This is a genomic window from Pseudomonas sp. CGJS7, from assembly GCF_036961695.1.
In genome coordinates this window covers 1-51,881 of sequence record NZ_JBAMDI010000082.1, presented here as the reverse complement: position 1 = coordinate 51,881, position 51,881 = coordinate 1, and the positions used below count along the sequence as shown (strand labels likewise).

General features: G+C 62.7%; 48 protein-coding genes and 1 pseudogene. 21 read left to right on the top strand and 28 right to left on the bottom strand.

The features are described from left to right. Positions 1–121 precede the first annotated feature (121 nt). From V7787_RS35040 to exbB, 6 genes are all read right to left on the bottom strand, one after another. Positions 122–1,525: an aminoacyl-tRNA deacylase and HDOD domain-containing protein gene (locus V7787_RS35040; protein WP_336091966.1), complete on the bottom strand. Its 1,404-nt coding sequence runs from the start codon at positions 1,523–1,525 to the stop codon at positions 122–124. A gap of 78 nt (positions 1,526–1,603) precedes the next feature. Further along, positions 1,604–3,682: an ATP-dependent DNA helicase RecG gene (gene recG, locus V7787_RS35035; RefSeq protein WP_064493087.1), complete on the bottom strand. Its 2,079-nt coding sequence runs from the start codon at positions 3,680–3,682 to the stop codon at positions 1,604–1,606. A 3-nt stretch (positions 3,683–3,685) separates the two neighbouring features. After that, positions 3,686–4,612 (bottom strand): hydrogen peroxide-inducible genes activator, encoded by a 927-nt coding sequence (locus V7787_RS35030; protein ID WP_003253362.1) that lies wholly within the window; start codon positions 4,610–4,612, stop codon positions 3,686–3,688. A gap of 94 nt (positions 4,613–4,706) precedes the next feature. Beyond that, positions 4,707–5,438: an energy transducer TonB gene (locus V7787_RS35025; RefSeq protein WP_010955804.1), complete on the bottom strand. Its 732-nt coding sequence runs from the start codon at positions 5,436–5,438 to the stop codon at positions 4,707–4,709. After that, entirely contained in the window at positions 5,435–5,863 is a 429-nt protein-coding gene (exbD, locus tag V7787_RS35020; RefSeq protein WP_003253367.1) for a TonB system transport protein ExbD, read from the bottom strand. The genes V7787_RS35025 and exbD overlap by 4 nt, the downstream gene beginning before the upstream one ends. A gap of 3 nt (positions 5,864–5,866) precedes the next feature. Continuing rightward, entirely contained in the window at positions 5,867–6,829 is a 963-nt protein-coding gene (exbB, locus tag V7787_RS35015) for a tonB-system energizer ExbB (RefSeq protein ID WP_020192139.1), read from the bottom strand. A 189-nt stretch (positions 6,830–7,018) separates the two neighbouring features. On the opposite strand from exbB, the gene V7787_RS35010 reads away from it, so the two are divergent. Beyond that, the gene (locus V7787_RS35010; protein ID WP_064493086.1) at positions 7,019–7,876 is read left to right on the top strand and encodes an NAD-dependent epimerase/dehydratase family protein; all 858 of its coding nucleotides are present in this window, start codon (positions 7,019–7,021) and stop codon (positions 7,874–7,876) included. A 169-nt stretch (positions 7,877–8,045) separates the two neighbouring features. Here the strand turns inward: V7787_RS35010 and V7787_RS35005 are convergent, their stop codons facing one another. From V7787_RS35005 to V7787_RS34985, 5 genes are all read right to left on the bottom strand, one after another. Next, positions 8,046–8,777, bottom strand: coding sequence for a lipoprotein (locus V7787_RS35005; RefSeq protein WP_010955801.1), 732 nt, complete (start codon positions 8,775–8,777; stop codon positions 8,046–8,048). A gap of 56 nt (positions 8,778–8,833) precedes the next feature. After that, on the bottom strand, positions 8,834–9,214 hold the full coding sequence (locus tag V7787_RS35000) for a RidA family protein (RefSeq protein WP_009684531.1): 381 nt from the start codon (positions 9,212–9,214) through the stop codon (positions 8,834–8,836). Between the two features lie 23 nt (positions 9,215–9,237). After that, complete coding sequence (spoT, locus tag V7787_RS34995; protein ID WP_010955800.1) at positions 9,238–11,346, bottom strand: bifunctional GTP diphosphokinase/guanosine-3',5'-bis pyrophosphate 3'-pyrophosphohydrolase; 2,109 nt, start codon at positions 11,344–11,346, stop codon at positions 9,238–9,240. A 59-nt stretch (positions 11,347–11,405) separates the two neighbouring features. Beyond that, positions 11,406–11,669 carry a DNA-directed RNA polymerase subunit omega gene (rpoZ, locus tag V7787_RS34990; protein ID WP_003253383.1) on the bottom strand — a complete coding sequence of 88 codons (264 nt, stop codon included), beginning with the start codon at positions 11,667–11,669 and terminating at the stop codon, positions 11,406–11,408. A gap of 240 nt (positions 11,670–11,909) precedes the next feature. Further along, positions 11,910–12,782 (bottom strand): LysR family transcriptional regulator, encoded by an 873-nt coding sequence (locus V7787_RS34985; protein WP_003253385.1) that lies wholly within the window; start codon positions 12,780–12,782, stop codon positions 11,910–11,912. A 205-nt stretch (positions 12,783–12,987) separates the two neighbouring features. Between V7787_RS34985 and V7787_RS34980 the strand changes: the two genes are divergently transcribed. The 3 genes from V7787_RS34980 to V7787_RS34970 all read left to right on the top strand — a co-directional run bounded on the left by V7787_RS34980 (position 12,988) and on the right by V7787_RS34970 (position 16,803). Further along, a complete protein-coding gene (locus tag V7787_RS34980) occupies positions 12,988–14,370 on the top strand; it encodes a glutamine synthetase family protein (RefSeq protein ID WP_064493085.1) in 1,383 nt (460 codons plus the stop codon). 4 nt (positions 14,371–14,374) lie between these two features. Beyond that, the gene (locus V7787_RS34975) at positions 14,375–15,142 is read left to right on the top strand and encodes a gamma-glutamyl-gamma-aminobutyrate hydrolase family protein (RefSeq protein ID WP_020192234.1); all 768 of its coding nucleotides are present in this window, start codon (positions 14,375–14,377) and stop codon (positions 15,140–15,142) included. A 119-nt stretch (positions 15,143–15,261) separates the two neighbouring features. Then, complete coding sequence (locus tag V7787_RS34970; protein ID WP_014592854.1) at positions 15,262–16,803, top strand: APC family permease; 1,542 nt, start codon at positions 15,262–15,264, stop codon at positions 16,801–16,803. Between the two features lie 131 nt (positions 16,804–16,934). Here the strand turns inward: V7787_RS34970 and gmk are convergent, their stop codons facing one another. Together gmk and V7787_RS34960 are read right to left on the bottom strand one after the other, a co-directional pair. After that, on the bottom strand, positions 16,935–17,555 hold the full coding sequence (gene gmk / locus V7787_RS34965; RefSeq protein WP_010955795.1) for a guanylate kinase: 621 nt from the start codon (positions 17,553–17,555) through the stop codon (positions 16,935–16,937). A gap of 13 nt (positions 17,556–17,568) precedes the next feature. Further along, positions 17,569–18,432, bottom strand: a complete 864-nt coding sequence (locus V7787_RS34960) for a YicC/YloC family endoribonuclease (RefSeq protein ID WP_064493084.1) — start codon at positions 18,430–18,432, stop codon at positions 17,569–17,571. A 227-nt stretch (positions 18,433–18,659) separates the two neighbouring features. On the opposite strand from V7787_RS34960, the gene rph reads away from it, so the two are divergent. Both rph and V7787_RS34950 read left to right on the top strand, forming a co-directional pair. Continuing rightward, complete coding sequence (rph, locus tag V7787_RS34955) at positions 18,660–19,382, top strand: ribonuclease PH (RefSeq protein ID WP_003253397.1); 723 nt, start codon at positions 18,660–18,662, stop codon at positions 19,380–19,382. 23 nt (positions 19,383–19,405) lie between these two features. Beyond that, positions 19,406–19,774, top strand: a complete 369-nt coding sequence (locus V7787_RS34950; protein ID WP_003253399.1) for a DUF4870 domain-containing protein — start codon at positions 19,406–19,408, stop codon at positions 19,772–19,774. A gap of 33 nt (positions 19,775–19,807) precedes the next feature. On the opposite strand, the gene V7787_RS34945 is transcribed toward V7787_RS34950, so the two are convergent. Beyond that, positions 19,808–20,587 (bottom strand): exodeoxyribonuclease III, encoded by a 780-nt coding sequence (locus V7787_RS34945; protein WP_003253401.1) that lies wholly within the window; start codon positions 20,585–20,587, stop codon positions 19,808–19,810. An 80-nt stretch (positions 20,588–20,667) separates the two neighbouring features. Between V7787_RS34945 and pyrE the strand changes: the two genes are divergently transcribed. After that, complete coding sequence (gene pyrE, locus V7787_RS34940; RefSeq protein WP_003253405.1) at positions 20,668–21,309, top strand: orotate phosphoribosyltransferase; 642 nt, start codon at positions 20,668–20,670, stop codon at positions 21,307–21,309. 159 nt (positions 21,310–21,468) lie between these two features. Here pyrE and argB read toward each other — a convergent pair whose 3' ends face one another. The 4 genes and pseudogenes from argB to coaBC all read right to left on the bottom strand — a co-directional run bounded on the left by argB (position 21,469) and on the right by coaBC (position 25,589). After that, positions 21,469–22,374, bottom strand: a complete 906-nt coding sequence (argB, locus tag V7787_RS34935; RefSeq protein ID WP_004575216.1) for an acetylglutamate kinase — start codon at positions 22,372–22,374, stop codon at positions 21,469–21,471. A gap of 30 nt (positions 22,375–22,404) precedes the next feature. After that, positions 22,405–23,772 (bottom strand): annotated as a pseudogene (locus V7787_RS34930) (phosphomannomutase/phosphoglucomutase); the annotation flags it as partial. 144 nt (positions 23,773–23,916) lie between these two features. Next, positions 23,917–24,372 carry a dUTP diphosphatase gene (gene dut, locus V7787_RS34925; protein WP_064493082.1) on the bottom strand — a complete coding sequence of 152 codons (456 nt, stop codon included), beginning with the start codon at positions 24,370–24,372 and terminating at the stop codon, positions 23,917–23,919. Between the two features lie 5 nt (positions 24,373–24,377). After that, on the bottom strand, positions 24,378–25,589 hold the full coding sequence (coaBC, locus tag V7787_RS34920; protein ID WP_003253409.1) for a bifunctional phosphopantothenoylcysteine decarboxylase/phosphopantothenate--cysteine ligase CoaBC: 1,212 nt from the start codon (positions 25,587–25,589) through the stop codon (positions 24,378–24,380). Between the two features lie 125 nt (positions 25,590–25,714). On the opposite strand from coaBC, the gene radC reads away from it, so the two are divergent. Continuing rightward, entirely contained in the window at positions 25,715–26,395 is a 681-nt protein-coding gene (gene radC, locus V7787_RS34915) for a RadC family protein (RefSeq protein ID WP_064493081.1), read from the top strand. A gap of 134 nt (positions 26,396–26,529) precedes the next feature. Here radC and V7787_RS34910 read toward each other — a convergent pair whose 3' ends face one another. Then, positions 26,530–28,119 (bottom strand): ABC transporter substrate-binding protein, encoded by a 1,590-nt coding sequence (locus V7787_RS34910; RefSeq protein ID WP_064493080.1) that lies wholly within the window; start codon positions 28,117–28,119, stop codon positions 26,530–26,532. A gap of 361 nt (positions 28,120–28,480) precedes the next feature. Between V7787_RS34910 and rpmB the strand changes: the two genes are divergently transcribed. Together rpmB and rpmG are read left to right on the top strand one after the other, a co-directional pair. Next, the gene (gene rpmB / locus V7787_RS34905; RefSeq protein WP_003253504.1) at positions 28,481–28,717 is read left to right on the top strand and encodes a 50S ribosomal protein L28; all 237 of its coding nucleotides are present in this window, start codon (positions 28,481–28,483) and stop codon (positions 28,715–28,717) included. 11 nt (positions 28,718–28,728) lie between these two features. After that, a complete protein-coding gene (gene rpmG, locus V7787_RS34900; RefSeq protein ID WP_003253507.1) occupies positions 28,729–28,884 on the top strand; it encodes a 50S ribosomal protein L33 in 156 nt (51 codons plus the stop codon). Positions 28,885–28,951: 67 nt separating this feature from the next. On the opposite strand, the gene V7787_RS34895 is transcribed toward rpmG, so the two are convergent. Next, on the bottom strand, positions 28,952–29,155 hold the full coding sequence (locus tag V7787_RS34895) for a hypothetical protein (RefSeq protein ID WP_064493079.1): 204 nt from the start codon (positions 29,153–29,155) through the stop codon (positions 28,952–28,954). A gap of 83 nt (positions 29,156–29,238) precedes the next feature. Further along, a complete protein-coding gene (locus V7787_RS34890; protein ID WP_003258971.1) occupies positions 29,239–29,598 on the bottom strand; it encodes a cupin domain-containing protein in 360 nt (119 codons plus the stop codon). Positions 29,599–29,794: 196 nt separating this feature from the next. On the opposite strand from V7787_RS34890, the gene V7787_RS34885 reads away from it, so the two are divergent. Both V7787_RS34885 and V7787_RS34880 read left to right on the top strand, forming a co-directional pair. Next, complete coding sequence (locus V7787_RS34885; RefSeq protein WP_010955785.1) at positions 29,795–31,288, top strand: aldehyde dehydrogenase; 1,494 nt, start codon at positions 29,795–29,797, stop codon at positions 31,286–31,288. A gap of 110 nt (positions 31,289–31,398) precedes the next feature. After that, complete coding sequence (locus V7787_RS34880) at positions 31,399–32,538, top strand: MFS transporter (protein ID WP_064493078.1); 1,140 nt, start codon at positions 31,399–31,401, stop codon at positions 32,536–32,538. 34 nt (positions 32,539–32,572) lie between these two features. On the opposite strand, the gene V7787_RS34875 is transcribed toward V7787_RS34880, so the two are convergent. Together V7787_RS34875 and V7787_RS34870 are read right to left on the bottom strand one after the other, a co-directional pair. Beyond that, a complete protein-coding gene (locus tag V7787_RS34875; RefSeq protein ID WP_064493077.1) occupies positions 32,573–34,126 on the bottom strand; it encodes a phospholipase D family protein in 1,554 nt (517 codons plus the stop codon). Between the two features lie 61 nt (positions 34,127–34,187). Further along, the gene (locus tag V7787_RS34870) at positions 34,188–35,618 is read right to left on the bottom strand and encodes an aminotransferase-like domain-containing protein (RefSeq protein ID WP_196766234.1); all 1,431 of its coding nucleotides are present in this window, start codon (positions 35,616–35,618) and stop codon (positions 34,188–34,190) included. A 178-nt stretch (positions 35,619–35,796) separates the two neighbouring features. On the opposite strand from V7787_RS34870, the gene V7787_RS34865 reads away from it, so the two are divergent. After that, on the top strand, positions 35,797–36,027 hold the full coding sequence (locus V7787_RS34865; RefSeq protein WP_017148026.1) for a DUF1127 domain-containing protein: 231 nt from the start codon (positions 35,797–35,799) through the stop codon (positions 36,025–36,027). A gap of 200 nt (positions 36,028–36,227) precedes the next feature. Here V7787_RS34865 and V7787_RS34860 read toward each other — a convergent pair whose 3' ends face one another. Then, entirely contained in the window at positions 36,228–37,520 is a 1,293-nt protein-coding gene (locus V7787_RS34860) for an NAD(P)/FAD-dependent oxidoreductase (protein WP_104886907.1), read from the bottom strand. A gap of 143 nt (positions 37,521–37,663) precedes the next feature. Here V7787_RS34860 and V7787_RS34855 point away from each other — a divergent pair, with 143 nt between their 5' ends. Beyond that, positions 37,664–38,017, top strand: a complete 354-nt coding sequence (locus V7787_RS34855) for a YkgJ family cysteine cluster protein (protein ID WP_003253518.1) — start codon at positions 37,664–37,666, stop codon at positions 38,015–38,017. 2 nt (positions 38,018–38,019) lie between these two features. Here the strand turns inward: V7787_RS34855 and V7787_RS34850 are convergent, their stop codons facing one another. Further along, entirely contained in the window at positions 38,020–38,508 is a 489-nt protein-coding gene (locus V7787_RS34850) for an Lrp/AsnC ligand binding domain-containing protein (RefSeq protein WP_003253520.1), read from the bottom strand. A 156-nt stretch (positions 38,509–38,664) separates the two neighbouring features. On the opposite strand from V7787_RS34850, the gene dadA reads away from it, so the two are divergent. The 5 genes from dadA (at position 38,665) to V7787_RS34825 (ending at position 44,488) form a co-directional block, all read left to right on the top strand. Then, the gene (dadA, locus tag V7787_RS34845; RefSeq protein ID WP_064493073.1) at positions 38,665–39,969 is read left to right on the top strand and encodes a D-amino acid dehydrogenase; all 1,305 of its coding nucleotides are present in this window, start codon (positions 38,665–38,667) and stop codon (positions 39,967–39,969) included. Between the two features lie 144 nt (positions 39,970–40,113). Beyond that, a complete protein-coding gene (alr, locus tag V7787_RS34840; protein ID WP_064493072.1) occupies positions 40,114–41,187 on the top strand; it encodes an alanine racemase in 1,074 nt (357 codons plus the stop codon). Positions 41,188–41,294: 107 nt separating this feature from the next. Then, the gene (locus V7787_RS34835) at positions 41,295–41,843 is read left to right on the top strand and encodes a cupin domain-containing protein (protein WP_003253526.1); all 549 of its coding nucleotides are present in this window, start codon (positions 41,295–41,297) and stop codon (positions 41,841–41,843) included. 154 nt (positions 41,844–41,997) lie between these two features. Further along, complete coding sequence (locus V7787_RS34830; RefSeq protein ID WP_033723760.1) at positions 41,998–42,402, top strand: c-type cytochrome; 405 nt, start codon at positions 41,998–42,000, stop codon at positions 42,400–42,402. Between the two features lie 226 nt (positions 42,403–42,628). Beyond that, on the top strand, positions 42,629–44,488 hold the full coding sequence (locus V7787_RS34825) for an acetyl-CoA hydrolase/transferase C-terminal domain-containing protein (protein ID WP_064493071.1): 1,860 nt from the start codon (positions 42,629–42,631) through the stop codon (positions 44,486–44,488). A gap of 110 nt (positions 44,489–44,598) precedes the next feature. On the opposite strand, the gene V7787_RS34820 is transcribed toward V7787_RS34825, so the two are convergent. Together V7787_RS34820 and rep are read right to left on the bottom strand one after the other, a co-directional pair. Further along, the gene (locus V7787_RS34820) at positions 44,599–45,171 is read right to left on the bottom strand and encodes a xanthine phosphoribosyltransferase (RefSeq protein WP_003253535.1); all 573 of its coding nucleotides are present in this window, start codon (positions 45,169–45,171) and stop codon (positions 44,599–44,601) included. Positions 45,172–45,282: 111 nt separating this feature from the next. Next, positions 45,283–47,292, bottom strand: a complete 2,010-nt coding sequence (gene rep, locus V7787_RS34815; protein WP_003253537.1) for a DNA helicase Rep — start codon at positions 47,290–47,292, stop codon at positions 45,283–45,285. Between the two features lie 296 nt (positions 47,293–47,588). Between rep and V7787_RS34810 the strand changes: the two genes are divergently transcribed. Beyond that, positions 47,589–49,256, top strand: coding sequence for a putative bifunctional diguanylate cyclase/phosphodiesterase (locus V7787_RS34810; RefSeq protein WP_014592838.1), 1,668 nt, complete (start codon positions 47,589–47,591; stop codon positions 49,254–49,256). A 152-nt stretch (positions 49,257–49,408) separates the two neighbouring features. Here V7787_RS34810 and V7787_RS34805 read toward each other — a convergent pair whose 3' ends face one another. Beyond that, complete coding sequence (locus V7787_RS34805; RefSeq protein ID WP_014592837.1) at positions 49,409–50,797, bottom strand: NorM family multidrug efflux MATE transporter; 1,389 nt, start codon at positions 50,795–50,797, stop codon at positions 49,409–49,411. 157 nt (positions 50,798–50,954) lie between these two features. Between V7787_RS34805 and V7787_RS34800 the strand changes: the two genes are divergently transcribed. Next, entirely contained in the window at positions 50,955–51,881 is a 927-nt protein-coding gene (locus V7787_RS34800; RefSeq protein ID WP_020193762.1) for a LysR substrate-binding domain-containing protein, read from the top strand.

Below are 51,881 nucleotides of genomic sequence, written 5' to 3'. Positions count from 1 at the left end.
ACTTACCCATAGATCCCCCAAGGGTTGGATTGGTGTCCAACTTCTTGGGGGCAGTCCAGGGATCGCGCCAGCTTTTAGAAATTGAGCAAGACAGTTGCTCCCACAGGCTATGTGTTAATGCTTAATGCGGTGCATGGAACTGCGAAGCCAGCTCACGCAACAGGTTCTCTGCTTCGAGCACCTTGTTCACCACATCCTCGGCCTTGTCCCGGGTAATGCTCAGGCGTTCCAGCAGTTCGTCAGGTATCTCTTCCTGCGGCCCTGAGCCTATACCTCGCGAGCGCAGCAGGCGGGTGGCCAGGCACGCCAAGTTGGGGAACGCGAAATATTCGCCGTCGTAGGCCGGATCGTGCTGGAAGCGCAAGGCAGTCGACAGCTCTTCTGGCATGTCCCACAGCTTCATCAGCCAGGCACCGATCTGTTCGCGGCTGATGCCCAGCAAGTGTTGCTCCACATAGGTGTGGTTCAAATGCGGGTTGACCTCAAGGTGGCGGCAAATCAGCGAGAAGTGCGGCGGGAACACGTGTGCCAGCAGCAGGTAGCCGAAGTTGTGCAGTAGCCCGGCCAGGTAGGTCAGCCCGGCCTCGGGGCGTTCTGCACGAGGCATGGCGCGGGTCAGGCCTTCGATGATCGCGGCGGTGTAGATCGATTGTTGCCAGTAGGGCGTGGCCTGCTGCGGTTGGTCTTTGGGTAGGCTCAAGGTCTTGCCCAGCGCCAGGCCCAGGGCCAGGTTGATCACCAGGTCGAAACCCAGTACACGCACGATGGCGTCTTCCACCGAGCGGATCTTGCCCGGCGAACCATAGTAGGGCGATGCAGCCCAGCTCACCACCTGTGCCGCCAGCGCCGGGTCGGTTTCGACCACGCCGGTGATGTCGTCGATGCTGGCGTTGGGATCTACCCGCAGCTTGATGATCTTCTGCGCGGTGTCGGCGAGCGGTGGAATTTCGATGGTTTCTTCCAGGCGTTTCTGAATGCGTCGGGCAGTGAAGGCCTGGACCGCATCGGTGATTTCCCGGGTGTCGTCATCGGGGCGGTCGAGATTGGGACTGATCGCTTCGACTTGCTGGCCGAAGCTGCTGGCGCTGGCCTTGGCCAGCATGCGCTTGAAGTGTGCGCGTTCAATTTCCAGCAACAGGCCGGCTTCGCCTGACTGGATAAAGACAGTTTCAGCGTCGAGCAGGCTCTTTTCGTACTGACATGGCGAGCTGGTCAGCGCCGGGATGCCCGGCAGGGCCTTGAGGTGGTGCTTGTCGAGCATCTGCTTCAGGCGCGGCACCGACACGGCGGTCAGCTTGCGCCCGGTCAGCTCGGCCAGCCGGTTGAGGTCCAGCAGGTGGCTCTGCGGGAACAGCACCATGAGGGCGCCGACCTCGTCGTCGAGAAGGACAGCCTGCACCCGCGAAGCCGCAGGCAGGTGCGAGTGTTCGACCACCTGGCGGTAGGGCACGCCGAGTTTGTCGAGCAGCAGCCTGATGACGGAGGGGGCGTGTGGGGTTGCGGTTTCCAGGGCAACTTCAGTCATGGTCCGTATCCACTGTATCTTTTAAACGCGAAGTATAACCAGCCTGCGAGCAAATCTGGATCCATTCTGGGACTAGCGTCACACTTGGCCATATTGTTGGCCGTGGCGCAGCCAGCGGTCCAGCAGCGGGCTGACGTGTTCCGGCCAGCGTGATACCAAGGCCTGGGCCGCGTCGCGCACGGCCGGCAGCAGGTCGGCGTCGCGCATCAGGTCGGCGACCTTGAACTGCAGTAGACCGGTCTGGCGGGTGCCGAGCATCTCGCCCGGGCCACGCAGTTCAAGGTCTTTTTCGGCGATGATGAAGCCGTCGTTGGTCTCTCGCATGATCCCCAAGCGCTCGCGGCCGATCTGCGACAGCGGCGGGTGGTACAGCAGCACGCAATGGCTCACGGCGCTGCCCCGGCCAACCCTGCCACGCAGCTGGTGCAACTGCGCAAGGCCCAGGCGCTCGGGGTTCTCGATGATCATCAGGCTGGCGTTGGGCACGTCCACGCCCACCTCGATGACCGTGGTGGCGACCAGAAGCTGCAGGTTGCCAGCCTTGAACTCGGCCATGATCTCGGCTTTTTCTGCCGGTTTCATGCGCCCATGGATCAACCCCACCTTCAGTTCACCCAGCGCACTGCCAAGCTCCTCATAGGTGCTTTCGGCGGCCTGGCAGGTGAGTTCTTCGGACTCTTCGATCAGCGTGCATACCCAATAGGCCTGGCGCCCCTCGGCGCAGGCGGCGCGTACCCGCTCGACCACTTCGAAGCGGCGGCTGTCGGCCACCAGCACGGTGTTCACCGGCGTACGCCCTGGCGGCAATTCGTCGAGCACCGAGGTGTCCAGGTCGGCGTAGGCGCTCATGGCCAGGGTGCGCGGAATAGGCGTGGCGGTCATGATCAATTGGTGCGGGCAAAGCTCGCCGGCCACGCCCTTCTTGCGCAGGGCCAGGCGTTGCTGTACGCCGAACCTGTGCTGTTCGTCGATGATCGCAAGGGCCAAGTGCTTGAACCTTACCTCTTCCTGGAACAGTGCGTGGGTGCCGACCACCATGGGTGCGCCGTTGGCGATCTGCTCCAGGGAGGCTGCCCGGGCCTTGCCCTTGAGTTTTCCGGCTAGCCAGGCGACTTCGATGCCCAGCGGTTCCAGCCAGCGCTTGAAGGTAATGTAGTGCTGCTCGGCGAGGATCTCGGTGGGTGCCATCAATGCCACCTGGTAGCCCGCCTCCAGCGCCTGCAACGCCGCCAGTGCAGCGACCACGGTCTTGCCGGCACCCACGTCGCCCTGCACCAGACGCATCATCGGTTCGTGCTGGCTAAGGTCGTAGGCAATTTCGTTGGCTACCCGCTGCTGCGCGCCGGTCGGCTGGAAGCCCAGGTTAGCCAGGTATTGCGCCTGCAGGCGCGTGGCCCTGGGCAGTACCGGCGCACGCAGGCTGCGCAGGCTTTCGCGCAGGCGTTGCTGCGACAGCTGATGGGTCAGCAATTCTTCGAAAGCCAGGCGATGCTGGGCCCAGTGCTGGCCTTCGGCAAGCTCTTCGAGGTCGGCGTCGGCCGGCGGGTTGTGCAGGTAGCGGATGGCTTCGTCCAGGGGTGCCAGCTGGTAGTCCCGGGCAAGTTCGTCAGGCAGCCAGTCGGGCAGGCTACGCGGGCCAAGCAGCGCAAGGCTCTGCTGGCACAACAGGCGCAGGCGTTGCTGGGTAAGGCCTTCGGTGGACGGGTAAATTGGCGTCAGGGTCTGCTCCACCGGTGGTGGTGGCTCGTTGCCGTTCAGCGCACGGTACTCCGGGTGGTAGATTTCCAGGCCCGAAGCGCCGGGTCGGGCTTCTCCGTAGCAGCGCAGGTGGGTGCCCCGCTTCAGGCCCTCTTTCTGCGCGTTGCTGAAGTGGTAGAAGCGCAATGTCAGCACACCGCTGCCGTCGCCCAGGCGCACCACCAGGCTGCGGCGCTTGCCCATGGTCACATCGGCACCACTGACCACACCCTCGATAACCGCATCCTGGCCGGGACGCAGCTGGCCGATTGGCACCACGCGCGTGCGGTCCTGGTAGCGCAGGGGCAGGTGGAACAACACGTCCTGCAGGTTTTCCAGGCCGACCTTGGCGAGTTTCTCCGCCATCGCCTCGCCCACACCTTTCAGTACTGTGACCGGGACCTTCGACAGCTCACTCATGACTCAGGCCGGTTGTTCCGCAGGGTTTTTGGCGACCGAGCACAGGCGGATCGAATCGGCGAGGATCTCGATGGCCTTTGGCCGCGGGAAGCTGGCGCGCCAGGCGATGGCTACCGTGCGGAACGGTGCCGGTGCCGTCAGCGGGCGCACTTCGATGACGCCGGGGGCATAGTGATGGCTGTGCACTGCCGACAGCGGCAGGATCGATACGCCAAGGCCGGAAGCCACCATGTGACGGATGGTTTCCAGCGAGCTGGATTCGACCGTGGTGTGCCTTGAGCCTTCACCCCCCTTGTTCAGGGTAGGGCAGGCTTCCAGTACCTGGTCACGGAAGCAGTGGCCCTCACCAAGCAGCAACAGGCTCTTGTCATTGAGCATGGCGGTGTCGATGGTCTTTTTCGCCGTCCATGGGTGGTCGGCAGGCATCAGGGCGCAGAACGGTTCGTCGTATAGCGGTAGCGTCAGCACGTCGGCTTCGTTGAACGGCAGGGCGATGATCACCGCGTCCAGTTCGCCGTTGCGCAGCTTTTCGCGCAGTACGTGGGTGAAGTTTTCTTCGATGTACAGCGGCATTTGCGGCGCCACGCGGTGCAGCTGCGGGATCAGGTGCGGGAACAGGTAGGGGCCGACGGTGTAGATGGCGCCGACCTTGAGCGGAGCGGTCAGCTGATTCTTGCCGGCCTGGGCCAGCTCGCGAATGCCCTGGGCCTGCTCCAGTACCTTCTGCGCTTGGGCGACGATGTTTTCGCCGACCGGGGTCAGGCGTACTGCGCTTTTGCTGCGCTCGAAGATCAGAACGCCAAGCTCGTCCTCGAGCTTCTTCACACCGACCGACAGGGTGGGTTGGCTCACGTGACAGCGCTCGGCGGCATGGCCGAAGTGCTGTTCCTGGGCGAGTGTGACGATGTAGCGTAATTCTGTAAGGGTCATAACGTGCGTCCATGAAGTTGCGGGCCCAGCATAGCGGCTGCAATCGATAGACGCACGTTATCAGACTTGCCGAATTGTGACAGAAGCAAAAGTCTTAGCGGCGGTCCAGTGAGTAGACGAACGGTGCCACGACTTCAATCGTGCCATTGTTCAGCAACTCGGGTGGCGGCTTGGGTACCGTGCCGGCCCGACGGATCATTTCCAGGGTCGCCCGGTCCAGTGCGGCACTGCCTGAGCCACCGGCCATGGAGTACGACACGACCTTGCCTTCGGCGTCGACCACGAAGCGCAGGCGGTTCATGCCTTGCAGGCCGCGACGGCGCGCGTCTTCCGGGTAACGCTTGTACTTGGCAAGGTGGCGCAGCAGGTCGCTCTGCCAGGTTGGCAAGGCGTTGCTGTTGGACGCAATGCTCGGTGCCGGTGCCGCGGACTTCTGCGGTGGCGAGTTGCTGGGCGGTGCGTCCACCGTTTGCTCGGTGGGTGGTGCTTCCTTCGGCGGCTCAGGCTTTTTCTCGGGCTTGGGCGGCTGGGGCTTGGCCTTCGGCTTGGGCGGCTTGGGGATGGCGATCTTGGGCTTGGGCGCTTCTGCCAGCTTCGGCAACGGTGGTTCCTCGACCGGGGCCGGTGGCTGCGGAGCTGCCTTTGGGGGTGGTGGTGGCGCAGGCTCCGGCAACGGTGCCAGTTCGACCATCATCGCTGCCGGGGGCAGCTCGATGGCCTGTGGCACCGACCAGTTGAGCGTCAGCAGCACGGCGACCACGTGCACACCCAGCACGATCGCCAGGCTGCCACCGTAGCGCGCCATGTTAGAGCGCGTTTTCATCATTTCTTGGCTGCCGTCTCGAGACCTACCAGACCGACTTTCAGGTAGCCGGCCGCGCGCATGTTGTTCATCACTTCCATCAGGTCGCCGTAATCCACGCCTTTGTCAGCCTGGAAGAAGATGGTGGTTTCCTTGTCACCCTTGGTCTTGGCGTCGAGCATCGGGCCAAGCTGATCGGGTGCAGCAACCTGATCGTCGCCGACATACAGCTTCTGGTCGGCCTTGACGCTGACGAACACCGGTTTCTCCGGCCTTGGCGCCGGTTTGGCGGTTGAGGCCGGCAGGTCGACCTTGATGTCGACCGTAGCCAAGGGGGCGGCGACCATGAAGATGATCAGCAGCACCAGCATCACGTCGATGAACGGCGTAACGTTGATTTCGTGGTTTTCGGCGAGGTCGTCGCCACCTTCGTTGAGATGCAGGCCCATGGCTTACCCCACTTTCACCATGTGCGGGGCGGCGCGCTCGCTACCCTGGTGGTCCAGATCACGGCTGACCAGCAGCAGTACCTGGGCGGAGGCATCGGACACCTGCGCCTTGTAACCGGCAATGGAGCGGGCGAAGACGTTGTAGATGACCACGGCCGGGATTGCCGCAACCAGGCCCAGAGCAGTGGCCAGCAGCGCTTCGGCGATACCTGGGGCAACGACGGCCAGGTTGGTGGTCTGGGTCTTGGCGATGCCGATGAAGCTGTTCATGATGCCCCATACGGTACCGAACAGGCCGACGAACGGCGCGGTGGAGCCGATGGTTGCGAGGACGCCGGTGCCGCTGCTCATGGTGCGGCCGCTGGCATGCACCAGGCGCTCCAGACGGAAGCTGACGCGCTCCTTGATGCCTTCTTTTTCGCGAGCGTTAGCCGAAAGACGCATCTCTTCGAGGGCGTCGTGGACCAGGGTGTGGGCCAGGGTGCCTTCCTTGTTGGTGACCTCGCTGGCTTCTTTCAGGGTGGTGGACTTCTTCAGCTGGGCGATTTCACCACGCAGGCGACGCTTGGCGCCCATCAGCTCGAAGCCTTTGGCAATCCAGATGGTCCAGGTGATGATGGAGGCGATGGCCAGGCCGATCATGACGATCTTCACCACGATGTCGGCGTTCTTGTACATGCCCCATGGGGACAGGTCATGGGCCATGCCCAGCGAGGTGTCTTCGACCAGGGCTTGAACGCTCGGGTCTGCTGCGGCCGGGTTGCTGGCAGTGGCATCAGGCGCCGGTGCATCCGCCGGGGCAGCAGCAGGTGCGGCCGGGGCAGTGGCAGCAGCAGGTGTGGCGGCGTTGGTGGTTGGCTCATCGGCCATGGCCACCGGGGCCAGCACCAGGCTGAGTGTCAGCGCGGCGATGGCGCGCCAGGCGCGCGACGGGGTTGGCGAAGCGGAAGGTTGAGTACGTGTCATGCTGGCCGGACCTGATGAAGAAAAAGTGAACGTTCTCCAAGGCCTCGATGTAGGCCGAGAACAATTTGGCCGCCATTATTGCAAGTAATTCTTGTTAACAAAAGTAATATTGTAGCTTTTTTCGCCTATGGTCTAGCCGCCCATCGTGTAGCGTGGCCAGGCTGATCTATTGGTCTAGGGAGTTTAGAGATGTCAGACCTTTCCGTGATGGTGGTGGGTTGTGGTGATGTGGGTGGGCGTCTGGCCAGGCAGATGTTGGCTAAAGGCTGGCAGGTGAGCGGCCTGCGCCGTTCTGTTGGTCAGCTGCCCGCAGGGGTTCAGCCGGTTGCCGCAGATTTGGCCGAACCGTCGATACCGCAGGCCTGGCCACAGGGCCCGCTGGACTACCTTGTGTACTGCGTGGCGGCCAGCCAGCACGATGAGGCGGGTTACCAAGCAGCCTATGTCGATGGTTTGCGCCATGTGTTGGCCTGGTTGGCCGAGCGTGGCCAACGCCCGCGCCGGCTATTGTTCGTCTCCAGCAGCAGCGTGTATGCGCAGAAGGACGGCGAGTGGATAGCTGAGGGCGCTGCCACCGAGCCCGAGGGCTATTCCGGGCGTGTGATGCTGGAGGCTGAACGGTTGGCACTGGCCAGCGGCATCCCGGCGAGCGTGGTCCGCCTGACCGGTATCTATGGCCCAGGGCGCGAGTGGTTGCTGAGCCAGGTGCGTCAGGGTTACCGCGTTGCCGAGGAGCCGCCGCTGTATGGCAACCGCATTCATGCCGAAGATGCCGCCAGCCTGCTGGCGTTTCTGCTGCAGGCCGATGCTGATGGCAAGGCTCTGGACGACTGCTACATTGGCGTCGATGATGACCCGGCGCCGCTGGCCGATGTTGTGGCCTGGCTGCGGGCGTATATGGGCGTTACCGAATGGTCCGATGAGCAGCGGGTGCGGCGTACTGGCAGCAAGCGCTGCAGCAATGCCCGGGCGCGGGCGCTGGGCTGGGCGCCGGTATATCCGAGCTACAAGGAAGGCTACGCCGCGATACTGGCAGGAAAAGCCTAGCTGGCAACTGGCGCGATGCCTTGTGGGAGCAACTGTCTTGCTCAATTTCTAAAAGCTGGCGCGATCCCTGTGGGAGCGGGCTTGCCCGCGAACACGGGCGAAGCCCGTGCCATCCACCGCGGTGTCTTCTTCGCGGGTAAACCCGATCCTACAGGGACCGCGCATCATCTCAGCTGCGCTCCAGCGTCCACTGACGCTTGCCCGCTGCCAGCTCTGGCATTTCATCCGGCTGTGCACGGTTCACTGCCTGGAAAATCTCCAGCTTGTCACCATCGCGCTTGATGATGAACGGTGCACCACGCTGGTTGCGCTCCAGCCACAGGCTGTCATTGTTGCCACCCATGGTCGCGCAATCACCTGCCAGGCACAGGGCGAAGCGGTCCGGTCCGGGTAGGCCGGTGACGTTGCCGGTGTCGCTGAAGCGCACGCTGGCGCCCTTGCCTTGGCCTTCGACGATCTTCCAGTTACCACCCAGGTAGGCTTGGTAAAGCGCTTTCTCGAAGCTGCTGCCCAGTGGTGCATTGGCTGCAGCCTGCGCCTTGGCGCGCACAAAGGTCTGCTTGGTGCCGTTCTGGTCGACGGCCAGCAGCTCGTCGCCATCGAGCGAAAGCTGCTCGGTCTGGCCGCCTTGGAAACGGGCCTGCCATTGCTTTTCATTGGCGCTCAGCTGGCCGTCAGCGGCCTCGAAACCATTGCTATAGCTAGCTTGCTGATTGGCCACGTCGAGCTTCCACTCGAACACTGGGCCGTGCTCATTCAGCGCCTGGCGCAGGCTGCCGGCTTTGACCGCCGCAGTGATGGCTTCCTGGTTGATCCAGATGCCGTTGAAATCTTCGGGTTTGTGGCTGGTGCAGCCGCCCAGTAGCAGGGCTGCCAGCGCGAAGGGCAGTGCTTGACGCATGACGGGGTAACCTTGCAGAGGAAGGAGGGTGACGGGCAGGGCCCGTCACCAGGGCATCATTCGATGACCAGGATGGCGTCCATTTCGACCTGGGCGCCTTTCGGCAGTGCGGCAACGCCGATGGCGGCGCGGGCCGGGTAGGGCTGTTCGAAGTAGCGGCCCATCACCTCGTTTACCTTGGCGAAGTGGCTCAGGTCGGTGAGGAAGATGTTCAGTTTCACGATGTCCTTGAACGAACCGCCAGCAGCTTCAGCCACGGCCTTGAGGTTCTCGAACACCTGCACGGTCTGGGCTTCGAAGCCTTCGACCAGCTCCATGGTCTTCGGGTCCAGAGGGATCTGGCCCGACATGTACACGGTGTTGCCGGCCTTGATCGCCTGCGAGTAGGTGCCGATGGCGGCAGGGGCCTTGTCGCTGTTGATGACGGTTTTGCTCATGATGACTCCTTGCGGTTGGCGGACTACGTACGCATGCGGGTGATGCGGACCACACCGGTCAGGGTACGCAGCTTCTTGATCACACGCGCCAGGTGCACGCGGTCGTGCACGCTGACCACCAGTTGGACCACGCTGATACGGCCGTCGCGTTCGTCCATGCTGATCTTCTCAATGTTGCCGTCGGCGGCGTTGACGCTGCTGGCCAGCAGGGCGATCAGCCCGCGCTGGTGTTCCAGTTCGACACGCAGTTCGACATTGAACTCGCCAGTGATGTCCTTGGCCCAGGAGAGTTGCACGCACTTTTCGGGGTTGTGGCGGATTTCACTGATGTTGCGGCAGTTCTCCAGGTGCACGACCATGCCCTTGCCTGCTGACAGGTGGCCGACAATCGGGTCTCCCGGGATCGGCGTGCAGCACTTGGCGTAGCTGAGCACCAGGCCTTCGGTGCCGCGGATCGCCAGCGGGCCTTCTGGCGCCGGCAGCTGTTCGCCTTCGGCCGACAGCAGGCGGCGCGCGACCACGTAGGCCATGCGGTTGCCCAGGCCGATGTCTTCGAGCAGGTCTTCTATCAGCTCCAGGCGGTACTCGGCGAGAATAGACTGGATGCGTTCCTGGGGGATTTTCTCCAGGCTGCTGTCGAAGCCAGTGAGTACCTTGTTCAGCAAGCGTTCGCCCAGGCTGATGGACTCCGAGCGGCGCTGTTGCTTGAGCGCGTGGCGGATATTCGTGCGTGCCTTGCCCGAGACCACAAAGTTGAGCCAGGCCGGGTTTGGCCGAGCGCCCGGGGCGCTGACGATTTCCACTGTCGAGCCGCTTTGTAGCGGTTCGGACAGCGGCGCCAGGCGGCGGTTGATGCGGCACGCGATGCAACTGTTGCCGACGTCGGTGTGCACCGCGTAGGCGAAGTCGACGGCCGTGGAGCCTTTGGGCAACTCCATGATCCGGCCTTTGGGCGTGAACACGTAGACCTCGTCCGGGAACAGGTCGATCTTCACGCTCTCGATGAATTCCAGGGAGTTGCCGGCACGTTGCTGCAGTTCAAGGATACCCTTGACCCACTGGCGGGCGCGCGCGTGGCTGCCCTTGGGCTGCTCGTCGTCGTTTGACTTGTATAGCCAGTGCGCGGCGATGCCGTTGTTGGCCATCTCTTCCATTTCGCGTGTGCGGATCTGGATTTCGATGGGCACGCCGTGCATGCCGAACAGAGTGGTGTGCAACGACTGGTAGCCGTTGGCCTTGGGGATCGCGATGTAATCCTTGAAGCGTCCGGGCAGCGGCTTGTACAGGTTGTGTACGGCGCCGAGCACGCGGTAACAGGTGTCAACCTTGTCGACGATGATGCGGAAGGCATACACGTCCATGATCTCGTTGAAGGCACGGCGCTTGCCGCGCATCTTCTTGTAGATGCCATAGAGGTGTTTCTGTCGACCGCTGACCTCGCCCTCGATGCCGTCGGCGGCCAGGCAGTTGGCCAGCGAGTGCTCGATCTTGGCGACGATCTCTTTGCGGTTGCCGCGCGCGCTCTTCACTGCTCGATGAATCAGCGACGAGCGCATCGGGTGCATGGCCTTGAAGCCAAGGTCTTCGAACTCTACGCGCACGGTGTGCATCCCCAGGCGGTTGGCGATGGGGGCGTAGATCTCGAGGGTTTCCTTGGCGATGCGCCGGCGTTTTTCGCCAGACAGCACTTCCAGGGTGCGCATGTTGTGCAGGCGGTCGGCCAGCTTGACCAGGATCACGCGGATATCGCGGGCCATGGCCATGGCCATCTTCTGGAAGTTTTCCGCCTGCGCCTCGGCCTTGGTCTCGAAATTCATCTGGGTCAGCTTGCTGACCCCATCGACCAGTTCGGCCACGGTCTCGCCAAACTGCTGGCTGAGGGCTTCCTTGGCGATGCCGGTGTCTTCGATCACATCGTGCAGCATGGCCGCCATCAGGCTCTGATGGTCCATGTGCATGTCGGCGAGGATGCTGGCCACGGCCAGCGGGTGGGTCACGTAGGGCTCGCCACTGCGGCGGCGTTGCCCATCGTGGGCCTGTTCGGCGTAGAAATAGGCGCGCCGGACCAGGTTGACCTGTTCGGGGCCAAGATAGGTCGAAAGCCGTTCGGCCAAGGCTTCTATACCCGGCATGGGTTCACCTCCTGCCGAGGAAGAGGGCCTTGCGCCGTACGACGTCGACCTGGCATCAATCAGACAGCCTCGTTGTTCTCGTCCTCGAATGCGGCGAACACCGGATCCTCGGTGACGATCTCTTCAGCGGCGATGAACTCGTTGGTGACGATGCCTTCGGCAATTTCACGCAGGGCAACAACGGTTGGCTTGTCGTTTTCCCACGCAACGCGTGGCTCTTTGCCGCCGGTCGCCAGCTGGCGAGCGCGCTTGGTCGAGAGCATGACCAGCTCAAAGCGGTTATCCACGTGTTCCAGGCAGTCTTCAACAGTTACGCGGGCCATGGTCTTCCTCAGTAGCAATTGCGGTGGGCGTGCAGCCCATTAATGGGCAGGCGGACTCGATAGTATAAAAATTCACCAGCCAATAGGGAAGCGCTGTTTTGCCGGGCGGTAGCTGCAAACCCTGCGCTGCCTTCTTCGCGGGTGAACCCGCTCCTACAGGGGCCGCGTAGCTTGTAGCGGCGGGTTTACCCGCGAAAGGGCCGGAACAGACACCCTCAGTGCATGAGCCTGACGATAACCTCAGAGCATCGCGTCACGCAACCGCGGGGTCAGCTCTTCGAACAAGGTTTGCACCGAGCGCAACGCCCGGCAATCCGGCCGGGTCAGCAACCACAACTGAGTGTCGCAGCCGGGCAGGGGGCCGCTGAGTGCATCCACCCCGGGCAGCGCATGCACCATGTAGTCCGGCAGTGCTGCCACGCCCAGGCCGGCCATTACCAACTGGGCGATGGTCGACATGCTGCTGCACTGGTAGCGCGGGCTCAGACCCGGGTGTTGCTGGTTGCGCCAGACCACCGTAGGGTGGTCCTGCATCGAGTCGTCTGGTGCGATCCACGGCACGCTGGCGGGGGACTCGCTCAGGCGCTCGCGCCACTGTGGCTGGCCGCAGACCACATAGGAGGTCGAACCCAGGTTGCGGCCCACCAGGTGCTCCGGTGGCGTATTGGTCAGGCGCAGGGCGATGTCGGCGTCGCGCCGGCTGAGGTTGGCGAAGGTGTTGGAGGTGCCCATCTCCAGCGACAAGGCCGGGTAGTTGGACATGAACTCGGCCAGTGCGGGCAGCAACAGGCTGTGCATCACCGCCTCTGTGCAGGTCAGGCGCACCGTGCCGCTGACCACTTGCTCGCCACTGGTCATGGCAATGCGCGCTGCTTCCAGCGCCTGCTCGGCACGTTCGGCCTGCTCGGCCAAGGCCTGGGCGGTGTCAGTCGGCAGATAGCCCTTTCGGCTCTTGACGAACAAGGCGGTGCCCAGCGCCGACTCCAATCGGCGGATCGAGCGGAACACGGTCGAAACGTCGACTTTGAGCAGTTCGGCGGCTTTGGCCAGCGAGCGGCCACGTTCCAGTGCCAGGACCAGAGAGAGGTCTGCGTGGGTTATCTGATATTGCATTGATGCACGCTCTGCTTGCCAAATTGCCAATGTCTGTTGCGTCTGGGCCATTTTATAGTGAAACGGCCCCCCGGAATCAATGCGCCCGGTCGGGTAACCAGTCCCCACGATGGGAAAGTGAAAACAACAACAGCTGCAACCATCGTCGCCCGTGAGGCGCCAGCCGTATCCCCACATCGCCGCAGCACATCAAAGGATGTACACCATGACGTCGGTAACCCCGTGCGCCAGTTCTTCCAGCGAGATGAATGACTTCCTCCAGGCCCATCCGGACACGCAGTACGTAGACCTGCTGATCTCCGACATGAATGGCGTGGTACGTGGCAAGCGCATCGAGCGGGCCAGCCTGCACAAGGTGTACGAGAAGGGCATCAACCTGCCCGCATCGCTGTTCGCCCTTGATATCAACGGTTCCACTGTCGAAAGCACCGGCCTTGGCCTGGACATCGGCGACGCCGACCGCATCTGCTTCCCGATCCCCGGCACGCTGTCGGACGAGCCGTGGCAAAAGCGCCCCACCGCCCAGCTGCTGATGACCATGCACGAGCTGGATGGCCAGCCGTTCTTCGCCGACCCGCGTGAAGTGCTGCGCCAGGTGGTGAGCAAGTTCGACGACCTGGGCCTGGATATTTGCGCCGCGTTCGAACTGGAGTTCTACCTGATCGACCAGGACAACCTCAACGGCCGCCCGCAGCCGCCGCGCTCGCCGATCTCCGGCAAGCGCCCGCAGTCGACCCAGGTGTACCTGATCGACGACCTCGACGAGTACGCTGACTGCTTGCAGGACATGCTCGAAGCTGCCAAGGAACAGGGCCTGCCCGCCGACGCCATCGTCAAGGAAAGCGCCCCGGCGCAGTTCGAGGTCAACTTGCACCACGTGGCGGATCCGCTGAAGGCCTGCGATTACGCGATCCTGCTCAAGCGCCTGATCAAGAACATCGCCTACGACCATGAAATGGACACCACCTTCATGGCCAAGCCCTACCCGGGCCAGGCAGGCAACGGCCTGCATGTGCACATTTCATTGCTGGACAAGAAAACCGGCAAGAACATCTTCGCCAGTGACGATCCGCTGCAAAGCGATACGCTGCGCCACGCCATCGGTGGCGTGTTGGAAACCATGCCGGCGTCGATGGCCTTCCTGTGCCCCAACATCAACTCCTACCGCCGCTTCGGTGCGCAGTTCTACGTGCCCAATGCGCCGAGCTGGGGCCTGGACAACCGCACCGTGGCCGTACGCGTGCCCACCGACAGCAGCGAAAACGTGCGCCTTGAGCACCGTGTAGCCGGCGCCGATGCCAACCCGTACCTGATGCTCGCGGCGATCCTTGCCGGCGTTCACCATGGCCTGACCAACAAGGTCGAGCCCGAGGCGCCGATCGAAGGCAACTCCTACGAGCAGCTGGAGCAAAGCCTGCCGAACAACCTGCGCGATGCCCTGCGCGCGCTGGATGACAGCGAAGTCCTCAACCAATACATCAGCCCGGACTACATCGATATCTTCGTGGCCTGCAAGGAAAGCGAACTGGCCGAGTTCGAAGTGTCGATTTCCGATCTCGAGTACAACTGGTACCTGCACACGGTGTAAGCCCATGAGCGCAAATGCGGTCCCTTTGATCGGTGTCAGCGCCTGCCGTCAGCAGGTAGGGAAGAACTCCTCGCACACGGTCGGCGACAAGTATGTCGAGGCGGCCGGCTTTGCCGGCTTGCCACTGATCTTGCCGGCCCGTGATGGCGGCAGCGACACGCAAGCGCTGCTGGCTCGCCTGCACGGCATTGTTTTTACCGGCTCGCCTTCAAATATCGAGCCGCATCATTACAATGGCGCCCCCAGTGTGGCGGGTACCCGGCATGATCTGGCGCGTGATCGCCTGACCCTGCCGCTGCTGCAGGCAGCCATTGCCGTCGGTGTGCCCGTATTCTGCATCTGCCGAGGCTACCAGGAGCTGAACGTGGCCCTTGGCGGCAGCCTGCACCAGCGTGTGCAGGAGCTGCCTGGCTACCTTGACCACCGCGAACCTGAGGATGCCCCCCTGGAGGTGCAATACAGCCCTCGCCACTCGGTCAGTATCGAGCCTGGCGGGTTGTTCGAGCGCCTGGGCCTGGCGGCGCAGTTCGAGGTCAATTCGCTGCACAGCCAGGGCATCGACCGTCTGGCCCCGGGCCTGCGCGTCGAGGCACGGGCCCCGGATGGCCTGATCGAGGCGGTGTCCATGCCTGCGGCGCCGGGCTTTGTGCTTGGGGTGCAGTGGCACCCGGAGTGGCGCTTCAACGAAAACCCGGTTTCGCTGCGTCTGTTTCAGGCGTTTCGCGAGGCCTGCAATGCCTACGCAGCACGGGAGGGCTTACGGCAGGAATGATTCTGACGTCAGCCGAAGGTCTCGGATGACTCGTCCCCGATAGCAAGCTTTCAATGAGTGAAAGCGAGCCTTGTACCCAAGGCTTGTTAAAACAATTCCAAAATTTACGGCAAATACTCATGAGCAATTACACAGAAGCCGGCCGCCCACCCGATGTGGCGGCCGACGCGGGCAACACTCAGCGCAGCAAAGGCCTGGCCAAGGGTCGCTTGGGGCTGCTGGCCAGCGTGGTGCTGGGCATTTCCACCATCGCCCCGGTCTATACCCTGACCGGCGCCCTTGGCCCTACCGTGCGTGAGGTGGGCGCCCACCTGCCGGCCGTGTTCATCGTGGGCTTCTTGCCGATGCTGCTGGTGGCCCTGGGCTATCGCGAGCTGAACTCGGCGGAGCCTGACAGCGGTACTTCGTTTACCTGGTCGGCGCGTGCATTCGGCCCGATGATCGGCTGGATCGGCGGCTGGGGACTGGTGGTTGCCACCACGATCGTGCTGTCGAACCTGGCAGGTGTGGCGGTGGATTTCTTCTACCTGTTCCTTGGCCAGATCACCGGCAAGCATGAGCTGGCAGCGTTGGCCGACAATCTGTTGATCAACATCGTTACCTGTTGCGTGTTCATTGGCCTGGCAGTGTGGATCTGCTGTCGGGGTATCGCCACCACAATGACCGTGCAGTACGGCTTGGTGGCCCTGCAGCTGTTGGTGTTGATCGGCTTTGCGTTCGCCGCTTTCGGCGGCACCACCGCGCCGCCACCGCTGGCGTTCGATTTCGCCTGGTTCAACCCATTCGGTGTCGAGTCGTTCTCGGCCTTTGCCGCTGGCCTGTCATTGTCGATCTTCATCTTCTGGGGCTGGGACACTTGTCTGACCGTCAGTGAAGAGTCGGTGGGCAGCGAAGAGGTGCCGGGCAAGGCCGCTACCTGGACCGTGATGTTGATTCTCGGCCTGTACCTGTTCACCGCGATCGCCACCCTGCAGTTTGCCGGTATCAGCGAAACGGGTCTGGGCCTGAACAACCCGCGCATCCAGGAGAACGTCTTTGCCCACCTGGCCGGCCCGGTCATGGGGCCGCTGGCGATCCTGATGTCCATCGCCGTGCTGGCCAGTACGGCGGCGTCGCTGCAGTCCACCTTCGTGGCGCCGGCGCGCACCCTATTGGCCATGGGTTATTACGGTGCGGTACCGCAGAAGTTCGCCAGCGTCTGCCCGCGCTCGCAAACGCCGCGCTATGCCACCATCTGCGCCGGCCTGGCCGCAGGCCTGTTCTACGTGACCATGCGTACGCTGAGCGAGAACGTGCTGGCAGATACCATCACGGCGTTGGGCATGATGATCTGCTTCTACTATTCGCTGACCGCGTTTGCCTGCGTCTGGTATTTCCGCGGCAGCCTGTTCGACAGCCTGCGCCACTTCATCATGCGCGGCCTGTGCCCGCTGGTGGGGGGTGTTATCTTGTCGGTGATCTTCGTGCGCACCGCCATCGACAGTGCTTCGCCGGACTTTGGCAGCGGCTCGCATGTGGGCGGGTTGGGGCTGGTGTTCGTGATTGCCGCGATCATCTCGGTGCTTGGCATCGGCCTGATGATGCTGTCGCGCATGCGTGCGCCGGCGTACTTCCTCGGGGCTACCCTGCGTCAGCAGGCTACCTTGCCGCTGCAGGACTAAACCATTGGGGCCGCTCTGCGGCCCTTCGCGGGCACGCCCGCTCCCACAGGTGCGGCACAAGCCTCAAGGCAGTGATCAATCCGTGGGAGCGGGCGTGCCCGCGAAGGGCTGCAATGCAGCCCCATCGATCTTCAGCCGATCATTTGCTTGAGCAATGCCGCATGACGCTGCTGCTGCTTCTTCAGCAGCAGCCGATTCGAGCGGAACACTGCTTTCAAGTCTGCCAGCGCCGTGTCGAAATCATCATTGATGATGACGTAGTCATACTCGTCGTAGTGCACCATCTCGCTGACCGCTTCCTTCATGCGCCCGGCAATGATCTCTTCGCTGTCCTGCCCGCGTCCGTCCAGGCGGTGGCGAAGCGCCTCCTGGCTTGGAGGCAGGATGAACACCGACAGCGCCTGTGGCATCAGCTTGCGCACTTGCTGTGCACCTTGCCAGTCGATTTCCAGAATCAGGTCGTAGCCCTGGTCCAGGGTCTGCTGCAGCGCGCTGCGTGAAGTGCCGTAGAAGTTGCCGAACACTTCGGCATGCTCCAGAAAGTCACCTTGCGCGATCAGCGCCTTGAATTCCTCGTGGACGACGAAGTGATAGTTCACCCCGTGCTGCTCGCCCGGGCGCATGGCGCGAGTGGTGTGCGAGACCGAGACGCGGATCTGCTGGTCGTCTTTGGTCAGGGCGGTGACCAGGCTGGTCTTGCCGGCACCCGAAGGGGCCGAAACGATGTAGAGGGTGCCGCTGCTGTGGTTCATGGTCGGGGTGGCCTTACTCGATGTTCTGTACTTGTTCACGCATCTGTTCGATCAATACCTTCAGGTTGACCGCCGCTTGCGTGCTGCGTGGGTCGAAGGCCTTGGAGCCGAGGGTGTTGGCCTCGCGGTTGAGTTCCTGCATCAGGAAGTCCAGGCGCCGGCCTGCGGCGCCGCCACCCTTGAGCACGCGGCGCACTTCGGTGACGTGGGTGCTGAGGCGGTCGAGTTCCTCTGCCACGTCGCTTTTCTGGGCCAGCAGTACCATCTCCTGCTCCAGGCGCTGTGGGTCCAGCTCGGCTTGCATGTCGCCGAAGCGGTCGAGAATCTTCTGCCGCTGCGCCGCCAGCATCTGCGGCACCAGGGCGCGCAGGGTAGTGACTTCGCTGGCCATGTTGTCCAGGCGTTCGTTGATCAGCCGGGCCAGTTCCTGGCCTTCGCGCTGGCGCCCGGCCTTGAGTTCGGCCAGCGCTTCGTCGAACAGCGCCATGGCTTCGGCGTTCAGTGCCTGGGGGTCGCTGGTGTCGGCCACCAGCACGCCTGGCCATGACAGCACTTCCAGCGGGTTCAGGGGGGCCGGCTGCTTGATCAGGCCAGCCACTTCCTCGGCGGCGGCAACCAGATGCGCGGCGCGCTCATGGTCCACTTTCAGCGGTTTGCCATTGCTGTCTTCGTTGAGGCGCAAGGTGCATTCCACCTTGCCGCGTGACAGGCCCTGGCGCAGGCCTTCACGTACACCGCCTTCGAGGTCGCGCAGGGCCTCGGGCAGGCGTAGGTGCGGCTCCAGGTAACGGTGGTTGACCGAACGCAGCTCCCAGACCAGGGTGCCTTGGCTGCCGGCGCGCTCGACACGAGCAAAAGCGGTCATGCTGTGCACCATGGGGAGTACCTCGCGTAATGAATGAACGGTGGGAGCCTCTCGGCTGCAAGGCGCAGGATTGTAGCGCAGTGTCGCCGTGGCGCCCAATCCGCCTATGTTACTGACGGGTGGCTACTGCGGTAGGAAAAGGCGACGGGCTGTGCCGGGCGCGACAATAGGCATGTCTTCCCCGGGCTGCGGGCTCTATAATGCTCGGCAGATTCAAAGTCCCAGTACAGGTATCCCAGATGAAACGTCCAAGTGGTCGCGTTGCCGATCAGCTCCGCTCGATCCGCATCACCCGCAACTACACCAAGCACGCCGAAGGGTCGGTACTGGTCGAGTTCGGTGACACCAAAGTCATCTGCACGGTCAGCGTTGAAAACGGTGTACCGCGCTTCCTCAAAGGCCAGGGCCAAGGCTGGCTGACCGCCGAGTATGGCATGCTGCCGCGCTCCACCGGCGAACGTAACCAGCGCGAAGCCAGCCGTGGCAAGCAGGGTGGCCGCACCCTGGAAATCCAGCGCCTGATCGGCCGTTCGCTGCGCGCCGCGCTGGACATGAGCAAGCTCGGTGACATCACCCTGTACGTCGATTGCGACGTGATCCAGGCCGATGGCGGTACCCGTACCGCGTCCATCACCGGCGCCATGGTTGCCTTGTGCGACGCTTTGGCAGTGATCAAGAAGCGCGGCGGCCTCAAGGGCGGCAACCCGCTCAAGCACATGATCGCTGCCGTGTCGGTAGGCATGTACCAGGGCGAAGCGGTGCTCGACCTGGACTACCTGGAAGACTCCGCAGCCGAAACCGACCTGAATGTGGTCATGACCAGCGCTGGTGGTTTCATCGAAGTGCAGGGTACTGCCGAAGGCGCACCGTTCCAGCCGGAAGATTTCAACGCCATGCTCGCTTTGGCGCAGAAGGGCATGAACGAGATTTTCGAACTGCAGCAGGCAGCACTGGCTGACTGAAACCAGCCAAGGAGGTGCGGGGCATGAGCGATTCGAACCTGTCGATCACCCCGCCCAATGCCGAAATCCGGCAATGGGCGATGTTCTGCCACCTCTCCGCGCTGTTGGGCCTGGTAGTGCCGCTTGGGCACCTGCTGGGCCCGCTGGTGCTATGGCACCTCAAGCGCGAGCAAGACCCTTTTATCGACGCCCAGGGCAAAGAGGCGCTGAACTTTCAGATCAGCGTGACCATTGCCGGGTTCATCTGCTTCCTGCTGATGTTCGTGTTTATCGGGCTGGTGCTGTTTGCCATGCTCACGGTGGCAGTGATGATATTGATCATCATTGCGGCGGTGCGGGCGAATGAGGGCAAGCCTTATCGCTACCCGATGATCTGGCGGCCGATCAAATAACCATTGGGGCTGCAACGCAGCCCCAATGGCCTTTTAGATGGTCAGCGTCCAGTCATAGTCGACGATCAGCGGCGCATGCTGGGAGAAGCGTGGCTGACGCGGCAGGCGAGCGTTGCGCACGAAGCGGCGCAGGCCCGGGGTCAGGATCTGGTAGTCGAACCGATACCCCAGGTTGAGCATCTCGGCCTGCTCGTTGTCCGGCCACCAGCTGTACTGGTCGCCTTCACGGCTGACTTCGCGCAAGGCATCGACATACCCCATCTCGCCAGTGATCGCATCCATCCAGGCGCGTTCTGGCGCCAGGAAGCCCGGCGACTGCTGGCTGTCACGCCAATTCTTGATGTCGAGCTTCTGCTGCGCCACGTAGAACGAGCCGCAATAGATGTATTCGCGACGCTTGCGACGCTGCTTGTCCAGGTACTTGGCGAAGTCGTCCATCAACTTGAACTTCTGGTTCAAGTCTTCGTCGCCGTTCATGCCCGAAGGCAGCAGCAGGCTGGCAATACTGACTTTGTCGAAATCTGCTTGCAGGTAACGCCCGTAGCGGTCGGCTGTCTCGAAGCCCAGGCCGGTGATGACTGCCTTGGGCTGCATGCGCGAGTAAAGGGCCACACCACCTTGGGCAGGCACCTCCGCGTCGCAGGCATAAAGGAAATAGCCATCGAGCTGGAAAGCTGGGTCGTCGAGTTCAAAGGCCGAGGCGCGGGTATCCTGAAGGCAGATGACGTCGGCATTCTGGGCTTGCAGCCAGCTGAGCAAACCACGCTCGGCCGCAGCCTGAATGCCATTTACGTTCACACTGATGATCCGCATAAATGGCCCCAAAAATCTCGTGCGTGTATGATACCCGAGCTCAACCCATTTAGCTAAATCCGTGGTGTCCGGGACTATTCATGCAGCCGTATCAGCGCGACTTTATCCGTTTTGCCATCGATCGCGGGGTACTGCGTTTCGGTGAATTCACCCTGAAATCGGGGCGTACCAGCCCGTATTTCTTCAATGCCGGCTTGTTCAACACCGGCTCCGCACTGGCTGAGCTGGGGCGTTGCTACGCCGCCGCCATCGTCGACAGCAAGATCCCGTTCGATGTGCTGTTCGGCCCGGCCTACAAGGGTATCCCTTTGGCGGCGACTACCGCCGTGGCCCTTGCCGACCAGCATCAGCTGGACGTGCCATGGTGCTTCAACCGCAAGGAAGCCAAGGACCATGGCGAAGGTGGCAGCCTGGTCGGCGCGCCGCTGGCCGGTGACGTGCTGATCATCGACGACGTGATTACTGCCGGTACCGCCATTCGTGAGGTCATGCAGATCATCAACGCCCAGCAGGCCAAGGCCGCTGGTGTACTGATCGCGCTGAACCGTGAAGAGCGCGGCAATGGCGAACTGTCGGCGATCCAGGAAGTGGAACGCGACTTCGGTATCCCGGTGGTCAGCATTGTTTCGCTGACCCAGGTGCTGGAGTTCCTGGCTGACGATCCACAGCTGAAACAGCATCTGCCGGCTGTCGAGGCCTACCGGGCGCAGTACGGGATCTGATCCTGGCCCAGGAATGAAAAAGGCGACCTTCTTCAGAGGGTCGCCTTTTTTTGTGCCGCCTGATCTGGCCCTTTCGCGGGTAAACCCGCTCCTACATGGGGATTTCCTTTGTAGGAGCGGGTTTACCCGCGAAGAGGCCAGTGCAGGCTAACCGATCAATCAGCGCGGCTTGCGGTTGGTAATCAGGGTGCCCACGCCGCTGTCGGTGAAGATCTCCAGCAGCACTGCATTCGGCACGCGGCCATCGATGATGTGCGAGCTGTTCACGCCGCCCTGCACCGCATCCAGCGCGCACTTGATCTTCGGCAGCATGCCGCCATAAATGGTGCCGTCAGCGATCAGTTCGTTGACCTGCTCGGTGGTCAGGCCAGTCAGCACCTGACCCTGTTTGTCCATCAGGCCGGCGATGTTGGTCAGCAGCATCAGCTTCTCGGCCTTCAGCGCTTCGGCCACCTTGCCCGCCACCAGGTCGGCGTTGATGTTGTACGACTCGCCGTTGGCACCCACGCCGATTGGCGCGATGACAGGGATGAAGTCGCCCTTCACCAGCATGTTCAACAGGTCGGTGTTCACGCTCACCACTTCGCCCACGTGGCCGATGTCGATGATTTCCGGAGTGGTCATCTCAGGCGTCTGGCGGCTGACAGTCAGCTTGCGGGCGCGAATCAGCTCCGCGTCCTTGCCGGTCAGGCCGATGGCGCTGCCGCCGTGGCGGTTGATCAGGTTGACGATGTCCTTGTTGACCTGGCCGCCCAGCACCATCTCCACAACGTCCATGGTCGCCGAATCGGTGACGCGCATGCCGTCGATGAAGTGGCTTTCGATCGACAGGCGCTTGAGCAGGTCACCGATCTGCGGGCCACCGCCGTGGACTACCACCGGGTTGATGCCCACAGCCTTCATCAGCACGATGTCACGGGCGAAGCCCGTCTTGAGCTCCTCGCTCTCCATCGCGTTGCCGCCGTACTTGATCACCAGGGTCTTGCCGACAAAGCGGCGAATGTAAGGCAGTGCTTCGGACAAAACCTCGGCTACATGGGAAGCGGCATCGCGATCGAGGGTCATGCAGGGCTCCTGTAAGGAACAGATAGTCGGTCAGAACGGCAGTTGCAGCTCAGGCTCTACCCGCAGCAACTGGGTGCGGAAAACATCCTTGATACGTTGCAATTCGGCGTCGCTGTCGGCCTCGAAACGCAGCACCAGCACCGGGGTGGTGTTGGAGGCGCGAACCAGGCCCCAGCCGTTGGCGTAGTCGACCCGCACACCGTCGATGGTGGTCAGGTTGGCTTCGCCCCAGTCGGCGTCGCGTTGCAGTGCATCAATGATGCTGAATTTACCCTCGTCGGTCACATCAATATTGATTTCCGGCGTGGAAATGTCGTTCGGGAAGGCGGCAAACAGGTTTTCGGCGCTCTGCTCGGTCTTGCTGAGGATCTCCAGCAGGCGCGCGGCGCTATAGATGCCGTCGTCAAAACCGTACCAGCGTTCCTTGATGAAGATGTGACCGCTCATCTCGCCTGCCAGCAGCGAACCGGTCTGCTTCATCTTCTTCTTGATCAGCGAATGGCCGGTTTTCCACATCAAGGCGCGGCCACCGTGCTGTTCGATCAACGGGGTCAGGCGGCGGGTGCATTTGACGTCGAAGATGATCTCGGCGCCCGGGTTGCGCGACAGCACGTCCTGGGCAAACAGCATCAGCAGGCGGTCGGGGTAGACGATGCTGCCGGTGTTGGTCACCACGCCGACGCGGTCGCCGTCACCGTCGAAGGCCAGACCGATATCGGCACCGGTTTCCTTGACCTTGGCGATCAGGTCCTCGAGGTTTTCCGGCTTGCCCGGGTCCGGGTGGTGGTTGGGGAAGTTGCCGTCGACCTCGCAGAACAGCGGGATCACTTCGCAGCCCAGGGCTTCGATCAGTTGCGGTGCAACCACGCCAGCGGCGCCGTTGCCGCAGTCCACCACCACCTTGAGCTTTTTTGCCAGCTTCACGTCGCCGACAATCTGCTTGAAGTAGCGGTCGAGGATCTCGACCTTTTCCACGCGGCCTTGGGCCAGGGTCAGGTCGTTGGTTTTCAGGCGGGCCAGCAGGGCCTGGATCTGTTCGTTGGCCAGGGTGTCACCGGCGATGACGATCTTGAAACCGTTGTAGTCCGACGGGTTGTGGCTGCCGGTCAGCATCACACCGGACTTGCCGGCCAGCACGTTGGCTGCGTAGTACAGCGCCGGGGTAGGCACCAGGCCGACGTCGCTGACGTGGCAGCCCGCATCGACCAGGCCTTTGATCAGCTGTTCCACCAGCATCGGGCCCGACAGGCGGCCATCGCGCCCTACCGAAACCTGCGGTTCGCCCTGGGCCAGGCTTTGCGCGCCGATGGCGCGGCCGATCCAGTAGGCGGTTTCGGCGTGAAGGGTCTTGCCGACCACGCCGCGGATGTCATATGCGCGGAAAATGCTGTCGGGCAATGCGGCGGGGACCAGGTGGGCCATGTCGTTCATCTCTGGAAGCTCCATTAGTCAAAGGCTTTCTGGGCAGGCGCAAACTGAACGCTTGGACGGTGGTTTCGCAAGAGAGTTCGCCATCCTTGGCCTGAACGGTCATTTGCCGGCTCAGTGGCTGCCGGAGTGACCGAAGCCGCCAGCGCCACGCTGGCTTTCGTCGAACGCTTCGACGATTTCGAAGTGAGCCTGCACCACCGGCACCAGCACCAGCTGGGCGATGCGCTCGCCAACCGCGATGGTGAACGGTGTGTTGCCGCGGTTCCAGCACGACACCATCAGCTCGCCCTGGTAGTCCGAATCGATCAGGCCGACCAGGTTGCCCAGCACGATGCCGTGTTTATGGCCCAGGCCCGAGCGCGGCAGGATGACTGCCGCCAGGCCCGGGTCGCCGATGTAGATCGACAGGCCGGTAGGAATCAGGATGGTCTGGCCCGGTTCGAGGATGGTGTCTTCCTTGAGCAGGGCGCGCAGGTCGAGGCCGGCGGAGCCGGGGGTAGCGTATGCGGGTAGCGGGAATTCGCTGCCCAGGCGTGGGTCGAGGATCTTGGCTTGAAGAGCGTGCATGTAACTTATTGAACCTGGTTGAGCCGTTCGGCGATGAAGGCGACCAGTTGCCGGGCGATCTTGCCCTTGCTGGTCTGCGCGAAGAGGGTCTGGTGCTGCTGGCGGTCGATCACGGTCAAGGCGTTTTCTTCGCTGTTGAAGCCGATGCTGGGGTTGGCCACATCATTGGCGACAATCAGGTCGAGGTTCTTGTCCTTGAGCTTGCGCGTGGCGTAATCGAGCAGGTGCTCGGTTTCGGCGGCAAAGCCGACGCTGAACGGGCGGTCGGCGCGGCCAGCAATGGTGGCAAGGATATCGGGATTACGCACCATCTGCAGCAGCATGCCGTCGCCGGTCGTAGGATCTTTCTTCAGTTTTTGTGTGGCAACCACTTCGGGGCGGTAGTCCGCAACCGCTGCCGAGGCAATGAACAGGTCGCACGGCATGGCCGCTTCACAGGCTGCGAGCATGTCCCGCGCGCTGACGACGTCGATGCGGCTGACCCGGTCAGGGGTTGGCAAGTGCACAGGGCCTGTGACGAGGGTCACCCGAGCCCCTGCTTCGGCGGCCGCTTCGGCCAGGGCGAAGCCCATCTTGCCGGAGCTATGATTGGTGATGTAGCGCACCGGGTCGATGTTTTCCTGGGTCGGCCCGGCGGTGATCAGCACGTGCTTGCCGGTCAGTGCCTGGCGCTTGAAGCTTTCCGCGGCGCACCAGGCCAGGTCGGTGGCTTCGAGCATGCGCCCCAGGCCGACGTCGCCACAGGCCTGGCTGCCGGATGCCGGGCCGAACACCTGAATGCCACGGCTCTTGAGCAGCTCGAGGTTGGCTTGGGTGGCCGGGTCACGCCACATGGCCTGGTTCATCGCCGGCGCCACGGCGACGGTGGCGTCAGTGGCCAGCACCAGCGTGGTCAGCAGGTCGTCTGCCATGCCCTGGGCCATGCGTGCCATGAGGTCGGCGGTAGCTGGGGCGATCAGCACCAGGTCCGCCCACTTGGCCAGTTCGATATGGCCCATGGCAGCTTCGGCGGCCGGGTCGAGCAGGTCCATGTGTACGGGGTGGCCCGACAGCGCCTGCAGGGTCAGCGGGGTGATGAATTCTGCACCACCCCGGGTCATGACGACGCGCACCTGCGCGCCGTGCTCCAGGAGACGGCGAATCAGCTCGGCGCTTTTGTAGGCGGCAATGCCGCCACCCACGCCGAGAACGATGCGCTTGCGATACAGCCGCTGCATAGGCTTGCCTTTTTCCAGTGAGAGCGGGCGACGACGTTTGAAATGCCTGCGGCGGAACGTCGCATGTACGAGGCGAAATAGATTAACACAGGGCCGAAATGGGCCGCAGCAAAGGCAGGGGTGGAATGAACATCAGGGAGTGGCCGGCGGAAGAACGGCCTAGGGAGAAGTTGTTGCAGCGAGGGGCAGGGAGCCTGACAGATACGGAGCTGCTGGCCGTTTTTCTCGGCTCAGGCGTACGTGGGCGTAATGTCGTGGAGCTTTCGCGAGGCTTGTTGGTGAAGTTCGGCAGCTTGCGCCGGTTGCTGGAGGCTGACCGCGAGGCCTTCGTCGGCGAGCTTGGGTTGGGCCCGGTGAGGTACAGCCAACTGCAGGCACTGCTTGAGATCGGCCGCAGGCACCTTGCAACGTCGATTGAGCGGGAGTCTGCCATGGACAGCCCGGCAGCGGTGCGACGCTACTTGAAAGCCATGCTCAGGCATGAGGCCAGCGAGGTGTTCGGGTGTCTGTTTCTCGATACCAAGCACCGGCCACTGGCATTTGAGATCCTGTTCAGGGGCACGATAGATCGGGCGAGTGTCTATCCGCGAGAGGTGGTGCGGCGGGCGTTGGTGCACAACGCTGCGGCATTGATCCTGTGCCACAACCATCCTTCAGGGATCAGTGAACCGAGTCAGGACGATGTGCATTTGACCCTGACGTTGAAGCGGGGGTTGGCGTTGATCGACGTGCGGGTGCTGGATCACATCATCATCGGTGACGGGGAGCCATTGTCGATGGTCGAGCATGGGTGGATTGTGGCCTGAGGGAGTACTGAGAGCCTTATAGGGTCAGTACGGGCCCTTTCGCGGGTAAACCCGCTCCTACAGGGGTAGCGCCAACTGCCAGGCTGGCGCTGTCCTGTAGGAGCGGGTTTACCCGCGAAGAGGCCGGTACAGGCTTACTTGGTCACCGTCACCTTGCTGAAATCCAGCCGCCCGAACGGGCTCACCTGGTACCCCTCGACGCCTTGGCGCAGCAAGGTCGCTGCCGTCGGGTGCGCCAGTGGCACCCACAGCGCCTGCTGCTGGATCAGTGTCTGCGCCTGCTGGTACAGCCGGCTGCGTACGCTCTGGTCGTTGGTGGTGCGCCCGGCGCTGATCAGCTGGTCGAGGCGGCTGTCGCAGAAGCGTGCGAAGTTGGTCCCTGACTCGACCGCCGCACAGGAAAACTGCGGGCTGAGGAAGTTGTCCGGATCGCCGTTGTCGCCCGCCCAGCCCATGAACAGCAAGTCATGCTCGCCGGCCTTGGCGCGGCGGATAAGCTCGCCCCATTCGATCACGCGGATTTCAGCCTTGATACCAATCTTGGCCAGGTCGGCTTGCAGCATCTGCGCGCCAAGGCTGGGGTTGGGGTTGAGCAGGCTACCCGAGGGCCGGGTCCAGATGGTGGTACTGAAGCCTTCGGCCAGGCCGGCCTTGGCCAGCAGGGCCTTGGCTTTCTTCAGGTCCAGCGGGTAGCCGGGCAGGTCCTTGGCGTAGCTCCAGGTATTGGGCGGGTAGGGGCCATTGGCAGCCACCGCAGAGTCTTCGAACACGGCCTTGAGGTAGGCTTGCTTGTCGAAGGCCAGGTTGATCGCCTGACGCACTTCCGGCTTGTCCAGCGGCGGGTGCTGGCTGTTGATGGCGACGAAGGCAGTCATGAATGCCGGGGTGGTAGCCACCTTGAGGTTACCGTCCTGGCCCGCTTCGGCAATGTCCAATGGCTTGGGCGACAGGGCAACCTGGCACTCGCCACGCTTGAGCTTCTGCAGGCGCACATTGGCATCGGTGGTGATGGCGAAGATCAGCGGGTCGACCGCCGGCTTGCCGGCGAAGTAGTCCGGGTTGGCGCGATAGCGCACCACGGCGTCTTTCTGGAAACGCTGGAACACGAACGGCCCGGTGCCGATCGGTTGGTTGTTGAGCTTCTCCGGCGTACCGGCCTTGAGCAGCTTGTCGGCGTATTCGGCGGAGTAGATCGAGGCGAAGCCCATGCTCAGGGTGGCCAGGAAGGTGGCGTCCGGGTGGCTGAGGGTGAAGCGCACGGTGTTCGGCGACGGTGCCTCGATCGCTTTGATCAGGCTGCCCAGCTGTAGCGATTGGGCATGCGGGTAGCCGCCCGGCGCAGTCTTGTGCCAGGCATGGGCCGGGTAGAGCATGCGCTGGAAGCTGAACAGCACGTCGTCGGCATTCAGCTTGCGGCTTGGCTTGAAGTAGGGGGTGCTGTGAAACTTGACGTCATCGCGCAGGGTGAAGTCATACACCAGGCCGTCGGCCGATACCGTCCAGCTGGTCGCCAGGCTCGGCACCACCTTGCCTTGTGCCGCATCGAACTCCACCAGGCGGTTCATCAGCACGTCGGCGGTGGCGTTGGTGGTGGTGAGCGAATTGTACTGCACCACGTCGAAGCCTTCGGGGCTGGCCTCGCTGCAAACGCTCAGCGGAGCGGCCTGGGCAGCGCCAGCGGCGAACAGGGTGGTGAACAATAAGGAAAGTGCGGCGACACGCATGGTGGCTCCTTGGCTGTCAGTGGCCCATCTGCCAGTGCAGTCTGGAAAAGGCTTACCCTAGTGCGCCCGCCGGCAAATGACCACACCCTTTTTTGCAAATCTTGCGACGAGCGGTCGACGACTGGCGGGGCCTGCCGCTATGCTGGCCCGGCGCGTTCTGGCTAGCGGTAATGTGCATCTACTGTTGTTGCAGCCAAGTCTTTCTGGTATAAAGCAGCGCTCTTTTCTAGGGGCTCGGCCTGTCGCATAAGCGGATCCGGTCGATAAGGCCTCCAGAATCACGGCGCCCAGGCGCCAAAGACTGAGAGATTAAGCGGCCAACCCATGCCGGGTTGGGCATGTGGTTTTAGAGGGCTGAGTCATGTCGAGAGTCTGTCAAGTTACTGGTAAGGGTCCAGTAACCGGGAACAACATTTCCCACGCAAACAACAAAACCCGTCGTCGTTTCCTGCCGAACCTGCAGCACCACCGTTTCTGGGTTGAATCCGAGAAGCGTTTCGTGCGTCTGCGCGTTTCCGCCAAAGGCATGCGTATCATCGACAAGCGCGGCATCGACGCCGTTCTGGTTGACATCCGTAAAGCTGGCGCCAAGGTTTAAGGGAGAGCATCATGCGTGAATTGATCCGTCTGGTTTCGAGTGCCGGTACCGGCCACTTCTACACCACCGACAAGAACAAGCGCACCACCCCGGACAAAATCGAGATCAAGAAATATGATCCGGTTGTTCGCAAGCACGTGGTGTACAAGGAAGCCAAGATCAAGTAATTGATCGGCGACCTGAAAAAAACCCGCATCCGAAAGGAAGCGGGTTTTTTTTTAGCTACTGTCAGGGTCAGTTGAAGCTGAAGCTCTGGATCATCAGGTCGGCGTCGGCCTTGATCTGGATGCGCGCGGCGTCGTAGTCGCGGGTGGATATCTCGTTGGGGCCTACAACGCGAGCGCGCCCTGTGAGGGCGCGGATGGTTTCTTTCAGCTCCGGCACGTAGCGGGTGCCGACCAGGTGGGCGAGGGTTTGCAGAACTTCTTCGTTGGTCATGCTGATTTTCCTTGTGAGGCTGAATGGCCCGAAACGGGCAGGGTCATCCTCACGCATGCCTGCAAACTCCCTGCGCTACATAGTTATTTCTGCTCGAACATCACATAGATCTTGCGGCACGGCTCCAGCACCTCCCAAGTGCCTTTGAAGCCGGCGGGGATGACGAACCGATCGCCGGCACGCAGGGTTTTCGCCCCACCGTCCTGGTCGCGCAGCACCGAAACGCCCTGAACGATCTCGCAGTATTCGTGCTCGGTGTAGTTCACTGTCCACTGGCCCACCTCACCTTCCCATACGCCAGCGGCAAACTGCCCGCACGGGCTGGAATAATGGTTGTAGACAGCCTGGTCCGGCTCGCCCTTGAGGATTTTCTCTGCAGCCGGGCGGTAGCGTTCGGCCTCGGTGATGACCTGCGCGAAGTCGATGATGCTATCAATACTCATGGTTCGGCTCCTGTTGTTGTTTAATAAAATTAACATCAGTAGGCTTTTGAGCCTCTCGTGTCAAATATATTGATAGTTTACACCGGCTGGTTTAGGGTATCGCTTGCCAGTGTGCGCGTGGCGCCCGGCCAGAATTCTGACAACGCCTGTGAGTCCTCAGTGCGGCGTTGCACCTAAACAAGAGGAGGAGTTTCGTATGACCACCCTGACCCGTGCGGACTGGGAACAACGTGCCCAGCAACTGAAGATCGAAGGCCGTGCCTTCATCAACGGCGAATACACCGATGCCGTATCCGGTGAAACCTTCGAGTGCCTGAGCCCGGTCGACGGACGCTTCCTGGCCAAGGTTGCCAGCTGCGACCTGGCCGATGCCAACCGCGCTGTTGAAAACGCCCGTGCCACCTTCAACTCCGGCGTGTGGTCGCAGCTGGCCCCCGCCAAGCGCAAGGCCAAGCTGATCCGCTTCGCCGACCTGCTGCGCAAGAACGTCGAAGAGCTGGCGCTGTTGGAAACGCTGGACATGGGCAAGCCGATCGGCGACTCCTCCAGCATCGACATCCCAGGTGCGGCCCAAGCCATTCACTGGACTGCCGAAGCCATCGACAAGGTCTACGACGAAGTTGCCCCGACCCCGCATGACCAGCTTGGCCTGGTTACCCGCGAACCCGTGGGTGTGGTTGGTGCCATCGTGCCGTGGAACTTCCCGCTGCTGATGGCCTGCTGGAAACTCGGCCCTGCACTGGCCACCGGTAACTCGGTCGTGCTCAAGCCGTCCGAAAAATCGCCGCTGACTGCCATCCGCATCGCCCAACTGGCGATCGAAGCCGGTATCCCGGCTGGCGTGCTGAACGTGCTGCCAGGCTATGGCCACACCGTGGGCAAGGCACTGGCCCTGCACATGGACGTGGACACCCTGGTGTTCACCGGTTCGACCAAGATCGCCAAGCAGCTGATGGTTTACGCGGGCGAATCGAACATGAAACGCATCTGGCTGGAAGCCGGTGGCAAGAGCCCGAACATCGTCTTTGCCGACGCCCCGGACCTGCAAGCAGCCGCCGAGGCCGCCGCCAGCGCCATCGCCTTCAACCAGGGCGAAGTGTGCACTGCAGGTTCCCGCCTGCTGGTCGAGCGTTCGATCAAGGACAAGTTCCTGCCGATGGTGGTAGAGGCCCTGAAGGGCTGGAAGCCAGGCAACCCGCTGGACCCGCAGACCACTGTCGGTGCCTTGGTCGATACCCAGCAGATGAACACCGTGCTGTCGTACATCGAGGCTGGCCACAAGGACGGCGCCAAGCTGCTGGCCGGCGGCAAGCGCACCCTGGAAGAGACCGGCGGCACCTACGTCGAGCCGACCATCTTCGACGGCGTGACTAACGCCATGCGCATTGCCCAGGAAGAAATCTTCGGCCCGGTGCTGTCGGTGATTGCATTCGACACCGCCGAAGAAGCCGTGGCCATTGCCAACGACACCCCGTATGGCCTGGCCGCTGGTATCTGGACTTCGGACATTTCCAAAGCCCACAAGACCGCCCGTGCCGTGCGTGCAGGCAGCGTCTGGGTCAACCAGTACGATGGTGGCGACATGACCGCGCCGTTCGGTGGCTTCAAACAGTCGGGCAACGGCCGTGACAAGTCGCTGCACGCACTGGAGAAGTACACCGAGCTGAAGGCGACCTGGATCAAGCTGTAACCCGGTAGGTCCTTTTCGCGGGCAAGCCCGCTCCTGCAGGTCTTCGCGACCGTTGCAGGAGCGGGCTTGCCCGCAAATGGGCCCCTGGAAATATTGGCTGGGAGGCTGTAATGCGTTGGGGTACCTACTTCGCCGTACTGGCATCGGTGCTCAGTGTCGGGCTGGCGCTTGGCGTGAGCATGCCGCTGGTGTCCCTGCGCCTGGAGGCCTGGGGCTACGGCAGCTTCGCCATCGGCGTGATGGCGGCAATGCCGGCGTTGGGCGTACTGGCCGGCGCCAGCCTGGCCAGCCGCCTGGCAGGTTGGGTTGGCGTACCTTCGGCGATGCGCCTGTGCCTGTGGGGCGGGGCGCTGTCGATTGGCCTACTCGCGCTGCTGCCTAGTTACCCGTTATGGCTGCTGCTGCGGCTGATGATCGGCATGTCTCTGACCGTGGTGTTCATCCTCGGCGAAAGCTGGATCAACCAACTGGTGGTCGAACAGTGGCGTGGCCGGTTGGTGGCGCTGTATGGCAGCAGCTACGCCCTGAGCCAGTTGGCCGGGCCGTTGGTGCTGGGTTTCCTCGGCTCTGATGACGACTTCGGCTTCTGGGCGGCGACCGGCCTGCTGCTGGCCGCCCCGCTGGTTCTGCTGGGGCGTGGTGGAGCGCCGAGCACGGAAGCCTGCAGTGTCACCTTTGGCGACCTGTTCGGCTTCTGCCGACGCTTGCCGGTAATTGCCTGGGCCATTGCCCTGTTCGCCTCGTTCGAGGCGATGATCCTCACCTTGCTGCCGGTGTATTGCCTGCAGCAGGGTTTCAGCACCGAAATCGCCTTGTTCATGGTGAGTACCGTGGTGGTGGGTGATGCGGTGCTGCAATTGCCCATCGGCGCGCTGGCCGACCATATGTCGCGACGTACCCTGTTCACTGGCTGTGCGGTGACCCTGCTGGTGTCCAGCCTGGCGATCCCGCTGCTGTTGCACACCCCGGTTATCTGGCCGTTGTGGGTGTTGTTCGGCGCCAGTGCCGGCGGCTTGTTCACCTTGTCGCTGGTGCTGATCGGTGAGCGCTACCGCGATGATGAGTTGGTACGGGCCAATGCCCACGTGGCCCAGCTGTGGGGCATTGGCTGTTTGCTCGGTCCGTTGTTGGCGGGAGCGGGGAGCCAGTGGATCAGCGGGCATGCGTTGCTGTTCCTGATGGCGGCCGGGGCTGCGGGGTTGGTGGTATTGACCCGGCGGCGCGGAGCCTTTGAGCCGGTTTCTGCCTGATGATTTTGGGGGCCGCAAGGCCCCGGAATCGCCGCTATAGCATCTTCTCCAAGCCAACCGCCTTGCTGATCCAGGCATTGAACCGCCGCCAGACCCCACCCGGCTCAGACGTCAGCACGTGCCGTTGGCCATTGTCCTCGGTCGCCCACACCAGCTTGTTGCCTATCAGTTTCACCTGATAGCTCAGCGCAGGCGCCATACCCTGCTGGGCCAGCTCGCGGGTGTATTCGGCCAGCTCCGGGCTGTCCACCAGTACCCCGACCTCGGTGTTCCACAATACCGAGCGCGGGTCGAAGTTGAACGAGCCGATAAAGGTCTTGCGCCGGTCGAACACGATCGCCTTGGTGTGAAGGCTCGAATCCGAGCTGCCACGAAAACTCAATCGCCCCGCGCTGGGGTCGCCTGGCTGGCGGCGAAGCTCGTAAAGCTGCACCCCGTGCTCAAGCAAGGCTCGACGATAGGGGGCATAGCCGCCATGCACTGCCGGCACGTCGGTGGCTTCAAGCGAGTTGGTCAGCAACTTCACCGAAACGCCAGCGTCGGCGCGGCCGGTCAGGTACAGCAGCCCCGGTTCGCCCGGTACAAAGTAGGCCGATGCCAGGACCAACTCGCGGCGCACGTTAGCCAGGTCCGGAGCCAGTTGCTGGCTCAGCAGTAATTGCGGGTCCGGTTCGTCTTCGGCCAACACCTTGCTGGGCGCATCCCAGAGCGCCTGTGCGTGAGCCCAGATCAACTCGTTGCGCCACACATCCAGACGCGGCTGCGACTGATAGGCCATCAAGCGGTCGTACAGGGCCTTGCGCTGGGTCCTGGCTTTGGCCAGCGACACTTCCAGGCGCTGGCGGCTGGCCCGCAGGTCGTTGGCATCCGGGTCATGCCAGAGGAAATCGGTGATCGGCCGGCTGAGGGCGCTGTTCCAGTACTGGTCGAAGCTGTGCCCCAGCTGCTCGGCCACCGGGCCCACGCCCAGCAGGTCGATGTCGGTGAAGTTGAGGTTGGGCTCGGCATCGAAATACTCGTCGCCCAGGTTGCGACCGCCGACGATGGCCATGCTGTTGTCCACCAGGAACAGCTTGTTGTGCATGCGTCGGTGCTGGCGCGACAAGTTGAACAGCCGGCCCACGGCGCGCGTAACGCCGGTACTGCGCCCCAGATGCAGTGGGTTGAACACGCGAATGTGGATGTTCGGGTGGGCATCGAGGGTGCCCATGACGGTGTCCAGGCCGTCGCTGGTGGTGTCGTCGAGCAGGATGCGCACGCGCACGCCACGGTCGGCGGCGCGCAGCAGTTCATGCACAAGGGCGCGGGTACTGAGGCCGTCGTGGACGATGTAGTACTGCAGGTCGATGCTCGCCTGGGCGTTGCGTATCAGTTCGGCGCGGGCGCGAAATGCCTCGTTGCTGTTGGGCAGCAGGCGAAAGCCCGAGCGGCCGCCATAGGGCGCGGCCTGGCGCAGCACCGAGCGGCCAAAGGCCGATTCGTGGGCAGGCAACGCCTGGCTGGTTTCCCGGGGCGCGCTGATGCTTGTGCAACCGGCAAGGCCGAGCAACAACACCAGCAGCAGAGGCAAGGCTCGCTGGAGTCTCAAGGGTGGACCGTCCTGTTACAGCAAGGGCTTTAGGGGTTTGACCGTGACGGGCGGCGCAAAGTTACGCGTCGGCGCTTTCGTCATCCAGTAGACGAAGGGCGGTTTCACCAACCTTGCGCACGGAGGCTTCGATTTGCGGCGTTGGCCTGGCGGCGAAATTCATGCGCAGGCAGTGGCGAAACTTGCCCGAGGCCGAAAAGATGCTGCCCACGGCAACCTGCACGCCCTGCTCCAGTAAAGCGCGGTTCAGCCGAAGCGTATCGAGATGTTCGGGTAATTCCACCCACAGCATGAAGCCGCCCTGGGGCCGGCTGACCCGGGTGCCCGCCGGGAAGTAGCGGGTCACCCAGTCGCCCATCAGGTCGCGGCCACGCTGGTACTGGCTGCGCATGCGCCGTACATGGGGCTGGTAGTGCCCGGCGGCGATGAAGTCAGTGATGGCCAGCTGAGGCTGGCTGGCGGTGCTGCCGGTGCTGATGTATTTCATGTGCAGCACGCGCTCCAGGTAGCGCCCAGGCGCCACCCAGCCGATCCGCAGGCCGGGCGCGAGGGTTTTGGAGAACGAACTGCAGAGCAGCACGCGGCCATCGTCGTCGAACGACTTCAGGGTGCGTGGGCGTGGGTAGGTATAGGCCAGGTCGCCGTACACATCGTCTTCCAGAATCGCCACGTCATAGCGTTGGGCGAGGCTCAGCAGGGCCTTCTTGCGTGCCTCAGGCATGATGTAGCCCAGCGGGTTGTTGCAGCTGGGGGTGATCTGGATGAGCTTGATCGGCCACTGCTCCAGGGCCAGCTCCAGCGCCTCCAGGCTGATGCCGGTGACCGGGTCGGTGGGGATTTCCAGCGCTTTCATGCCCAAGCCTTTGAGGGTTTGCATGGCGCCGTGGAAGCTGGGCGAGTCGACCGCGACGATGTCGCCTGGCTCGCAGACTGCGCGGATGCTGCATGACAGCGCCTCATGGCAGCCGGTGGTGATCACCAGGTCGGCCGGCCCCAGGCGGCAGCCGGAGTCGAGCATCAGCCGGGCCACCTGTTCGCGCAGGGCCAGGTTACCGTGGATGTTGTCGTAGTACAGGCCAGGCATGTCCTGGCGCCGGCTCAACTGGGCAAGGCTGCGCAGCAGCGGCTTCAGGGTAGGGCTGTCGATGTCGGGCATGCCGCGGCCGAGTTGCACCACATCATGGCGCGGCGTACTGCGCACCAGCTCCAGCACCTGTTCCCACTGCGAGATGTCCACCGGGCGCTGGGCCGGGCGGCTGACTGCGGGCAGTGCCGGCAACTGCCGTTGGTCGCTGACGAAGTAGCCGGACTTGGGCCGCGGCGAGACCATTCCGCTGTCTTCGAGCATGCGATAGGCCTGCTGCACGGTGCTCAGGCTGACCCCGTGCTCCTCACTCAGTGCGCGTACAGACGGCAGGCGCTGGCCAGGGCGATAGAGGCCCTGCTCGATGCGGGCGCCGAGTATTTCGGCGAGATTCAGGTAGAGGGTCAAGGCATACTCCTGCGCTGCATTGGCATAGCGACCGGTACAGTTGGGCTGAAAATACAGCATTCAGTCGGCCAACGGCCAATTCTGTATGGGAATAATAAGGCTGTATTGGATCTGTATTGTCGAGGGTGCCGACGCGCATGCTTTCTCCACGGTAGCAACTGAACGGGAGGATGCGGTGATGGGTGGCATGAGCGATGTGCGCTTGCAACTGTTGGCCAAGGAACTGGAAGCCGGGCAGCAGGCCAAGGTGTTCAACGCGCCAGAGGGTTTGGGGCGTTGGGGGCTGATGCTGCATCGCTGGCATACCCGCAGGGCGTTGCTGCAGCTGACCGATGACGAGTTGCGCGATGTCGGGCTGAGCTGGGAGCAGGCCCGGATCGAAGGGCGGAAACCCTTCTGGAAGGAATGACACGATGGTCGCAGGAGGGCCTGTTGTGCCCCAGACTTAAAACTTGCACCGACCCTGTGGGAGCGGGCATGCCCGCGAAGCAGAAGTCGCGGAGGATGGCACGGGCTTCGCCCGTGTTCGCGGGCACGCCCGCTCCCACAGGGGGCGCGTCAGCTTTTAGATTTTAAGCAAGACAGTTGCTGCCACAAGGATGGGGACTTTCAGGCCAGCTCTTTCAGGCGATGCCACAGCATCCCCAGCGCCAGCAGTGGCGAGCGCAGGTGCTTGCCGCCAGGGAAGGTGATGTGCGGCACCTTGTTGAAAAGGTCGAAGCGCCCGCTTTCCTGGCCACTGATGGCTTCACCCAGCAGGCGCGCGGCCAGGTGGGTGGCGTTGAGCCCATGGCCCGAGTAGGCCTGGGCGTAATACACGTTTGGCTGGCTGGCCAGGCGGCCAACCTGCGGCAGGCGATTGGCACCAATGCCGATCATGCCGCCCCACTGGTAGTCGATGCGCACGTCGGCAAGCTGCGGGAACACCTTGAGCATCTTCGGCCGCATATAGGCTGCGATGTCCTTCGGGTCGCGGCCTGAATAGTGGCAGGCACCGCCAAACAGCAGGCGGTGGTCGGCGGACAGGCGGTAGTAGTCCAGCGCCACGCGCTGGTCACACACCGCCATATTCTGTGGCAGCAATGCGCGTGCGCGTTCTTCGCCCAGCGGCTCGGTGGCGATGATGTAGCTGCCGGCCGGCAGCACCTTGCCGCCCAGCTCGCGATTGAGGTCGTTGTGGTAGGCGTTGCAGCACAGTACCAGGGTTTTGGCGCGTACCCGGCCTTGGGCAGTATGCACCTGCACTTCAGTGCCGTAGTCGATGCGGGTGACTTCGGATTGCTCGAACAACTTCACGCCCAGGCGGGCGGCTGCGGCGGCTTCACCCAGTGCCAGATTGAGCGGATGCAGATGCCCGGAGCCCATGTCGACCAGCCCCCCCACATAGCAGTCGGCACCCACCACGCTGTGGATATCGTCCTTGCCGACCAGCCGCAGCTCATGTGCATAGCCCAGACTGCGCAGCTCCTCAGCGTCTTCGGCAAAGCCCAGCAGCTCGGCGGGTTTGTTGGCCAGGTCGCAGTAGCCCCAGGCCAGGTCGCAGGCGATAGCATGCTTTTCTACCCGCTCGCGCACGATCTGTACGGCCTCCAGGCCCATCAGCTTCATGGTGCGCACGCCTTCTTCGCCGATGACCGGGAGGAACTGCTCCAGACCATGGCCGACCCCTCGGATCAATTGCCCGCCATTGCGCCCACTGGCGCCCCAGCCAAGTTTGCGCGCTTCCAGCAGGATGACCGAGAAACCACGCTCTGCCAGCTCGATGGCGGTGTTCAGGCCCGAGTAGCCGCCGCCGATGATGCACACGTCGGCGTTGTGTTCGCCTTGCAGGTAGGCGTGGTCGGGGTGTGGCGCGCTGCTGGCGGCGTAATAGGAGGCGGCGTGCTGCGCGCTGTGGATCATTGGGGCGGCCCTGAAAAATGGAGGGGGGACGAGGATAAGCTGTGCCATCGCGGCCGGGCAACCAGCGAGGGCTTCATACTCGTTCGCGGGTGAACCCGCGAATAAGCCTATAATCCAATCACTTTGTCAGCTTGTATCCCGTCATGTCCTGCAACCGCCACAAGATCCACTTCCTGCGCGAACTCATCCCCTCTTTCGAGTGCGAGCCCGGCTGCCACGACTGCTGCGGCCCGGTTACCACCTCGGCGGAGGAAATGGCCCGCCTGCCGCGCAAGTCCCAGGCCGAGCAGGACGCTGCTCTGGAGCGTCTGGACTGCGTGCACCTGGGCCCCAACGGCTGCACGGTGTATGAAGAGCGGCCGATGATCTGCCGGCTGTTCGGCACCACCCCGCGCATGGCCTGCCCGCGTGGTCGTGGCCCTGAACCGATGATCGACCCCGCCGCTGAACAGTTGGTCCACCAGTTCATTGCCACCACCCGCCAGGTGCTGGTCTAGCCTCAGTCCGGGATCGGCAGGCAGAGGCTCTCCTTCACCTCTTCCATCACGATGTAGCTCTTCGATTCGCGCACGTGCGGCAGTTTCAGCAGGATGTCGCCGAGCAGCTTGCGGTATGAGGCCATTTCCGAAATACGCGCTTTAACCAGGTAGTCGAAATCACCCGACACCAGGTGGCATTCCAGCACGTGGGGCAGCTTCAAGACCGCGCGGCGGAACTCCTCGAAGGTGTCGCCCGACTTGTAGTCCAGGCTGATTTCCACGAACACCAGCAGGCTGCCCTTGAGGTGCTGCGGGTTCAGGCGGGCGTTGTAGCCCATGATGATGCCCTCGCGCTCCAGGCGGCGAACCCGCTCGGTGCAAGGGGTGGTGGACAGCCCAACTTTCTCGCCCAGTTCGGTGAAGGAGATACGCCCGTCATTCTGCAGGATACGCAGGATGTTGCGGTCGATCTTGTCCAGTTCACGCTTGGTCTGGTGCTGGGTTCTCATAGGGGATGCCCCTCCGTGAAAGGCGATTTTGCCGAGAATTCTCGCCAATAATAGGCTTTTATATAGTGAATTGCACTGGTCTCAAATTCCTATACTGCGCCCATTCATGCCATTTCAATAAAAGTGTGCGGCGCGCCGCGTGTGAGGGATAAAACGATGCGAGTTCTGGTACTTGGTAGCGGTGTAATCGGAACCGCCAGTGCCTATTACCTGGCCCGGCAAGGTTTCGAAGTCACGGTGGTCGACCGCCAGCCGGCGGTGGCCATGGAAACCAGCTTTGCCAACGCCGGCCAGATCTCGCCCGGCTATGCCTCGCCCTGGGCTGCCCCTGGTGTACCGCTCAAAGCCATCAAGTGGCTGCTGGAACGTCACGCTCCCCTGGCCATCAAGCTCACGGGCGATGTCGACCAGTACCTGTGGATGGCACAGATGCTGCGCAACTGCACTGCCAGCCGCTACGCGGTGAACAAGGAGCGCATGGTGCGCCTGTCCGAGTACAGCCGTGACTGCCTCGACGAACTGCGCGCCGAAACCGGCATCAACTACGAAAACCGCAGCCTGGGCACCACCCAGCTGTTCCGCACCCAGGCCCAGGTCGATGCTGCGGCCAAGGACATTGCCGTACTCGAACAGTCCGGTGTGCCCTACGAGCTGCTCGACCGCGACGGCATTGCCCGCGTCGAACCCGCCCTGGCCGGCGTGAAAGATATCCTGGCCGGCGCCCTGCGCCTGCCGAACGACCAGACTGGCGACTGCCAGCTGTTTACCACCAAGCTTGCCGACATGGCGTTGAAGCTGGGCGTGGAGTTCCGCTTCGGCCAGGATATCCAGCGCCTGGACTTCGCGGGTGACCGCATCAATGGCGTGTGGATCGACGGCAAGCTGGAAACGGCAGACCGCTACGTGCTGGCGCTGGGCAGCTACTCGCCACAGATGCTCAAGCCGCTGGGCATCAAGGCTCCGGTGTATCCGCTGAAAGGCTATTCGCTGACCGTGCCGATCACCAACAGCGACATGGCCCCGACTTCGACCATTCTCGACGAGACCTACAAGGTTGCCATCACCCGTTTCGACAATCGCATCCGCGTAGGGGGCATGGCTGAAATCGCTGGTTTTGACCTGTCGCTGAACCCGCGTCGGCGCGAAACGCTGGAGATGATCGTCAACGACCTTTATCCTCGCGGCGGTGACCTGAGCCAGGCCAGCTTCTGGACCGGCTTGCGCCCGGCGACCCCGGACGGCACACCGATCGTGGGTGCCACGGCGTTCCGCAACCTGTTCCTGAACACCGGTCACGGTACCTTGGGCTGGACCATGGCGTGCGGTTCCGGTCGCCTGCTGGCCGACCTGATTGCGCGCAAGAAGCCGCAGATCAGTGCCGAAGGCCTGGATATCTCCCGTTATGGCAACAGCCGGGAAGTGACCAAGCACGGGCAAAGCGCGCCGGTTCACCAGCAGTAATAGCCTGTGCCGGCCCATTCGCGGGCTTGCCCGCTCCCACAGGAACACCACCGCTTTTGAAAGCTGTGCACGACCTGTGGGAGCGGGCAAGCCCGCGAAGAATCCACCACCGATTTCAACCCGAACCACCATAAGGCAGCCGCCATGCGTCCCGCCCGCGCCCTGATCGACCTCCAGGCCCTGCGCCACAACTACCGTCTGGCCCGTGAACTGACGGGTGCCAAAGCCCTCGCCGTGATCAAGGCCGATGCCTACGGCCACGGCGCCGTGCGCTGCGCCCTGGCCCTGGAGGCCGAAGCCGACGGCTTTGCCGTGGCCTGCATCGAAGAGGCGCTGGAACTGCGCGCCGCCGGTATCAAAGCCCCGGTACTGCTGCTGGAAGGTTTTTTCGAAGCCAGCGAACTGGCGCTGATCGCCGAGCACGACCTGTGGTGCGTGGTGCACTCGCTGTGGCAACTGGAAGCCATCGAGAAAACCCCGCTGCACAAACCGCTCAACGTCTGGCTGAAGCTGGACAGTGGCATGCACCGCGTTGGCCTGCACCCCAAGGACTACCAAGATGCCTACCAGCGACTGCTGGCCAGCGGCAAGGTTTCGCGCATCGTGTTGATGAGCCACTTCGCTCGCGCCGACGAACTGGACGCTGACGCTACCTCCCAGCAAATCGCCGTGTTCGAAGCTGCCCGACAGGGCCTGGCCGCCGAATGCAGCCTGCGTAACTCGCCCGGCGTGCTGGGCTGGCCGCAAGCGCCCAGCGACTGGGTGCGCCCAGGCCTGATGCTGTACGGCGCCACGCCGTTCGAAGTGGCGCAGGCCGAGGCCGCACGCCTGCAACCGGTGATGACCCTGCAATCGCGGGTGATCAGCGTGCGCGAGCTGCCTGCCGGCGAGCCGGTTGGCTATGGTGCCAAGTTCGTCAGCCCTCGGCCGACCCGCGTGGGTGTGGTCGCCATGGGCTATGCCGATGGCTACCCGCGCCAGGCGCCTAACGGCACCCCGGTGCTGGTCGCTGGCAAGCGCACCCAGCTGATCGGGCGGGTGTCGATGGACATGCTCAGCATCGACCTCACCGACGTACCGCAAGCCACTGTCGGCAGCCCGGTCGAATTCTGGGGCAAGCAGGTGCTGGCCAGTGAAGTGGCCGCACATGCGGGCACTATTCCCTATCAGATCTTCTGTAACCTGAAGCGGGTACCACGGGACTACATCGGCGAATGAGACGCTGAAGCGGACAGGTTGGGGGCGGTGTGTTGTAAATACTGAACGGCATTGCCATGATATCGTTCACATCCACCCCCCTTTCACCGTTTCAGGAGGCTCCAGCTTTGGACGTCGGCGAACGACTGCAAGCCATCCGCAAGCTCAAGGGCCTGTCGCAGCGCGAACTCGCCAAGCGTGCTGGCGTGACCAACAGCACCATCTCGATGATCGAGAAGAACAGCGTAAGCCCCTCTATCAGCTCGCTGCGCAAAGTGCTGAGCGGCATTCCCATGTCCATGGTCGAATTCTTTTCGGTCGAGCTGGAGCCCCAAAGCCCCACTCAGATCGTCTACAAGGCCCATGAGCTGATCGATATCTCGGACGGTGCGGTGACCATGAAGCTGGTGGGCAAGTCGCACCCCAACCGTGCCATCGCTTTTCTGACCGAGGTGTACCCGCCAGGTGCGGACACCGGTGCCGAGATGCTCACCCACGACGGCGAGGAGACCGGTATCCTGCTTGAAGGCCGCCTGGAGCTGGTGGTCGGCAACGAGATTTTCGTTCTCGAAGAAGGCGACAGCTACTACTTCGAAAGCACCCGCCCGCACCGCTTCCGCAACCCATTCGACCAGCCGGCGCGGCTGATCAGTGCGGCGACGCCTTCAAACTTTTGATCCAGCGCAGTGCATTGATTCGGCAATACCCCTTTCCTGTGTGGGGTCGTTTCACGGCCTCTGGGTTCCCGCTATACTTTTCAACGCTCGCCGATCCGTGGCCGCGAGCGTGATTAGCCACCATGAGGGTGTTCGCGTGAATCAAATCAAGAAGATGCTGGCCGTACCAGCAGCCGTATTCGCCCTCTGGGCAATGAGCGCAACCGCTGCGACCAATGACGACATTGCCAAACGCCTGGAGCCGGTTGGCCAGGTGTGCGTCCAGGGCCAGGAGTGCAAAGGCATGGAAGTGGCCGCTGCAGCAGGTGGCGGGGGAGCCAAGACACCGGATGAAATCATCGCCAAGCACTGCAATGCCTGCCATGGCAGCGGCTTGCTCGGCGCGCCTAAAATTGGTGACACCGCCGCGTGGAAAGAACGCGCCGACCACCAGGGCGGTCTGGACGGCATTCTGGCCAAGGCCATTACTGGCATCAACGCCATGCCGCCAAAGGGCACCTGTGCAGACTGCTCGGATGAAGACCTGAAAGGGGCGATCAAGAAAATGTCCGGGCTGTGATTTACAGCTGAATTGCATGAGGCCCGCCGTTGATGGCGGGCTTTGTTTTTTTGTTGCCTGGGCCGGCCTCTTCGCGGGCAAGCCCGCTCCCACAGGTACCCCACAGGACCTGAAGGTTGTGTTAATCCTGTGGGAGCGGGCTTGCCCGCGAAAGGGCCGGTACAGGCAACCAATTACTTCAGCCCTATGTCCAACTCCTGAACCAATGGATGATTCAGGAGGCCCCATGCACCTCTGCTCCATCGACCAGGCTGTCGAGCAGGTCTTGTCCCGGCTGCCAGCCCATATCCATATGGGCCTGCCTTTGGGCCTGGGGAAACCCAACGCCTTCGTCAACGCACTTTACGCCCGCGTACGCGAGCTGCCCGAACGGCGCCTGACCATCTACACCGCACTTTCCCTCGGCCGCCCGCCACTGGGCGATGGCCTGCAGCGGCGCTTTCTCGAACCCTTCGTCGAGCGAGTGTTCGCTGACTACGAAGAGCTCAGTTACCTCGCAGACCTGCGCAACGACACGTTGCCACCCAATATTCGGGTCGAACAGTTCTTCATGCAGCCCGGTAGCCTGCTGCACAGCGAATCGGCGCAGCAGGACTACGTCAGCAGCAACTACAGCCACGCCGCACGGGATATCAACGCCAAAGGCCTGAACCTGATCGCCCAGTTGGTGGCCGCCACCCCCGAAAAGCCCGTGCACTTGAGCCTAGCCTGCAACCCAGACATCACCCTCGACCTGCTGCCGATGATCGCCAAGCGCCGCGCGGCTGGCGAAACCATCCTTATGCTGGGCCAGGTGCATGCCGAACTGCCCTACATGCCGGGTGATGCGGAGCTGCCTATCGATGCGTTCGACCTGCTGCTCGATGAAGCCGAGCAACGTCGGCTGTTTTCCACGCCAAACATGCCGGTCGGCATCCAGGACCACTGCATCGGCCTGCACGCCAGCAGCCTGGTACGCGATGGCGGTACGCTGCAGATCGGCATTGGTGCCATGGGCGATGCGGTTGCCGCGGCATTGCTGGCACGTCAGGGCGACAACGCCGGTTACCGTGCGGTGCTCAAGGCGCTGGATGTCGGACCGTGGCAGACATTGATCGAGCGAGAAGGGGGCCTGGACACCTTTGCCCATGGCTTGTACGGCTGCAGCGAGATGTTCGTCAACGGCCTGCTGGTGCTGGCTGAAGCAGGGCTGCTACGACGCCCGGCGGACGAGCAGGGCGCAATACTGCATGGCGGCTTTTTCCTCGGCCCGCAAGCGTTCTACCAGCGCTTGCGCGAGATGCCGCTGGAGCAGCGCGCGCAGTTTGCCATGACCCGTATCAGCTTCATCAACGAGCTATATGGGCAGGAGGCACTCAAGCGCCGACAACGTCGTGATGCGCGCTTCATCAACACCGCGTTCGGCATGACCCTGCTCGGTGCCGGGGTGGCTGACCAGCTTGAAGACGGCCGCGTGCTCAGTGGCGTGGGCGGGCAGTACAACTTCGTTGCCCAGGGCCATGCGCTGGAGGGCGGGCGTTCGATCCTGCTATTGCGCAGTTGGCGCGAGGCAGGCGGGGAGGTGACCTCGAACCTGTTCTGGACCTATGGCCACTGCACCATTCCCCGGCACCTGCGCGATATCGTGGTGACCGAGTACGGCATTGCGGACTTGCGTGGGCAGACTGACAGCGAAGTGATAGCGCGGTTGTTGGCGGTGAGCGATTCGCGGTTCCAGCCGGGCCTGATCAAGCAGGCAAAAGAAGCTGGCAAGCTTGCCGACGACTTTCAGCTGGAGGCGCGCTTTACCGACAATACCCCGCAACGCCTGGAGGCGATCAGGGCACAGCATGCGCGGCTGTTCCCGGAGTATCCGATGGGCACCGACTTTACGGCCGAGGAGCGGGATCTGTTGCGGGCGCTGAACTGGTTGAAGAGCAAGTTCAAGCTGAGCGAGGTGTTGGAGCTGGGCAAGGCAGCGTTGGATGCACCGGGCCCGGAAGGGTATGAGCGGCATCTGGCGCGGATGGGGCTGGAGGTTCCGCAAGGGTTGAAAGAGGAGCTTTATCAGCGGCTACTGCTGGCAGGCTTACAGGCTACAAGTTAATCGCTTGCGCACACTGGCCCCGTGTAGGAGCGGGTTTACCCGCGAATGCGATATTGAATCTGCGATCGCATTCGCAGGTAAATCTGCTCCTACGCCGGGACGGTGAGGCCTTACTCGATGAAGCTGACCACACCACCTTCCAGCGACTTCACCCGGGCCAGCGATTCAACGCGGTAGCCCTGGCTGTCCAGTTCGGCACGGCCGCCCTGGAACGACTTCTCGATCACGATACCCAGGCCCGCCACGGTGGCACCTGCCTGCTTGATGATCGAAATCAGCGCCTGCGAGGCCTTGCCGTTGGCCAGGAAGTCGTCGATCACCAGCACGCGGTCGCTGCTGTTGAGGTGACGCGGCGAAATGGCTACGGTGTTCTCGGTCTGCTTGGTGAAGGAATACACCGAGGCGGTCAGCAGGTTCTCGGTCAGGGTCAGCGACTGGTGCTTGCGAGCGAAGATGACCGGCACACCCAGTTTCAGACCGGTCATCACCGCCGGGGCAATGCCCGAGGCTTCGATGGTGACGATCTTGGTCACGCCGGCATCGGCGAACAGGCGAGCGAACTCGTCACCGATCAGCTGCATCAGCGCCGGATCGATCTGGTGGTTGAGAAACGCGTCGACTTTGAGAACCTGATCGGAAAGCACGATGCCTTCTTCGCGAATCTTCTGATGCAGTGCTTCCACTGTGATTTCCTCGATGTAGATAGTGGTCTGTATGGCCGATCTGTGAGCTCAAATCGGCCATACAAACCACCGTGGCCGCTAAAAGCGGCAAAGTTAAAGAGTAATGGTTGATCAGCGTTTGAGCATTGCCCGGATATCGGCCAGGGCGTTGTTGCCGCGAGCGGCCTTCACCTCGACCGGCGCGTCGTCCAGGCCCTCCCAGGCCAGGTCGTCCGGAGGCAGTTCGTCGAGGAACCGGCTGGGCGTGCAGTCGATGATTTCACCGTACTGCTTGCGCTTGGCGGCGAAGGTGAAGGCCAGGGTCTGGCGCGCGCGGGTGATGCCCACGTAGGCCAGGCGGCGTTCCTCTTCGATGGTGTCGGCCTCGATGCTGGAGCGGTGCGGGAGGATTTCCTCTTCCATGCCCATGATGAACACGTAGGGAAATTCCAGGCCCTTGGAGGCATGCAGGGTCATCATCTGCACACCTTCGGCGTTCTCTTCTTCTTCCTGCTGGCGCTCGAGCATGTCGCGCAGCACCAACTTGCCGATGGCGTCTTCGATGGTCATGTCACCCTCTTCGTCCTTCTCGAGGGTGTTTTTCAGCGCTTCCACCAGGAACCAGACGTTGCTGATGCGGAATTCTGCAGCTTTGTCGCTGGCGGTCTGCTGGCGGATCCAGTTCTCGTAGTCGATGTCGCGGATCATCTCGTGCAGCGCGGCAATCGGGTCTTCCAGGGCGACCTTGTGGCGCACCCCATCCAGCCAATGCTTGAAGCGCTGCAAACGCTCGGTGTAGCGCGCGTCCAGGTGCTCGCCCAGGCCCAGTTCCTCGCTGGCGGCGTACATCGAAATGCCGCGCTCGGTGGCGTAGTTGCCGAGCTTTTCCAGGGTGGTGGAGCCGATTTCCCGGCGCGGTACGTTGATTACCCGCAAATAGGCGTTGTCGTCGTCCGGGTTCACCAGCAAGCGCAGGTAGGCCATCAGGTCCTTGACCTCCTGGCGGCCGAAGAAACTGTTGCCACCCGACAGGCGATACGGCACCTGGTGATGCTGCAGCTTCAGCTCGATCAGCTTGGCCTGGTAGTTGCCGCGGTAGAGGATGGCGAAGTCGCTGTACGGGCGGTTGGTGCGCAGGTGCAAGGTGAGGATTTCCATGGCCACGCGTTCGGCCTCGGCTTCCTCGTTCTTGCAGCGGATCACGCGGATCTCGTCGCCCACGCCCATTTCGCTCCACAGCTGCTTTTCGAACGCATGCGGATTGTTGGCGATCAACACGTTGGCGCAGCGCAGGATGCGGCTGGTGGAGCGGTAGTTCTGCTCGAGCATGACGATCTTCAGGGAGGGGTAGTCCTCCTTGAGCAGCATCAGGTTCTCAGGGCGTGCGCCGCGCCAGGCGTAGATCGACTGGTCGTCGTCGCCCACCACGGTGAACTGGTTGCGCATGCCGATCAGCATCTTCACCAGCAGGTACTGGCTGGCGTTGGTGTCCTGGTATTCGTCCACCAGCAGGTAGCGCACGCGGTTCTGCCAACGCTCCAGCACCTCGGGGTGCTCCTGGAACAGTTTGACCGGCTGCAGGATCAGGTCGTCGAAGTCCACCGCGTTGAACGCCTTGAGCGTGCGCTGATAGTGGGTGTAGACGATGGCGGCGGTCTGCTCGCGTGGGTTGCGCGCCTTTTCCAGGGCCTCTGGTGGCAGGACGAGGTCGTTCTTCCAGGCACCGATCATGTTCTTGATCTCGTCGATGCCGTCGTCGCCGGAGTATTCCTTCTGCATGATGTCCGACAGCAACGCCTTGATGTCGGACTCGTCGAAGATCGAGAAACCCGGCTTGTAGCCCAGGCGCTCGTGTTCCTTGCGGATGATGTTCAGGCCCAGGTTGTGGAACGTACACACGGTCAGGCCACGGCCTTCCCCCGGGCGCAGCAAGGTGGCGACCCGCTCCTTCATCTCGCGCGCGGCCTTGTTGGTGAAGGTCATCGCCACGATGTACTGGGCGCGGATGCCGCAGTTCTGGATGAGGTGGGCAATCTTGCGCGTGATCACGCTGGTCTTGCCCGAACCTGCACCGGCGAGCACCAAAAGAGGGCCGCCGACATAGTCACGGGCTTCCTGCTGCCGGGGATTGAGTCGGGACATGCTAGAAACCGGGGGTCGCCAGAAAATAGCCGCGCATTCTAACAGGCATGGGGCCGTTGTGGCGCGACCGTCTGACGTCTGAGTCAGACTTTTGTCCGTCTAATTATTAGTGTCACTAATGCTAGTAGCTGAAAAAATCATATTTGCCGGTTTGATTCGTTTCGCGCAGGATGCACGACAAAATACGTCGGAATGCTGCGGTCGAAAAAACATGCATAAAAGTGAAAATCATTTTCATTGAATGCAGTAGCATGCCCACCAGATCTCGTTGCACCGTCAAGCCCTAAGGAGCCCGCTTGTCCACGCCTGTCGAACCTCTGCGTTTGCTGCTGTTGGCCGATGAGCCGGAATGGGCTGCCTCGTTGCACGCGTGCATGCCTGCACTGGGTGGCAGCGCCGTGCTATTGACTGCGCCAAACTGGGAGGCGGTCGACAGCCTGTTCAGCCATGATCGCCAGGCCGTCGTGCTGGCAACGCCAGGCTTGCAGCCTGCCCCCGGGCGTTGCGAGCTGCCGACCATCCTGCTGCTTGACCACGAGCCTGAGGCCGCGCCCAGCGCTGTCAGCGACTGGCTGGTGCGCGACCAGCTCAACGCCGATACCCTGCGCCGCTCACTGCGCCATGTGCGAGAGCGCGGGGTGCTGGTCGCCACCTTGCAGCGCCTTGCCGAGCAGGACCCGCTGACCGGCATCGCCAACCGCCAGGGCTTCCAGGCTTTGCTCAATGCACGCCTGGCCGAAAACGAAGGCCGTGGTGTTGCGCTTGGCCACCTGGACCTGGACAACTTCCGCCACGTCAACGACGCCCTGGGCCACCAGAGCGGTGACCGGTTGATCCTGCAGGTGGTGGCACGGCTGAAGCATCAGCTGGAGGCGGGTGACCAGCTGGCACGTCTGGGTAGCGACGAGTTCGCCCTGCTGATCGACACCCGTCGCGATGCCAATCGCGCCGAATGGATTGCCGAACGCATCGTCGAGGCCTTGGCCGAGCCCTACTGGATCGACGGCGAGAGCCTGCTGCTGGGCTGCAGCCTGGGCCTTGCACATGCTCGCGCGCAGAGCGGCGCCGATCCGCTGATGTGGCACGCGCACATCGCCATGCGTCAGGCCAAGGGCAGCCAGGGCTGCACCTTCCATGTGTTCAACGAACGCATCAACCGCAACGCCCGCAGCCTTGCCGACCTGGAAAGCGAGTTGCGCCGCGCCCTGCGCCGCGACGAACTGGAGCTGCACTATCAGCCCCGGCTGAACCTGGCTGACGGGCGCATTGTAGGCCTGGAGGCGCTGGTGCGCTGGCGCCATGCCGAGCGCGGGCTGCTGCCGCCCAGCGAGTTCGTGCCACTGGCCGAGCAGAGCGGCCTGATCGTGCCCTTGGGTTATTGGGTTATTTCCCGTGCCCTGCGTGACATGCAGGCATTGTGCGAGCGTGGCCTGGAACCGCTGCACATGGCGGTCAACCTGAGTTTCCGCCAGTTCCAGGACAGCCAGCTACTGGCCACGTTGAGTCGCCTGATCCTTGAGCACGGTGTGGATGCCCGCTGGCTTGAGTTCGAGCTGACCGAGACGGCGGTGATGCGCCGCAACGAGGTGGTGCGCCAGACCATGGACGCGCTGGGCCGCCTGGGCGTGCGCTTCTCGCTCGATGATTTCGGCACCGGGTTTTCTTCGTTCGTGCACCTCAACAGCCTGCCGATCACCTTGCTCAAGGTGGACCGCAGCTTTGTTGCGGAAATGGAAATGCGCGAAGAGAACCGCAAGCTGGTGCACGCCATGATCAACCTGGCGCACAACCTCAACCTCGAGGTGGTGGCCGAGGGTGTGGAGAGTGAAGAGCAGCTGGCGTTGTTGCGCGGGTTTGGCTGCGACCAGGTGCAAGGCTTCCTGGTCAGCAAACCGCTACCGATAGGGGAATTGATGGCGTATTTGCTGCAGGCGCCCGGACGCCAGTTGGAGGCCGTCCTGTAGGAGCGGGTTTACCCGCGAATGGGCCGGGCCTGCTGGCCAATCTCCACCAGACGTTCACTGTTGCCGCCACCACCGTATTCGCGGGTAAACCCGCTCCTACAGGATTGCGCGGCCCTTGTAGGAGCGGGTTTACCCGCGAAGAGGCCCCCACGTCAGGCCGAAGCCGTCGCCTTCCCGGCAGCCCAAGCCTTCCCCAACAACCGCTTCATCCGCCACTCAAAGCCAAACGTCAGCGCCACCGCCGCACATGCCAGCCCCAGCGCCAGCCCCCACCAGATCCCTACTGCACCACCGCCCAGGGTAAAGGTGAACAACCAGGCGCTCGGCGCCCCCACCAGCCAGTAGCACACCAGCCCGATCAGGAAGGTGGTCTTGGCGTCTTTCAGGCCACGGATCGAGCCCATGGCAATCGTCTGCATGCCGTCGAACAGTTCGAACCACGCCGCCACCATCAACAACTGCACGGCCACCTGGAAGATCGCGGCAAAGGCCGGGTCATTACGGTCGATGAACAGCCCTACCAGTGCTTCGGGCAGCAGCAGGAACAGCGCGGCGAAGGCAAACATGATCATGGCCCCAAACCCGATGCCCACCCGCCCGGCGCTGCGCGCCGCCAGCAGGTTGCCAGCGCCGTAGTACAGGCCGACGCGCATGGTCACCGCATAGGACAAGCCAGTCGGCACCATGAATGCCGTGGACACGATCTGCAGGGCAATCTGGTGCGCCGCCAGCTCGGTGCTGCCCAGCACGCCCATGCACAGCGCGGCGAAGGCGAACAGGCCCACTTCCACCATGTAGGTACCGCCAATCGGCAGGCCCAGCCGCCACAGCTCGCGCAGGGCCGCCAGTGATGGGCGTGACAGGCCCTTGCGCAGCGGGTAGGCGGTATAGGCCGGATGCCAGCGGATATACAACGCCAAGGCAATGGCCATGCCCATCGACACCACTGCAGTGACCAGACCGATACCCATCAGGCCCAGCTTGGGCAGGCCGAACATGCCTTCGATCAGTGCCACGTTGAACAGGTAGTTGAGCACCGTGCCGAACAAACTGATGACCATCACCGGGGTCGAGCGGCCCAGCGCGCTGGTGAAGCCACGCAAGGCCATGAAGGTCAGATAGCCGGGCAGGGCCAGTGGCAGCAGGGTGAGAAATTCGGCGGCCGAGGCCACGTTCTCGGGCTTCTGCCCGAAAAGCAGCAGCACAGGTTCAAGATTCCACAGCACCAGCGCAGCGAACAGCGCCAAGGCCCAGGCCAGCCACAGGCCGTTCTGCGCCAGTCGGGTGGCGCCTTCGATGTCGTTGGCACCCTTGCGAATGGCCACCAACGTGCCGACGGCGGCGATCACGCCCAGGCAGAAGATCGATACGAACGAATAGCTGGCTGCCCCCAGGCCACCACCCGCCAAAGCCTGAGGGCTGATGCGGGCCATCATCAGGGTGTCGGTCAGCACCATCAGCATGTGCGCCAACTGCGAGGCAATCAGCGGCCCGGCCAGGCGCAGCAAAGCCTTGAGTTCTGTGGTGGGCGCGACGTGCATGGGGGCAGTCCTTCATTCTGGGGTGATCAACGAAGGGCGATTCTGAGGCTTCGGTCAACTTTGCACAAAAGGATAAATGCGATAGTTGGCATGAGTCGAACTCATGTATATAGGTTTCTCGGGGATTTGCCCCACACGCCCATATTGCAGGTGCCTCATGCCACGCCAGCTACCACCGCTGTATGCCTTGCGCGCATTCGAAGCTGCCGCGCGGCTAAGTTCTTTCACCCGTGCAGGCGAAGAGCTGTCCATCACCCAAAGCGCCATCAGCCGGCATATCCGTACGCTGGAGGAGCATTTTGCCTGTCGCCTGTTCGTGCGCAGTGGCCGCAGCCTGCAACTTACCGAAGCGGGGCGGGTACTGCTGCCGGGCGTGCGCGAGGGCTTCGCGGCGTTTGAGCGGGCCTGTGAAACCTTGTGTGGTGAAGACGACATACTGCGCATGAAAGCCCCCTCGACCCTGACCATGCGCTGGTTGCTGGCGTGCCTTAGCCGCTTTCGGCATCTGCAGCCGGGCAATGAAGTGCAGCTGACCAGCGCCTGGATGGATGTCGACCATGTGGATTTCAACCAGGAGCCGTTCGATTGCGCGGTGTTGCTCAGCGACGGGGTATTCCCGCCGGAGTGGGAGGTGCGCAAGCTGTTCCCTGAGCTTCTGATCCCGGTCGGCGCGCCGGACCTGCTCGACGAGGAGCCCTGGGATGTGTGCAGGCTGGCCTCTGTCGAACTGCTGCACCCCACGGTGGACAAGCGTGACTGGCGGGAATGGCTGGAGCGTATGGGGCTTGGCGACCAGGTGTCGCTCAAGGGCGGCCAGGTGTTCGATACCCTGGAGCTAGGCATGATTGCCGCAGCGCGTGGCTACGGGATATCCATGGGCGACCTGCTGATGGTGGCCGAAGATGTGGCGCAGAAGCGCTTGAGCCTGCCATGGCCGACGGCGGTGCCCAGCGGCATGGATTACTACCTGGTATGGCCGCGTACTCGCCCGAGTGGCGAGCGTTTGCGGCGGTTGAGTGCGTTTCTGGAAGACGAGGTGGCGGCGATGGATTTGCCGGATGTGGAAATCCTGCCGCGTCTTTGA

Coding starts and splice junctions, on each gene's coding strand:
- exbD (WP_003253367.1), bottom strand. CDS start 5,863: ATGGGCCTGCATCTCAACGAAGGTGGCGACGACCTCGCCGAAAACCAC.
- coaBC (WP_003253409.1), bottom strand. CDS start 25,589: ATGCAGCGGCTGTATCGCAAGCGCATCGTTCTCGGCGTGGGTGGCGGC.
- V7787_RS35030 (WP_003253362.1), bottom strand. CDS start 4,612: ATGACCCTTACAGAATTACGCTACATCGTCACACTCGCCCAGGAACAG.
- V7787_RS34885 (WP_010955785.1), top strand. CDS start 29,795: ATGACCACCCTGACCCGTGCGGACTGGGAACAACGTGCCCAGCAACTG.
- V7787_RS34850 (WP_003253520.1), bottom strand. CDS start 38,508: ATGAGAACCCAGCACCAGACCAAGCGTGAACTGGACAAGATCGACCGC.
- V7787_RS34910 (WP_064493080.1), bottom strand. CDS start 28,119: ATGCGTGTCGCCGCACTTTCCTTATTGTTCACCACCCTGTTCGCCGCT.
- recG (WP_064493087.1), bottom strand. CDS start 3,682: ATGAGTGAGCTGTCGAAGGTCCCGGTCACAGTACTGAAAGGTGTGGGC.
- V7787_RS34980 (WP_064493085.1), top strand. CDS start 12,988: ATGACGTCGGTAACCCCGTGCGCCAGTTCTTCCAGCGAGATGAATGAC.
- V7787_RS34830 (WP_033723760.1), top strand. CDS start 41,998: ATGCTGGCCGTACCAGCAGCCGTATTCGCCCTCTGGGCAATGAGCGCA.
- V7787_RS35005 (WP_010955801.1), bottom strand. CDS start 8,777: ATGCGTCAAGCACTGCCCTTCGCGCTGGCAGCCCTGCTACTGGGCGGC.
- alr (WP_064493072.1), top strand. CDS start 40,114: ATGCGTCCCGCCCGCGCCCTGATCGACCTCCAGGCCCTGCGCCACAAC.
- V7787_RS34855 (WP_003253518.1), top strand. CDS start 37,664: ATGTCCTGCAACCGCCACAAGATCCACTTCCTGCGCGAACTCATCCCC.
- V7787_RS34970 (WP_014592854.1), top strand. CDS start 15,262: ATGAGCAATTACACAGAAGCCGGCCGCCCACCCGATGTGGCGGCCGAC.
- dadA (WP_064493073.1), top strand. CDS start 38,665: ATGCGAGTTCTGGTACTTGGTAGCGGTGTAATCGGAACCGCCAGTGCC.
- V7787_RS34985 (WP_003253385.1), bottom strand. CDS start 12,782: ATGCAATATCAGATAACCCACGCAGACCTCTCTCTGGTCCTGGCACTG.
- V7787_RS34880 (WP_064493078.1), top strand. CDS start 31,399: ATGCGTTGGGGTACCTACTTCGCCGTACTGGCATCGGTGCTCAGTGTC.
- pyrE (WP_003253405.1), top strand. CDS start 20,668: ATGCAGCCGTATCAGCGCGACTTTATCCGTTTTGCCATCGATCGCGGG.
- V7787_RS34865 (WP_017148026.1), top strand. CDS start 35,797: ATGGGTGGCATGAGCGATGTGCGCTTGCAACTGTTGGCCAAGGAACTG.
- V7787_RS34950 (WP_003253399.1), top strand. CDS start 19,406: ATGAGCGATTCGAACCTGTCGATCACCCCGCCCAATGCCGAAATCCGG.
- rpmG (WP_003253507.1), top strand. CDS start 28,729: ATGCGTGAATTGATCCGTCTGGTTTCGAGTGCCGGTACCGGCCACTTC.
- V7787_RS34945 (WP_003253401.1), bottom strand. CDS start 20,587: ATGCGGATCATCAGTGTGAACGTAAATGGCATTCAGGCTGCGGCCGAG.
- V7787_RS35025 (WP_010955804.1), bottom strand. CDS start 5,438: ATGATGAAAACGCGCTCTAACATGGCGCGCTACGGTGGCAGCCTGGCG.
- rpoZ (WP_003253383.1), bottom strand. CDS start 11,669: ATGGCCCGCGTAACTGTTGAAGACTGCCTGGAACACGTGGATAACCGC.
- V7787_RS34805 (WP_014592837.1), bottom strand. CDS start 50,797: ATGCACGTCGCGCCCACCACAGAACTCAAGGCTTTGCTGCGCCTGGCC.
- spoT (WP_010955800.1), bottom strand. CDS start 11,346: ATGCCGGGTATAGAAGCCTTGGCCGAACGGCTTTCGACCTATCTTGGC.
- V7787_RS34890 (WP_003258971.1), bottom strand. CDS start 29,598: ATGAGTATTGATAGCATCATCGACTTCGCGCAGGTCATCACCGAGGCC.
- radC (WP_064493081.1), top strand. CDS start 25,715: ATGAACATCAGGGAGTGGCCGGCGGAAGAACGGCCTAGGGAGAAGTTG.
- V7787_RS35040 (WP_336091966.1), bottom strand. CDS start 1,525: ATGACTGAAGTTGCCCTGGAAACCGCAACCCCACACGCCCCCTCCGTC.
- V7787_RS34800 (WP_020193762.1), top strand. CDS start 50,955: ATGCCACGCCAGCTACCACCGCTGTATGCCTTGCGCGCATTCGAAGCT.
- V7787_RS34975 (WP_020192234.1), top strand. CDS start 14,375: ATGAGCGCAAATGCGGTCCCTTTGATCGGTGTCAGCGCCTGCCGTCAG.
- V7787_RS35000 (WP_009684531.1), bottom strand. CDS start 9,214: ATGAGCAAAACCGTCATCAACAGCGACAAGGCCCCTGCCGCCATCGGC.
- V7787_RS34960 (WP_064493084.1), bottom strand. CDS start 18,432: ATGGTGCACAGCATGACCGCTTTTGCTCGTGTCGAGCGCGCCGGCAGC.
- rep (WP_003253537.1), bottom strand. CDS start 47,292: ATGTCCCGACTCAATCCCCGGCAGCAGGAAGCCCGTGACTATGTCGGC.
- rph (WP_003253397.1), top strand. CDS start 18,660: ATGAAACGTCCAAGTGGTCGCGTTGCCGATCAGCTCCGCTCGATCCGC.
- gmk (WP_010955795.1), bottom strand. CDS start 17,555: ATGAACCACAGCAGCGGCACCCTCTACATCGTTTCGGCCCCTTCGGGT.
- rpmB (WP_003253504.1), top strand. CDS start 28,481: ATGTCGAGAGTCTGTCAAGTTACTGGTAAGGGTCCAGTAACCGGGAAC.
- argB (WP_004575216.1), bottom strand. CDS start 22,374: ATGACCCTCGATCGCGATGCCGCTTCCCATGTAGCCGAGGTTTTGTCC.
- V7787_RS34895 (WP_064493079.1), bottom strand. CDS start 29,155: ATGACCAACGAAGAAGTTCTGCAAACCCTCGCCCACCTGGTCGGCACC.
- exbB (WP_020192139.1), bottom strand. CDS start 6,829: ATGACACGTACTCAACCTTCCGCTTCGCCAACCCCGTCGCGCGCCTGG.
- dut (WP_064493082.1), bottom strand. CDS start 24,372: ATGCACGCTCTTCAAGCCAAGATCCTCGACCCACGCCTGGGCAGCGAA.
- V7787_RS34825 (WP_064493071.1), top strand. CDS start 42,629: ATGCACCTCTGCTCCATCGACCAGGCTGTCGAGCAGGTCTTGTCCCGG.
- V7787_RS35010 (WP_064493086.1), top strand. CDS start 7,019: ATGTCAGACCTTTCCGTGATGGTGGTGGGTTGTGGTGATGTGGGTGGG.
- V7787_RS34860 (WP_104886907.1), bottom strand. CDS start 37,520: ATGATCCACAGCGCGCAGCACGCCGCCTCCTATTACGCCGCCAGCAGC.